Origin of the sequence: Polynucleobacter sp., assembly GCF_044342855.1 — a bacterium.
Lineage (GTDB): Bacteria > Pseudomonadota > Gammaproteobacteria > Burkholderiales > Burkholderiaceae > Polynucleobacter.
This window is the reverse complement of sequence record NZ_JBIIPA010000015.1, coordinates 1-51,980: the sequence shown is the minus strand read 5'-3', so window position 1 is coordinate 51,980 and position 51,980 is coordinate 1. Positions and strand designations below refer to the sequence as shown.

General features: G+C 45.4%; 51 protein-coding genes, 1 pseudogene and 1 riboswitch. Of the genes and pseudogenes, 7 read left to right on the top strand and 45 right to left on the bottom strand.

Going from position 1 to position 51,980, the window contains the following annotated elements:
- Nucleotides 1–223: transposase (locus tag ACIQZ3_RS06570; RefSeq protein ID WP_397391472.1), on the bottom strand; the 223-nt coding region annotated here is incomplete at its 3' end.
- Nucleotides 224–401: 178 nt separating this feature from the next.
- Between ACIQZ3_RS06570 and ACIQZ3_RS06565 the strand changes: the two genes are divergently transcribed.
- A complete protein-coding gene (locus tag ACIQZ3_RS06565) occupies nt 402–716 on the top strand; it encodes a DMT family transporter (RefSeq protein ID WP_397391470.1) in 315 nt (104 codons plus the stop codon).
- Nucleotides 717–1,292: 576 nt separating this feature from the next.
- Here the strand turns inward: ACIQZ3_RS06565 and ACIQZ3_RS06560 are convergent.
- The 17 genes from ACIQZ3_RS06560 to ACIQZ3_RS06480 form a co-directional block, all read right to left on the bottom strand.
- On the bottom strand, nt 1,293–2,345 hold the full coding sequence (locus ACIQZ3_RS06560) for a type II asparaginase (protein ID WP_397391468.1): 1,053 nt from the start codon (nt 2,343–2,345) through the stop codon (nt 1,293–1,295).
- 605 nt (nt 2,346–2,950) lie between these two features.
- On the bottom strand, nt 2,951–3,730 hold the full coding sequence (locus tag ACIQZ3_RS06555) for an FRG domain-containing protein (RefSeq protein WP_397391466.1): 780 nt from the start codon (nt 3,728–3,730) through the stop codon (nt 2,951–2,953).
- Between the two features lie 57 nt (nt 3,731–3,787).
- Nucleotides 3,788–4,567: a sulfite exporter TauE/SafE family protein gene (locus ACIQZ3_RS06550; protein ID WP_397391464.1), complete on the bottom strand. Its 780-nt coding sequence runs from the start codon at nt 4,565–4,567 to the stop codon at nt 3,788–3,790.
- 4 nt (nt 4,568–4,571) lie between these two features.
- Entirely contained in the window at nt 4,572–4,769 is a 198-nt protein-coding gene (locus ACIQZ3_RS06545; RefSeq protein ID WP_397391462.1) for a hypothetical protein, read from the bottom strand.
- Nucleotides 4,770–4,816: 47 nt separating this feature from the next.
- Nucleotides 4,817–6,064, bottom strand: a complete 1,248-nt coding sequence (locus ACIQZ3_RS06540; RefSeq protein WP_397391460.1) for a D-amino acid dehydrogenase — start codon at nt 6,062–6,064, stop codon at nt 4,817–4,819.
- Between the two features lie 147 nt (nt 6,065–6,211).
- Nucleotides 6,212–6,306, bottom strand: a riboswitch (glycine riboswitch).
- A 15-nt stretch (nt 6,307–6,321) separates the two neighbouring features.
- Nucleotides 6,322–7,629, bottom strand: a complete 1,308-nt coding sequence (locus tag ACIQZ3_RS06535) for an MFS transporter (protein WP_397391458.1) — start codon at nt 7,627–7,629, stop codon at nt 6,322–6,324.
- A gap of 414 nt (nt 7,630–8,043) precedes the next feature.
- Entirely contained in the window at nt 8,044–8,397 is a 354-nt protein-coding gene (locus ACIQZ3_RS06530) for a c-type cytochrome (protein ID WP_397391456.1), read from the bottom strand.
- Between the two features lie 10 nt (nt 8,398–8,407).
- A complete protein-coding gene (locus ACIQZ3_RS06525; protein WP_397391454.1) occupies nt 8,408–10,177 on the bottom strand; it encodes a GMC family oxidoreductase in 1,770 nt (589 codons plus the stop codon).
- Between the two features lie 9 nt (nt 10,178–10,186).
- Nucleotides 10,187–10,912 (bottom strand): gluconate 2-dehydrogenase subunit 3 family protein, encoded by a 726-nt coding sequence (locus ACIQZ3_RS06520; RefSeq protein WP_397391452.1) that lies wholly within the window; start codon nt 10,910–10,912, stop codon nt 10,187–10,189.
- A gap of 401 nt (nt 10,913–11,313) precedes the next feature.
- Nucleotides 11,314–11,670, bottom strand: coding sequence for a RidA family protein (locus ACIQZ3_RS06515; RefSeq protein ID WP_397391450.1), 357 nt, complete (start codon nt 11,668–11,670; stop codon nt 11,314–11,316).
- A gap of 56 nt (nt 11,671–11,726) precedes the next feature.
- Nucleotides 11,727–12,461, bottom strand: coding sequence for an amino acid ABC transporter ATP-binding protein (locus ACIQZ3_RS06510; protein WP_397391449.1), 735 nt, complete (start codon nt 12,459–12,461; stop codon nt 11,727–11,729).
- A 9-nt stretch (nt 12,462–12,470) separates the two neighbouring features.
- The gene (locus ACIQZ3_RS06505; RefSeq protein ID WP_397391447.1) at nt 12,471–13,139 is read right to left on the bottom strand and encodes an amino acid ABC transporter permease; all 669 of its coding nucleotides are present in this window, start codon (nt 13,137–13,139) and stop codon (nt 12,471–12,473) included.
- Nucleotides 13,136–13,843, bottom strand: a complete 708-nt coding sequence (locus ACIQZ3_RS06500; protein WP_397391445.1) for an amino acid ABC transporter permease — start codon at nt 13,841–13,843, stop codon at nt 13,136–13,138. Before ACIQZ3_RS06500 ends, ACIQZ3_RS06505 begins: the two co-directional genes overlap by 4 nt.
- Nucleotides 13,844–13,952: 109 nt before the next feature.
- The gene (locus ACIQZ3_RS06495; protein WP_397391443.1) at nt 13,953–15,206 is read right to left on the bottom strand and encodes an FAD-dependent oxidoreductase; all 1,254 of its coding nucleotides are present in this window, start codon (nt 15,204–15,206) and stop codon (nt 13,953–13,955) included.
- Nucleotides 15,203–15,940 (bottom strand): aspartate/glutamate racemase family protein, encoded by a 738-nt coding sequence (locus tag ACIQZ3_RS06490; RefSeq protein WP_397391441.1) that lies wholly within the window; start codon nt 15,938–15,940, stop codon nt 15,203–15,205. Before ACIQZ3_RS06490 ends, ACIQZ3_RS06495 begins: the two co-directional genes overlap by 4 nt.
- A gap of 83 nt (nt 15,941–16,023) precedes the next feature.
- The gene (locus ACIQZ3_RS06485; RefSeq protein WP_397391439.1) at nt 16,024–16,938 is read right to left on the bottom strand and encodes an amino acid ABC transporter substrate-binding protein; all 915 of its coding nucleotides are present in this window, start codon (nt 16,936–16,938) and stop codon (nt 16,024–16,026) included.
- 139 nt (nt 16,939–17,077) lie between these two features.
- Nucleotides 17,078–17,977: a LysR family transcriptional regulator gene (locus ACIQZ3_RS06480; protein ID WP_397391437.1), complete on the bottom strand. Its 900-nt coding sequence runs from the start codon at nt 17,975–17,977 to the stop codon at nt 17,078–17,080.
- A gap of 149 nt (nt 17,978–18,126) precedes the next feature.
- Between ACIQZ3_RS06480 and ACIQZ3_RS06475 the strand changes: the two genes are divergently transcribed.
- The gene (locus tag ACIQZ3_RS06475; protein ID WP_397391435.1) at nt 18,127–18,252 is read left to right on the top strand and encodes a hypothetical protein; all 126 of its coding nucleotides are present in this window, start codon (nt 18,127–18,129) and stop codon (nt 18,250–18,252) included.
- 99 nt (nt 18,253–18,351) lie between these two features.
- Here ACIQZ3_RS06475 and ACIQZ3_RS06470 read toward each other — a convergent pair whose 3' ends face one another.
- The 3 genes from ACIQZ3_RS06470 to ACIQZ3_RS06460 all read right to left on the bottom strand — a co-directional run bounded on the left by ACIQZ3_RS06470 (nt 18,352) and on the right by ACIQZ3_RS06460 (nt 21,921).
- Entirely contained in the window at nt 18,352–19,128 is a 777-nt protein-coding gene (locus ACIQZ3_RS06470; RefSeq protein ID WP_397391433.1) for an arylamine N-acetyltransferase, read from the bottom strand.
- 144 nt (nt 19,129–19,272) lie between these two features.
- On the bottom strand, nt 19,273–20,502 hold the full coding sequence (locus ACIQZ3_RS06465; RefSeq protein ID WP_397391431.1) for a dicarboxylate/amino acid:cation symporter: 1,230 nt from the start codon (nt 20,500–20,502) through the stop codon (nt 19,273–19,275).
- Between the two features lie 21 nt (nt 20,503–20,523).
- Entirely contained in the window at nt 20,524–21,921 is a 1,398-nt protein-coding gene (locus ACIQZ3_RS06460; protein WP_397391429.1) for an aspartate ammonia-lyase, read from the bottom strand.
- A 177-nt stretch (nt 21,922–22,098) separates the two neighbouring features.
- On the opposite strand from ACIQZ3_RS06460, the gene ACIQZ3_RS06455 reads away from it, so the two are divergent.
- On the top strand, nt 22,099–22,719 hold the full coding sequence (locus ACIQZ3_RS06455) for a response regulator transcription factor (protein WP_397391427.1): 621 nt from the start codon (nt 22,099–22,101) through the stop codon (nt 22,717–22,719).
- Between the two features lie 33 nt (nt 22,720–22,752).
- Here the strand turns inward: ACIQZ3_RS06455 and ACIQZ3_RS06450 are convergent, their stop codons facing one another.
- Both ACIQZ3_RS06450 and ACIQZ3_RS06445 read right to left on the bottom strand, forming a co-directional pair.
- Nucleotides 22,753–24,018, bottom strand: coding sequence for a sensor histidine kinase (locus ACIQZ3_RS06450; RefSeq protein WP_397391478.1), 1,266 nt, complete (start codon nt 24,016–24,018; stop codon nt 22,753–22,755).
- A gap of 16 nt (nt 24,019–24,034) precedes the next feature.
- On the bottom strand, nt 24,035–24,319 hold the full coding sequence (locus tag ACIQZ3_RS06445) for a hypothetical protein (protein WP_397391425.1): 285 nt from the start codon (nt 24,317–24,319) through the stop codon (nt 24,035–24,037).
- Nucleotides 24,320–24,751: 432 nt separating this feature from the next.
- Here ACIQZ3_RS06445 and ACIQZ3_RS06440 point away from each other — a divergent pair, with 432 nt between their 5' ends.
- Nucleotides 24,752–25,036 carry a hypothetical protein gene (locus tag ACIQZ3_RS06440; protein WP_397391424.1) on the top strand — a complete coding sequence of 95 codons (285 nt, stop codon included), beginning with the start codon at nt 24,752–24,754 and terminating at the stop codon, nt 25,034–25,036.
- Between the two features lie 16 nt (nt 25,037–25,052).
- Here the strand turns inward: ACIQZ3_RS06440 and ACIQZ3_RS06435 are convergent, their stop codons facing one another.
- The 14 genes and pseudogenes from ACIQZ3_RS06435 to ACIQZ3_RS06370 all read right to left on the bottom strand — a co-directional run.
- Nucleotides 25,053–25,361 carry a hypothetical protein gene (locus ACIQZ3_RS06435; RefSeq protein ID WP_397391422.1) on the bottom strand — a complete coding sequence of 103 codons (309 nt, stop codon included), beginning with the start codon at nt 25,359–25,361 and terminating at the stop codon, nt 25,053–25,055.
- Between the two features lie 473 nt (nt 25,362–25,834).
- Nucleotides 25,835–27,058 (bottom strand): serine hydrolase domain-containing protein, encoded by a 1,224-nt coding sequence (locus tag ACIQZ3_RS06430; protein ID WP_397391420.1) that lies wholly within the window; start codon nt 27,056–27,058, stop codon nt 25,835–25,837.
- 193 nt (nt 27,059–27,251) lie between these two features.
- Entirely contained in the window at nt 27,252–28,469 is a 1,218-nt protein-coding gene (locus ACIQZ3_RS06425; RefSeq protein ID WP_397391418.1) for a mandelate racemase/muconate lactonizing enzyme family protein, read from the bottom strand.
- Entirely contained in the window at nt 28,469–29,911 is a 1,443-nt protein-coding gene (locus ACIQZ3_RS06420; protein ID WP_397391416.1) for an aldehyde dehydrogenase family protein, read from the bottom strand. The genes ACIQZ3_RS06425 and ACIQZ3_RS06420 overlap by 1 nt, the downstream gene beginning before the upstream one ends.
- The gene (locus ACIQZ3_RS06415) at nt 29,908–31,530 is read right to left on the bottom strand and encodes a GMC family oxidoreductase (protein ID WP_397391414.1); all 1,623 of its coding nucleotides are present in this window, start codon (nt 31,528–31,530) and stop codon (nt 29,908–29,910) included. Before ACIQZ3_RS06415 ends, ACIQZ3_RS06420 begins: the two co-directional genes overlap by 4 nt.
- A 293-nt stretch (nt 31,531–31,823) precedes the next feature.
- On the bottom strand, nt 31,824–33,281 hold the full coding sequence (locus ACIQZ3_RS06410; RefSeq protein WP_397391412.1) for an NAD-dependent succinate-semialdehyde dehydrogenase: 1,458 nt from the start codon (nt 33,279–33,281) through the stop codon (nt 31,824–31,826).
- 17 nt (nt 33,282–33,298) lie between these two features.
- Nucleotides 33,299–34,552: a hypothetical protein gene (locus tag ACIQZ3_RS06405; RefSeq protein ID WP_397391410.1), complete on the bottom strand. Its 1,254-nt coding sequence runs from the start codon at nt 34,550–34,552 to the stop codon at nt 33,299–33,301.
- A gap of 38 nt (nt 34,553–34,590) precedes the next feature.
- Entirely contained in the window at nt 34,591–35,394 is an 804-nt protein-coding gene (locus ACIQZ3_RS06400; protein ID WP_397391408.1) for a glycine betaine/L-proline ABC transporter ATP-binding protein, read from the bottom strand.
- Nucleotides 35,391–36,278: an ABC transporter permease gene (locus tag ACIQZ3_RS06395; protein ID WP_397391406.1), complete on the bottom strand. Its 888-nt coding sequence runs from the start codon at nt 36,276–36,278 to the stop codon at nt 35,391–35,393. The genes ACIQZ3_RS06400 and ACIQZ3_RS06395 overlap by 4 nt, the downstream gene beginning before the upstream one ends.
- Nucleotides 36,279–36,295: 17 nt before the next feature.
- A complete protein-coding gene (locus tag ACIQZ3_RS06390; RefSeq protein ID WP_397391404.1) occupies nt 36,296–37,327 on the bottom strand; it encodes a glycine betaine ABC transporter substrate-binding protein in 1,032 nt (343 codons plus the stop codon).
- A gap of 31 nt (nt 37,328–37,358) precedes the next feature.
- Nucleotides 37,359–38,348 carry an aldo/keto reductase gene (locus ACIQZ3_RS06385; RefSeq protein WP_397391476.1) on the bottom strand — a complete coding sequence of 330 codons (990 nt, stop codon included), beginning with the start codon at nt 38,346–38,348 and terminating at the stop codon, nt 37,359–37,361.
- Nucleotides 38,349–38,359: 11 nt separating this feature from the next.
- Nucleotides 38,360–38,857, bottom strand: a complete 498-nt coding sequence (gene fae / locus ACIQZ3_RS06380) for a formaldehyde-activating enzyme (protein WP_397391402.1) — start codon at nt 38,855–38,857, stop codon at nt 38,360–38,362.
- A 174-nt stretch (nt 38,858–39,031) separates the two neighbouring features.
- Entirely contained in the window at nt 39,032–39,919 is an 888-nt protein-coding gene (locus ACIQZ3_RS06375) for a LysR family transcriptional regulator (protein WP_397391474.1), read from the bottom strand.
- 199 nt (nt 39,920–40,118) lie between these two features.
- Nucleotides 40,119–41,240: pseudogene (locus tag ACIQZ3_RS06370) on the bottom strand (GntP family permease); the annotation flags it as partial.
- A 702-nt stretch (nt 41,241–41,942) separates the two neighbouring features.
- On the opposite strand from ACIQZ3_RS06370, the gene ACIQZ3_RS06365 reads away from it, so the two are divergent.
- Both ACIQZ3_RS06365 and ACIQZ3_RS06360 read left to right on the top strand, forming a co-directional pair.
- Nucleotides 41,943–43,463 (top strand): aldehyde dehydrogenase family protein, encoded by a 1,521-nt coding sequence (locus ACIQZ3_RS06365; RefSeq protein WP_397391400.1) that lies wholly within the window; start codon nt 41,943–41,945, stop codon nt 43,461–43,463.
- Between the two features lie 97 nt (nt 43,464–43,560).
- Nucleotides 43,561–43,941, top strand: a complete 381-nt coding sequence (locus tag ACIQZ3_RS06360) for a DUF779 domain-containing protein (protein WP_397391398.1) — start codon at nt 43,561–43,563, stop codon at nt 43,939–43,941.
- 49 nt (nt 43,942–43,990) lie between these two features.
- Here the strand turns inward: ACIQZ3_RS06360 and eutC are convergent, their stop codons facing one another.
- The 5 genes from eutC to ACIQZ3_RS06335 form a co-directional block, all read right to left on the bottom strand.
- Nucleotides 43,991–44,800, bottom strand: a complete 810-nt coding sequence (gene eutC / locus ACIQZ3_RS06355) for an ethanolamine ammonia-lyase subunit EutC (protein WP_397391396.1) — start codon at nt 44,798–44,800, stop codon at nt 43,991–43,993.
- A gap of 4 nt (nt 44,801–44,804) precedes the next feature.
- Entirely contained in the window at nt 44,805–46,199 is a 1,395-nt protein-coding gene (locus ACIQZ3_RS06350; protein WP_397391394.1) for an ethanolamine ammonia-lyase subunit EutB, read from the bottom strand.
- A 20-nt stretch (nt 46,200–46,219) separates the two neighbouring features.
- Nucleotides 46,220–47,593: an ethanolamine permease gene (gene eat, locus ACIQZ3_RS06345; RefSeq protein WP_397391392.1), complete on the bottom strand. Its 1,374-nt coding sequence runs from the start codon at nt 47,591–47,593 to the stop codon at nt 46,220–46,222.
- Nucleotides 47,594–47,616: 23 nt separating this feature from the next.
- Nucleotides 47,617–48,474, bottom strand: a complete 858-nt coding sequence (locus ACIQZ3_RS06340; protein WP_397391390.1) for a TorF family putative porin — start codon at nt 48,472–48,474, stop codon at nt 47,617–47,619.
- Nucleotides 48,475–48,771: 297 nt separating this feature from the next.
- A complete protein-coding gene (locus tag ACIQZ3_RS06335) occupies nt 48,772–49,872 on the bottom strand; it encodes a helix-turn-helix domain-containing protein (RefSeq protein ID WP_397391388.1) in 1,101 nt (366 codons plus the stop codon).
- Between the two features lie 452 nt (nt 49,873–50,324).
- Here ACIQZ3_RS06335 and ACIQZ3_RS06330 point away from each other — a divergent pair, with 452 nt between their 5' ends.
- On the top strand, nt 50,325–50,612 hold the full coding sequence (locus ACIQZ3_RS06330; RefSeq protein WP_397391386.1) for a hypothetical protein: 288 nt from the start codon (nt 50,325–50,327) through the stop codon (nt 50,610–50,612).
- Nucleotides 50,613–50,812: 200 nt separating this feature from the next.
- Here ACIQZ3_RS06330 and ACIQZ3_RS06325 read toward each other — a convergent pair whose 3' ends face one another.
- From ACIQZ3_RS06325 to ACIQZ3_RS06315, 3 genes are all read right to left on the bottom strand, one after another.
- A complete protein-coding gene (locus ACIQZ3_RS06325; protein ID WP_397391384.1) occupies nt 50,813–51,355 on the bottom strand; it encodes a DUF6036 family nucleotidyltransferase in 543 nt (180 codons plus the stop codon).
- Nucleotides 51,352–51,684, bottom strand: a complete 333-nt coding sequence (locus ACIQZ3_RS06320; protein ID WP_397391382.1) for a hypothetical protein — start codon at nt 51,682–51,684, stop codon at nt 51,352–51,354. Before ACIQZ3_RS06320 ends, ACIQZ3_RS06325 begins: the two co-directional genes overlap by 4 nt.
- Before the next feature lie 21 nt (nt 51,685–51,705).
- A partial coding sequence (locus ACIQZ3_RS06315; RefSeq protein WP_397391380.1) for a hypothetical protein occupies nt 51,706–51,980 on the bottom strand: 275 nt, incomplete at its 5' end.

Sequence of the window (51,980 nt, the reverse complement as noted above, 5' to 3'; positions counted from 1 at the left end):
CATGAGCTTTAACGTATTGAATAACGGACTTCTTGAACTCGGGAGTGTAGTGCTGATAAACCCTCTTTTTTAGACTAGAGAGTCCGTTCGATTGATAGCTTAGAGTCCATTTACGAATGTCAGAGGTATTGATCTCATACAAATGAGCAAGCCGCCTTTGGCCGCCTGACTTTAAATAGTCTTTAACTACTTTTAGCTTGAACTGCGGACTGTATTTGCTCATAAAACTGAACCCCCTTGGTTGGACTTGGCGTCCAACTTTTGTGGGTCAGTTCATTCGGGTGGTTTTAGTGTTTCTTGGTGGCCCAGGGCGGAATCGACTGAGCCGAAAACACCTAATCCTGATTTACGGCTCGAGAAACTTTGATAAGATAAGCTCTTTGATTAACTCTAGGATCAACATGTACTGGCTATCTCTATTAATGGCAGGTGTTTTTGAGATTGGTTGGCCGCTTGGATTAAAGCTATCGGACAATGACAGCATGAAAATCTGGGGCATGGCCTTCGCTGGAACAAGTATGGCGCTTAGTGGATTCTTACTTTGGTATTCATTAAAAGGCATCCCGATTGGAACAGCTTATGCGGTATGGACTTCCATTGGTGCAGTGGGTACTTTTGCTATTGGTGTATTAGTTTTTGGTGACCCCAACAATCCAATTCGCTGGCTTGGCGCCGCATTGATTCTGCTTGGGGTCATTTTGTTGAAGTTGGGATAGCTGATCCCAAATGAAAAACCACCCGAGGGGTTTTGATATTTCTTGGTGGTGGGTGCAGTCAGCACCCATTCCGTCTTTGTATGCTACTCCGCTATCAGGGAAATTACAGGGAATAACAGGGAGCTTACATAACCCCGGTTAGCATCCCTAGGGGTCAACACCAATCCTATGCAATAGATAGACTCTAAAAGGTAATTTCTCAAAAGAATTCTGCTTTATTTGGGGATTAATTTTGCTATGCGCAAGTCGATCTCAGATTTTTCTCATGATAGGATTTTTGCGATAGGCCGATTTGACAGGTCATTTGGGCAATATTAATTTCGAACATAAAACTATTGCCACCGCCAAGAAGCTCCAATTTTCCAAGTATTGTATTGAGCCCATTTGCACTAGCGCTGTTTTTATAAATAACAATTTGAATTACCCCTGAGGCACACCCCAAAAGAAGGCGGTCACTTGGCGGCGCATGCTTGGCAACAACAGCTGAACTGCTGTCAATTTAGCACCACTGCCAGTTGGGGCGACACTAAAAATCAACGCAGGTCAGATTCGGGATTGATGCAAAACCCAATGCCCTTAATATTCCCAAAATATTCTTTGGATTTCTTTTGGGTCAGAGGTTTTAGTTAAGGCAAGTGCGGTCAATATTCTAGCCTTTTGCGGATTAAAATCGTGCGCAACAACCCATCCATTTTGATCATCATTGGCCTCCGCATTTCTCAACACAAATCCACCCGCATTGACATGGGAGCTGCGAACAATCTGCATGCCTTTGGAGCGCAACTCCAATAGGGTGGGAGTGACGGCGCCAGCAACAGAACCATTACCCGTCCCCGCATGAATAATCGCCTTCGCACCCGCTTGCGCTGCCGCATAATATAAGTCCGACTTTGCATTGCCATGACCATAGATCACCCTAACATCGGGCAAAGTACTGATTTCATCGATATTAAACTCTGAATGCTTACCAAAACGCTTTGCCAGGGTCCGAAAATAATACGTCTTGCCCTCCAGCACCATTCCCAAAGCCCCCCAAGGTGAAATAAAGGCATTTGGCTTGATGTTCATCATTTTCGAGGTATCGCGAGCCGACAAGATTTCGTCGTTCATCACTATCAAAGCACCCTTGGCGCGCGACTGTCGATCAGCGGCGACGGTAACTGCGCTTAGTAAATTCAGCGGTCCATCGGCGCTCATGGCCGTACTAGGCCTCATAGAGGCAACGCACACCACAGGTTTATCAGTATGGACAGTTATCGACAGAAATAAACAGGTCTCCTCTAACGTATCCGTACCATGTGTAATCACGATTCCATCGACATCCGACCGCTTTGCCAGGGCACTTACCCGCTTAGCAAGCAAAACAATATCTTCATCCGTCAAACTCTCAGAGGCCTTTTGGAACACTTGCTCACCCCTCACTTTAGCGACCCTGTTTAATTCAGGTACGCCAAGCAAAAGCTGATCCACTGGAACCTTGGCTGCCTGATAACTCGCACTATTGGTCGACTGAGCACCGGCGCCAGCAATCGTACCGCCAGTAGCCAAAATAATAACGTTGGATTGAGCAAATGCGCCCATTGCGAAACACATCAATATCGCCACAAAAATCTTCAAGTAATTCATCATGATCAATCGCCTTCAAGTGGATGAATAAAGCCAAGCTAGCGCATGAGGCCCTAGCAAAGTGGCAATTATGAATTTCTATTGGTGATTTTGAAGCTTACGTAGGTATTAATCATAGCTGGCTATTAAGCCAGTATATGATTGAAAATCCAACCTGAAGTAGTTAAGCCCCCTCCGGCATTACAAGTCCTATAAATTCCTCAGATGCTGGGAGGACCTCAAGGGGGCGGAGTTAGAAATACACTCCTTGATAGCGATTAAACATGCAAAGGCTGCACTTCCCTTTCGATCTTCTTGGCCACCGCCTTTTGGGCCACCTTCAAGTCGTAGGCTTGCTGTAGATTGAGCCATGGTTGCTTAATTAATCCTACTGCTGAGGGCGGTGGTTAATGAGGGGGGGGAATTACCTTGCCACTCATTCCAATTCAAAGTTGGCAGTCGTTCCATCAGAAAGTGGTCTGGTGATTCATTCCGGCGTGGGTCGCCACAATAAACGCTGCATTTATTGCAAAAGATTGACTCTTCATTTTCAATAAGACATCATTTTGGGTGATGTTACCAATATTTGTGAAGGATCAATCAACGACTCTGCCAACCAAGAACCGGCCTTAATCGTTCTTGTAACCAACCCACGTCATTTCTAGCTCATAAGCCATCGATCGCGCAAGACCATCCAAGTCAGGGAATAGGGTTGAATGGGTAATATTCATGCGATAGAGTGCCTGCATGGCCTCAAAGCGCATGGATTGCGAGAGGATAATCTTCTTAATCAACCCCGGGTCTGTTTGATAGTTATCAATAATTTGGTCAAGGGTCTTATTTAATACCCCTGGCACCACAAAAGTACCCGACTGGGCTACTAGCCTTCGATCCATTTGCCTGGGTTCGCCAACCCATAGCAATTCATGGGCATTAGGTAAAAAATATTTGGCAAAATTGCCCTTAGCTCTTGGATCAATAGTGGATCTTGTTAACTCAGGGTCTTGCATTGGGGACCTTCTCCAGAGTCTTGGAGTATCCAATGCAAAAACAGCGCAATCATTTTTGGCATCACAGAGCGCAAAAAATGCGGCCACAAAAGGCGACTTGGTAAAGTCAAGCATTCGAGTGCGGGCCCCATGATGCTGCATTAAGGCAAGGCAACGCAAATCATCATCCAATACAGTGGGATCATCTAGAAAATTATGAGCCTTGCGCCTAAAGATACGCAGGGCCCGCTCCTCTCGAATCGGCCACTCCCTTGCGTCGGGAATGTATTGGGCTAGATATCTCGATAAAGAAGAATCTAGTGACCAATTTGCATCTTCTTGACCTCGAAAGATCCACCCATCAAACCGTGAAATAAGGTCAATAAACTGCCCCCACGTTTGAATGCGAATTGCTTCCATCTAAACCTTAAATATTTAATATCACTACAAAGATCGCCATAGAGCAGGTCTATGGGGCTACACAAGACTGACCACTGCTGTTTTAATCGCCAACCCAACCATCAATAAGCCAAATGCTTTTCTCAGGTAAGTGGTTGAAATGAGTCCAGCCAATTTCACCCCTATTTTAGAGGCGGGAATTGAGCATAAGCTCATTAACAATAAAGCGTATAGATCAATATAACCCCAGCGCCAATCATGCGGCATTCCCGAGGTGATGCCAAACCCCATCACAGCCCCCAAGGAAATTGGCAAAATAACACCTGTAGCAGTGCCTATGGCTTTGCGCAATGGTAAACCCACCTTCATTAAGTAAAACGTCATCACTGAAGCGCCACCCAGGCCTGCTAACGAGTAAGTTGCCCCAGAAAAGAATCCAGCAACAACATAAAAACGTGCAAAAAGCGGTGAGCCCTCCATGCTGCCAGACAGCAACCCCAGAAGCTTTATTCCAAAATAAAAGAGCATCGCCGTAAGCGCGATTGTTAACCATATCCCAGGAATCTGCGTGGCAATCAAAGCCCCAATGAATGCACCAATTCCAGAGGCAAGATAGAGTTTTTTGAACCACCCTAAATCTACATTGCCAGCCTTTAGCTGGCTTATAAATGATGATAGCCCCGTAAAGGCCATAATCGCTAGAGAGGTGCCAAATGCAAGGCGGATAGAGTCGGTTGAACTCATATCGGCAGCCTTATAAACGCCAATTAATATAGGGATCACTAAGGCCCCACCTCCAATCCCAAACAAACCCGCCAATAAGCCCGCAATAGTTCCGCCAAGAATAAAAATGATCATCTGATTAACCTTGATAGTAGGATTTATTCATGCCGTCAATCGATGTCTTATTGGGGTGGGCTTGACTTGGAAAATCTTCATTAAAGTGCCCGCCCCTAGATTCGTTGCGCGAAATTGCGCTTTGCATAATCAGGCTCGCAGCATCCAATGCATTGCGATTACGCAATGCTTGACCATAGGGCTTTGATTTCGTAGGTCGCATCTTAATTTTCTTTAATGCAATGCGCACCCAGTGATGTATAGAGGAATTTAAACTTGCACCACTTTCGTACTAGCAGACGCCCCTCCAAACTGAATAACATCACCAATCATTTCAGCGGTGCAGGCTGATAGCGTCCAACCAAGATGGCCGTGACCTGTGTTGTAGTAAACGTTAGGTTTATTGCCCCTTCCAACCCTTGGCATCATATTAGGCATCATTGGGCGCAAACCTGCCCATGGAACTATCGAGCGAGTACTTACCTCGGGGAAACATCCATTAACCCAATCAACCAATGGCTTAATTCGATCAGAACGAATATCACGATTGACGCCATTAAATTCAGCGGTTCCAGCAACCCTGAAGCGATCAAGTCCCAGGCGGCTAGTAACCAACTTTGTCTCATCGTCCAAAAGGCTGACATTGGGCGCACCCTCTTGGCTTGCCTTATCGCTCAAATTGACTGTGATTGAGTAGCCCTTAACTGGGTAGACATTAACTCGGTCACCCAGCTGAGATGCAATACTGCGACTAGCAACCCCCGCACAAACAATCACATTATCAAAAATGAGTTCATTAACTTGCCCAGCTTTTCTCATTGTCAGGTTGACGCGATTACCATCCGATTTAACTGAAGTTACTTCATGATCGTAGATGGTTTTTACACCCAAACTAGCGGCAGCTTCGGATAATCCAAAAGTAAACTTATGAATATCTCCAGTTGAGTCTGTTTCAGTAAAGTAGCCGCCGTAGTATTTCCCAGCCAAGGTAGGCTCAATTTCTTTCATCTCATTTGGTGTCACAGAAATGCGGTCTAAACCCCCATCAGCCAGCATTTTTGATACATTTGCAGCATGATCAAAGCCTGGCTTATCCCGGTAGATATGCAAGATTCCCTCACGCTTTAAATCAAAATCAATACCCTCTTCCTTTGCCCAAGACAGAAGATATTTTCTGGCCTCTATCGCCATACGTGTAGTCTGAACAGTATTACTTTTGTAGCTAGGTATTGATGAAATAAATTCAGCGAACCATGAAGCCTTATGCCAATCTGGTTTCAAGTTTATTAATAGAGGGGCATCTTTTTTGAAAGCCCACTTCATACCCTTCACAATGGTAGACCAATGGGTCCATACCTCAGCATTGGAAGCCGAAAGCTGACCACCGTTAGCATAAGATGTTTCCATCCCAGCATAACGATGGCGCTCGATGAGGGTGACATCATAACCGCGCTTTGCGAGAACGTATGCAGTGGTGACGCCAGTGATACCGCCACCAATAATGACAAATGATTTCATTCTGAACCTCCAAAACGTCAATTTTTCCCAGGCCAATACCCAAGGAGCCCCCTCTGTTCTGGACCTGAGATATTCACAAATACACAAGGCATTTGCTTGATCCTGCGGTGCGCTGGCTGACGCTAGCCAACAACTCTTCAGAGTTTCAAATTGATACCGGTTCATTTGCCTGAGAGTTTCCGGGGCGGTTGCTCCTTCGGCGCTGCCAGCCTAATACCAGCAGTCTCTCCCGATATCACCAATAATCCATTGCAGCACTAAAGATTCAACATTTTATCGCGACCCTCTGGTAAGGCATACATTGCAATCAACGTGATCAGGCTGATGATGGTAACGTACCAAGAGGGCGAGGTTGGGTCACCCGTGAAACCAATCAACCAAGTGATAATTAATTGAGTTGAGCCCCCAAAAATAGCCACACTTACTGAGTAAGCAATAGAAAGACCTAAAGCTCTGATATGGCTAGGCAATAATTCAGGAATCGCGGAGATGGATGCTGAAGTGCTGGTAGCAATTAAGGCAGCCAAGAATGCCGTTATTACCAACAATGAAGTAGTGCTTGGATAGGTATTTAAATACAAAAATGCTGGGTACGTCAGTAATGCGATTAATGCACGCGGAATAATCATGACCGGCCTGCGCCCATAAATATCACTGAGCCACCCACCAATGATCGCAAAGATAAATGTGGCCAAGCCACCGGCAACTGTGGCAGCAAGGGCAACTGTTGGCGCAAAATGCAGCGTGGAAATAGCATATGTCGTCATGTAATGACTCACATAGGTTGATACATTCGCCCCCATAATGACCAAAATAGCTAAGGCAATAATCCCCCGATATTTTCTTAAACCCATCTTTTGCGCTGCCGCGCCATTTGCTATGTCACCATGCTGCAATGTTTCCGGCATATACCTACGCAAATAGATCGCTACCGGGATGAGCAATAAACCCAAGGCAAATGGAACTCTCCAGCCCCACGCCTGCATCTCTTGCGAAGGTAAGCTGGTCGTTAGGAGCATGCCAATCGCACCCGCCAATAATGCCGCCAATCCCTGGCTAGCCAGCTGCCATGCACCATAAAGGCCACGCTTATTGGGGGGTGCAATTTCAATGAGGAAGGCGGTTGAAGGACCCACCTCCCCACCCAGTGCCAGCCCCTGAATCAATCTACAGATCACCACACAGATAGGGGCAGCCATGCCAATCGACTCATATGATGGCGTAATTGCTAAACCAAGAGTGCCTACGGTAATCAAAGCAATGGTGAGTAACATTGCCGGCTTTCTTCCAACCCGATCAGCATACCCACCAATCAAAAATCCCCCTAAGGGACGAGCTAAAAACCCTACGCCAAACACCCCCACCGATAAAAGCAGGGATGCATATTCTGAAGTTGCAGGAAAAAATGTTTTTCCAATATAAACCGCAAAGAATGAATAAGCCAAGAAGTCATAGAACTCCAAAGCATTGCCAGAAACCGTTGCCGCAACCAATCGTATTGACACCAATTTGGATCGGGCTGGTGATTTTTCAAATGGATTAAGGGCTAATTTACCGTGATTCATATTCGTCTCCATACAGCAATATTGCAATCAAGCTATATTGAATGCAAGGAAAGACTCAACTAGGGACTCCCACATCTTTGCCCCGTTCTGAAGACTCAAATCATTAAAATTGTATTCTGGGCTCTGAATCATGCAGGCACCATGAGAGCTGCCGTCACCATGACCAATAAAGAAATAGGACCCCGAAATCTTTTCCTACATAAAAACAAAATCTTCGCTTTCCGCCAATGCAGGCTCTTGCTTGCTGACATTTGAAGCTCCGAAAGTGTTGATAACCACCTCGCTAGCAAAGGCGGTTTCAACATCCGTATTAACCAATGCAGAATAACCAACACGCCAATCGATTTTGGCTTTGACCGAATAACTTTAGTTAAAACCCCAAAGAATCTACCGAACCCTAGGCTGGGATTTTCATTACAACGTCCTCAGATAGGCAATCAGATTTTTTCTGCTCTCTGCGCTAGACATGCCTGAGTAGGGCATTCGAGTTCCGGGGATGGCAGCCTGAGGATTGGCAATGTAAGCATCTAAGGCGCCCTCATCCCAAGTAAGGCCACTTTTCTTAAGGGGACCAGAGTATCGAAATCCTTCTGCTGCACCCGCTTTTTTCCCATATGTCCCCGCAAGACTTGGACCCACAAGATTCTCTCCAGACTTAATGCTATGGCAAGCAACACATTCCTGAAATAAATCCTTACCAACAGATGCGTCTTGCGCGGATGCAATTGCGCTAAATAAAAATAAAACTCCTGATAATGCAACTTTCATTATTATTTCCCTATATGAGTGAACCTGGATTCTTGATGTACTTATTCTTAATTGCGTCAGCGACCCAATAGCTCAAAGCGCCCACTGGACCTGTCGGGTTATAGGCTGAATTATGTGGAAACAGTGAAGCGCCAACAACGAATAGGTTATGAGCATCCCACGATTGGCAATATTTATTGACAACGCTGTTTGATGGATTGGTACCCATGATCGCCCCACCGGTATTGTGAGTGCTTTGATATGGCACCACAGACCACGGAGCAACACGAGGGTTTGGTGCCGTCATGATTTCGGGGTTAAGGCTCCTACCAATTTCATTAATCTTTTGGGCAGTAAATTTTGAGAGTCGATGTTCATTTGGCTTGTAGTCAAATGTCATTCGCATCAAAGGCTGCCCAAGTACATTACGGTAAGTAGGGTCCAAGTCAAGATAGTTGTATCTATTTGCCATTACGCTGCCGTTTGACCCAATAGACATCGAACGCAAATACCATTTAGACATTGCCTCTTTCCAGGGCTTACCCCAGCGTGGCGTACCAGGAGGCACAGGATGGTATTGAATCGGCCTTCCGTGATTCATACCGCCATTGATGGTTGCGCCACCAACAAACTGCGGACCTGAGCGATCAAAATTCCAATTGCCGTTGAAATCATCCACCAAGATAGATAGGCCGCCAGTAGACATAAATGGATTGAAGTTTTTGTCACTAAAAAATAATGTGGCGCCTGTACCGGTTGTATAAGCGTAATTTTTACCGACAACCCCTTTTTGTGAAACTGGATCGTAAGGCTTCCCAATGCCAGAAGTTAACATTAGATGGACATTGTTTAATGCATACGCCGCCAAAATTACAATCTTGGCTGGCTGGAAGCATTCCTCTCCCGTTTGAAGATTGGTATAGCTAACGCCAGTAGCAACCTTCTTCACCTTATCCATATGCACCTGAGTGACAACACTATGCGTGCGCAACTCAAAGGTAGACTGCCTCATTGCAAATGGGATCACGGTAATTAAAGGACTTCCTTTGGCATTAGCCTCGCAGCCATAACGCTCACAAAAGCCACAGTACTGACACTGCCCCAACTGAGCACCATCTGGGTTGGTGTAAGGCTTAGACGCATTAGCGGTTGGCATGGGGAATGGATGCAAGCCCATGCTCTTTGCGGCGCTCGTAAACATATCGCAAGCCAGGCTTGGCTCAAGAGGCGGGAGTGGGTAACCAGACTTACGTGGACCCTCAAATGGATTGCCGCCCTCTTGAGTGACGCCCCCAATATTGCCAGCCTTGCCAGAAATGCCTGCCGTTTTTTCAAACTTATCGTAATACGGCTCTAGCTCTGTATAAGTAATACCCCAATCCTGAATCGTCATATCCTCAGGAATGAATTTCTTACCATATCGCTCTTCATACATTGAACGAATCTTAAATTCCATATCAGTCCAACGCCAAGTATGTCCATTCCAGTGAACGCCGGCCCCACCCAATCCCTCGCCAGGCAGAAATGATCCGAGCTGACGCATTGGCAAAGCCGTTTGGTCCACGGTATTGCGAACAGTCAAAGTGTCGCGACGTAAATCCTGCATCAATCCATGCCGAGAGCCGAACTCCAACTCATCTCTCATGCGAGGAACTGAAAAATCCTCCTCGGCCGATCGTGGCGCACCCCGCTCTAAAGCAAGCACCTTTAAGCCCGACTCGGAAAGCTCTTTAGACAGAATGCCGCCCGTCCAGCCCATGCCAACAATAACTACATCTACTTCTGGAAATTTTTTAGTCACGATAGCGCCTTAGCTCATGTCAGCAATACTCAGCACTTTTGGTGAGTAGCGTTTATTTTTATATTCAATAATATTTCTGGCGTTTGTTTGTACAACACCAGGAAAACCAAGCATTTTCCACGCGGCTTTATTGGCATTACCACCATAAATAGGATCTGAAAACATTCCCTCAACAACCGACTTATAAAGCACATCAAAAAAGGCTTTAGATGAAAGGCCGCTATCGAATTGAACCTTTCCCGCCTCTAATGATTTCAGCATCCCCTCTTTTTGGGAGGCATCTAAAAGATCAAAGGATTTACCATAGCGCTTTTCGCTGGCTTGATTGGTGCCGGCAATTCCAGCTCTATACATCTGAGAAGGCAATAACGGAGATTGGTAGCCCTGAGATGGGGTGCCCTCGCGCCATGGCCCCTGCATGTACATGCGATCCCCCTTCCCCCAACTTCCCGCCAGAGCTCGATCGATGAAAACATTAACCCCTAAATCCGTCCCCTTGGGAGTGAATTCATCTGCAGGCACCATATGATCCACCATGGCCTCGATAAAACTGGCTTCGCCGGGCGTAAAAAAAACATAAGCCGCCACGGGAATAGATGCATCGCCAGCATTACCCCCCACTAAGGATTGCGCCGTGGAGATGGTTGGAACACCTATTGCCGCACCCCCAATCAGGGCACCTTTCAGCAGTTGTCGACGAGAACTATTGCGCAAATTTTTATCCATGTCACCCATTGAGATGTCTCTCATTATTTAATGTTGTAAGAAGCTGGAGATAGAGCAATTAACATTGCAGATTGCATCTTAAGGCAACCCAGAACCAAAGAACTCCCGTCCATGGGTATTTCCTAGCTATCTATTAAGACAGCTTGTACAGTTCATGAAAAAAGAATTTCTCTTTAATATATAGATTGAAAAACTTCCACACACCAACCAACCTGAGAGCTAGGATTTTATTGAGCTGACCCTATTTTTTTGATAAAAAATTCTTTCTTAGCCTGACGAAGGCGATGTAAATTTAAATGGCTCACGTTGATTTGCAGCGCCACCCGAGGCGGGAGATTTTGATAATCCCCCATTAAAAAGGAGTCGCACAGTAGATGTGCTGTGAATTTCATGCGGGATTTTGCTTTAACTCATTCCGCCTTTACCACGGCAGTGACCATAATCTCAATTAAACACTCCGGCCGCGCAAGTCTTGCTTCAACCGTTGCCCTGGTGGGAGTTGAGCCTGGTACCACCCATGAATCCCAAACCTCATTCATCAAGGCGAAATTAGTCATTGATGATAGCCAAATTTCAGCACGCAATAAATGCGCTTTATCGGAGCCCGCCTCTTCAAGTAATCTTTCAATTGTCGCTAACACTTCCTTCGTTTGCTCTTGAATGCCCACAGCCAGGTTTCCAGGCACCTTCCCTGACAGATAAATGACGCCATTGTGAATCACAATATCCGACATTCTCGGACCAACTAACTTTCTCTCTACGCCCATTACAAACTCCTTTAATTAATTATTTAAATACGATTTCATGCGAAATAAAATGTGCATTAATGATGAAGGATTTTGGATAAAAAATCCTTCGCCCTCGGGGAGAGCGCAACGGGATCGGAAAAAAATTTATCTTTGCTGCAGTCTTCGATAATTCTTCCCTGATCCATAAAAATGATCCTATCGCTAACTTTTTTTGCAAAACCCATTTCATGGGTAACACATATCATAGTCATTCCATCGTTGGCCAACTGAACCATCACATCCAAAACTTCTCCAACCATTTCCGGGTCTAGCGCCGATGTTGGCTCATCAAACAACATGACGATAGGGTCCATGCTTAACGCGCGCGCAATAGCTACACGCTGTTGCTGACCCCCGGAAAGCTGACCAGGAAACTTATCCTTCTGTGCACTCAAACCAACCCGATCTAAATATTGCAACCCATGCTCCAATGCCGCCGACTTACTCCTTCCCAAAACCTGCATTTGCGCAAGAGTGAGGTTTTCAGTAATAGAGAGGTGTGGAAACAACTCAAAATGCTGAAACACCATCCCAACTCGGGAGCGCAATTTTGGCAAATTTGTTTTTAGGCCATGAAGTTGAATTCCATCCACCGTAATCTCACCAGCCTGAAATGGCTCTAAGGCATTAATTGTCTTGATAAGAGTGGACTTGCCCGAGCCCGATGGCCCACAAACCACCACCACCTCACCCTTGTTGATGCTAGTTGTGCAATCCGTCAAAACTTGAAAGTTGGCATACCATTTTGAAATATTTTTGAGCTCGATCATATGAAATTCCTAGCGAATGATTTGTGTTTTCTTTTGAATGGATTTCACGACCAAAGAAAATCCAAAGCAGATTGTGAAATACAGAATAGCTGCAACCATGTAAGCCTCAATTGGCCTATTAAAGTTTTTGGATATTACATCAAAACCCTTTAATAAATCATAGGCACCAATAACATAAACTAGGGAAGTATCCTGAAAAAGGACAATAGTCTGAGTAAGCAGCACTGGCAACATATTGCGCAGCGCTTGAGGTAAAACAACGAACCGCATGCACTGAAAGTAAGTCATGCCCAAAGCATATCCCGCGCTTGCTTGATCCTTTCTAACACTCTGAATACCAGCTCGCATGATTTCAGAATAATACGCAGCCTCAAATAGAGTAAAAGTAATAATTGCAGAGTATTCAGCACCTAAAGTTTTCCCAGTAAACAAGGGGATTAATAAGAAAACCCATAAGATAACCATCACCAATGGAATCGAGCGCAATAAGGTTACATATAAATATGCTGGCACGCTTAACCACCGCCTGCTAGATAACCTCATCATCGCCAAAACCGTTCCAATAATGACCCCACCAACCATGGCAATGCCTGTTAGGTATAGCGAAAAAGTAAGTCCTCTTAGAATGAATGTTGAAACGACGCTTAAGGTGAGAAAGCTAAAGTCCAAATCAATCATTTCGCCCCCGCAAAGCCTGGAATCAGAATCGTCTTTTCAAGGAAACCACACAGAATATTCACAATAAATGCAGATAAAAAATATAGCCCCGTTACAACGAGGTAGATTTCAATTCCCCTCGATGTCTCTTCTTGCGCCTGCATCGCAAACATCGTTAACTCAGCAATACCAATCGCAAATGCAACAGACGAATTTTTGATAATATTCATAGCCTCACTAGTCAAGGGCGGCAATATCACCCTAAATGCTACTGGGAGCAAAATATATCGATACATTTGAACTTTAGTAAGACCAAGGGCAAGCGCCGCATTAGTCTGGCCTGTTGGAATGGCATTAATCCCGGCCTTTATTTGCTCAGAAATGCGAGATGAAGTAAATAGTCCTAAGGCCATTACAACCAACATAAAACTTGGTAAAGCTTTAGCAATTGGCAATAACTCTGGCACCACAAAATACCAAAGGAATAGCTGCACCAAGAGAGGAATATTGCGAAATAATTCAGTCCAGGCTGCTCCAATAAAAACCAGATACCGATTACCAGTTGTTCTAAATACACCCATCACAAAACCCAAAATAAGCGCCACTACAAAGCCGCATATTGCAACCACTAGAGTCCATTGCCAGGCACTTAACAACCATGTGAGGTAAGTCTCCTTACCACCTACGCCCCTTAAAAATATCGACCAATCAAACGCGTAATTCAAAGGATTCTCCCTTATTTAAGAATTGCAGCCAAAGCGCGCGACCACGGCACGACAACTCGAAGAGACGTCATCATGGAATCACTACAAGGGCAACTAGAAAAATTCATCGTCAGGAGATTGAAAAGGGTCTAGACTCAACGGACTCTTCAATCTTTCGAACCAAGAGCACTGCTGACCCCACGGATAAAGTTAAACCCAAAGATCCGTGTCCAGCATTTACCCATAAATTTTTATGCCCAATATTTTCAATATAGGGAACCCCAGATGGTGATGCAGGTCTCATGCCCGTCCAGGAAGAGAAATTCTTGGGGTCTATGGCGCCAGGGAAAACTCTTTCAGCTTCAGCCACCAAGGAATCAATTCGAGCCTTATCAAGCTTCAAATTACGACCCACAATCTCAGCAAATCCAGCAACCCTTAAAGTAGTCCCTATTCTGGCAAATACCACTTTACGGTTTTGATCAGTAATTGATCCATTTGGCGCTAAATCCATATTCACAATCGGAAAACTCACGCTGTATCCTTTGATTGGCTCTATCAATAAACTCCTATTAATTTTGCGCAGCAATGTATTGGCGTCATTCCCCGCCGCAATAACAAACTGATCAGCAACAATCTCACCTTGGCTTGTGTTAACTGACTTAATTTTTTCACCCTCAACAATAAAATCCAAAACTTCTGCCATGTAAATTTCATGCACATCAGAACGTTTCAAAATTTGTTTGGATAACGCATGGCAGTCAACAGCCTCCTCGCTTTGGGTGTATACACCGAACGCAATATCCTGTTTTATTCTTGATAGGGATGGCTCTTTTTCAACGCACTGCTCGGCAGTAAAAATCTCCTGGTGGCAGCCAAATTCTTTTTGGAGTTTAATCTGCTTGTTTACGGCAGCCAATTCACTGGCCTCCCTATAAACAACTAACTTTCCAGTTTTCTCCAGCGAAACATCGGCGCCAGCAATGCTTAAATCTCTTAACCAACTATCCAAATTCATTTGGGTTATATGGGATATCCGCAGCAACTCCTTTGTGGTGCGCTTGACCTTACTCGCATTGCAATATGAAATGAATTGAGCTAGCCACAAAATATGACGCCAATTAAACTGGGGTAACCAGCGTATTGGACTACTGCGCGAGAGCAGCCAAACGGGGATTTTTTTTAGCGTCTCTGGGGTTGCCAACGGCTCAACGTAAGAGTAACTCAGTTGGGCCCCGTTAGCGAAACTAGCACCCATGCCAGCCTCTTGATTCGAGTCTACAACCGTAACAGACCACCCCTCTTTTGATAGCGCATATGCAGTGGTGGCACCAATAATTCCAGCGCCAATGACACATACACTTCCTTTATTTTTTACTTTCAATTCTTCCGCCCGCTGCCTTTAAAACCATAGTTCATAGACCAATTAACCGCTTTTTCTGCCAAGGCATCAGTAGCGTCAATTAACAAAATATCAAGATCTTCACACTTAAGGACGATTGGAATCTCAGAGCAACCCAACACTAAGGCTATAGCGCCGCGCCGCTTAAGACAGCTTCCAGCTCGAGAAAGAAGTCGCCTCCCCTCTAGAATATTTCCGGCTTTTACAGCCATAATTCCCGGCATCACCAATTCATTCATCTCTATGACTGTCGGCAAAACCCACTCAGCCTGAATTCGCCCACCATATACATCACTTACCTCTCGACTGAAATAGAGTCCCGATGCTACAGTTGCATCGGTTGCCAACAATCCCAAAGTTGGATGATGTCCAGTCGCCTTTGCAGCAGTCTCTAGCGCAGCATCTGCAATATGAATCATTGGAAGTTTCGCTGCTTTTCTAATTTCATCGAACCAAAAGTGCGCTGTATTGCAAGTGATTACCAAGCCATTAGCCCCTCCAACAACGAGTCGCTTAACATTGAGCAGCATCGCTTCAAGAGGAGAGGCCCCCTCCCCTCTATATGCAAGAGTCCTATCTGGCACCTGTGGAATTGAGCTGACAAGCATGGGGATATGATCTTGATCTTGGCTAGCCGGAGTATGCAAAATTACCTTGGACATAAAATCAACAGTGGCCAATGGTCCCATGCCACCCAATACTCCCAATATCCCCATTTTTTTAGCTTGGCTTGGCAACCACTCCTGGGTTGACCTCGACCCAACCTTAGAGTTAGAACGCATTGATCGGAAGGATTTGATTAGATCGCAGGCTTATCAGATAACGCCTTCATATTAGCCTTGAGCTCTTTGCTCATTGGCGCATTCAGATTAATCCCTTTTGGGGGTATGTTTGATTCAAACCATTTTTTATACAGCTTATCAAACTCACCCGATTTCATGAGATTCGCAATAACGCTATCTACCAAAGCTTTAAATTGAGGGTCATCCTTATTCACCATAATTGCGTATGGCTCAACTTGAATTGGATCACCCACAACCATAAGTCGCTTGGGATCCTTTGATGAGGCGCGCAAGCCATACAAAAGAATATCGTCCATAGCAAATGCGTCAACCCTTCCAGACTCGACCATCAATAAACCATCCGCGTGATCCTTTGCGCCTATCAGCTCAAGGCTGATATTTTGCTCGGCACTTAACTTTCTGAGGACCTGATAATTTGTGGTGCCAGTTGTGACGGCCAATTTTTTGCCCTTAAGGTCGGCAAAAGACTTAATGCCGCTATTGGCCATAGTTAAAAATCGTGTCCCGGTATAAAAATAGTTGGTCGCAAAGGCAACCTGCTTGGCGCGCTCAGAGCTATTGGTTGTTGAACCGCACTCTAAGTCTATTGTTCCATTTTGCAGTAGCGGGATGCGATTTTGTGAGGTAACAGCCTGAGATGCAATTACCATATCAGGTCTACCAACTTGTTTTTTTACCTCATCTGCAATCTTGTTGCAAATCTCCCAACTAAACCCAACTGGACGCCCGTTATCACCTAAATATGAAAACGGGATTGAAGATTCTCTATAGGAAATCGTCATGACACCCGATGACTTGACTCTATCCAAGACTGAGTCAGCAATTACATTTGCACTAAATGCAGAAAATATTACGGCAGAGATAAAGCCAATGCTAATAAACGCAGTATTTGTGGATAGACTTTTTTTCATATTTTCCTCAATGTGTATAAGGAAAATTTTAGGGTATTAATCAGTAGCCGTTGATTACTTTTAGCTTAGGCAGCATTAGCTTTTCTTATGTTGGCATAAACCCTAGCCCTGGGAGAAATATAAATCAGGCGAAGATTAATCAATCATCAGCATCAAACCAATGTGTCGAAGCCACAGCTTTGAATGCCTCTATAAAGAAAGCGCTGGAATTTGCTAATCCAGCCCCCCGAGAGATTAAAGAGCAAATCTCCACGGGTATCTCGGGCATCAAAATTTTTAAATCCAATTTTGTTTTCGACGTAAAGGCTGTAAAGGAATCCACAACAGCGGGCCCAAAACCCTGCTCAGCTAAAACCATGGCAATGTGATGAGTTTGCACGGCAATACCTCCTTCCAGTCGATAACCCAAATGCAAGCATTGAGCCGCCAACATTGCACCTAAGTGATCGTTTTCGTGTATACGAATAAATGGGTTGCGAACTACTTCTTCAAGGGAGATGGTTTTACGCCCAATACCTCCTCTGCCTGCCCCACTTAGGTAAACCAATTTGCCGACAGCGATTTTTTCCTCAATCAAGGCAGGGTGCCCCTGACTTCCATACACAATCCCAACATCACCCTCTTGCAGAGCAATCGCCTTAGCAATTTCGCCAGAATGCAATGTTCTAATTGATATAGATATCTTTGGGAACTTATTCCTAAATGCACTTAAAGCCCTAGGTAATACATTAGTGGCCAAGGAAGGGGTAATCAATATCTTAATCTGCGACTCCCCGCCACCATTTAAGGATTGTGCAAGCCGCCTTACGGACTCAAGCTGCTGTATGACTTTTTGCACCTCTGGATATAGGGAATGAGCCTCACCCGTTGGAACCAGTCGATTACTTTGTCTTGAAAATAACTGATACCCCAAACGCAGCTCGGCATGTTGAACGGTCTGGGTAACAGCTGATTGCGATATGTTAAGCAATTTCCCAGCAGCGCTAGCTGAGCCTGTAATCATAATGGCGTTAAATGCCTCAATATGCTTTAGATTCATCTTTAGTCAATCAGTCAATGGCCCCATAGGAGTCCACATAAATAATAGAGAGCTACTTATCAAGGCGCTCAGAGTGTGAGTCAACTCAACGCTTCAGGCGCCCACAGCTCAGTAAAACCCTCAAGACTCATTGCTATAAGGGTCACGCTATGATTAACCTTCAATCCCCGGAACAACAGATGTTCCTTCACCCTCTCATTGCCGCATTAAATAACTCAAATTTGGCCAACGCCGAAACATCAGGAAATACCGCAGGTGCATCTGACAGGCCATAATTCATGGGTCTTTCAAATGTTGACTATCGCCATTCTTGCTTAAATATGCCCATTAAAAAGGATTGGCCCTTGAAAACATAGCGCGGATACCCGAATCTTTTATACGACCCTAGCTGCAGATAGGCCAAAATAGGTCTGCAATACCTGATCCAAATCTGAATCCTCAACATCTAGCTTGGTAACATCCTCTTGATGAACCACCTTCAAGGCATTTCCCAGGAGAATAATTCTTCCAGATACATTCTGGATAATCACCAACCTCTTTTGCACAAAGATCGCATCAGGATGAGTCGAGTTTAAGTAGTTTGCCGGAACAAAATCAATCCACTCCCAGGGCGATAAATCAAAGGCATATTGCTTTGCCCAGGAACCCTCAACACACGCGCTTAACAAATACTCGTTCGTACCAGACTTGTTTAGCATAAAGAGATCGCAATCTTGTTTAATCGACTTCTCACACTCCCCCAAATCAATCGGCGCACGAACACCATATGAGCCAAACCCCAGATCACAAAGCCATTGCTTGCCATCAATTTTCGCCACAATTGCCATATGAGTTTTTGGGCGTCTAACTGGATAAAACATCGGCCGCGCTGCTATAAATTGATACTCAATTCCAAGCGCTTCTAAGGCCATGGCAAAAAGACCGTTTACTTCATAGCAGTATCCACCTCGATTGCGCTCGATGATCTTTTCTACGATCTCCTCTGGTACCAGTGAAATGATCTTTCCCGCCTGCACATCGAGATTCTCAAAAGGGACGGTCATCAGTTGATGTTGCATCAACTGATGGATGGTGGCTGCGTCCGCATTTAACTCGCCATCATAAGCAATTCTTTTGCAGTACTGGGTTAAAGAGAAATTAGTTGCCTGCACTCAATCCTCCATTCAAATTTATCGTGAATACTCCGGCCAATGTGTAACCATGTCCCATCGATTCCCCACTCATTTTCAACTGAGGATCTATTAATTAGAGCAAACCCTTGCCATGCGCCCAAAGAAACTTAACCGCCAAACTATTTAGGCCTTAAGTTCACCCTCCCATTTCGATATCACGGCAGTTGCAACACCATTACCCAAAACATTAGTCGCTGATCTAGCCATATCCAAAAAATGGTCAATGCCCAATATCAATAAAATTCCGGCCTCAGGCAAATCAAACTGCGAGAGGGTGGCGGCAATTACAACCAAAGACGCGCGCGGGACACCCGCAATACCCTTGGACGTCACCATCAACACCAACAGCATCAAGAGCTGCTCAGAGAGCGGCATATCGATGCCATACACTTGAGCAATAAAGACCGCGGCAAAAGTGCAATACATCATTGAACCATCAAGATTAAATGAATATCCCATTGGTAAAACAAAAGAAGCAATTTTATTTTTGCAGCCAAATCGCTCAACCTGTTCTAGCGTGACAGGGTATGCAGCCTCGGAGCTTGCGGTCGTAAAAGAAAGCAATAGGGGTTGACGCAACATAGAAACCAGTCGAAATACCTTAGTCCTTAGAACCGCAAATCCGGCGAGAATGATGACAAACCAAAGCACCAATATTGCAGCATAGAAACTCAACATGAATTTGCCGTAAACCAGCAAAATAGAGAGGCCATTTTTTGCAATCACCACAGATACCGCGGCAAACACTGCAATTGGCGCAAACTTCATAACTGCACTTGTGATCTTGAGCATGATGTGCGAAAGCATGTCTAGATTGCGAACTAACTCCTGAGCACGATCACCAAAGCCAGCGGCAGCCACCCCAAAAAAGAGAGAAAAAACTACAATCTGCAAAACCTCATTTTTTGCCATTGCATCCATGATGCTAGCAGGAAATGCATGACGTACAAAATCCGCCAAATTTAAGCTGGACTTATTTAGACTAACAGCCGCCCCAGCATCAGGCAACACTAAACCCGAAGCCACTCCGGGCTGGAAAAAATTTACCAACAATAATCCCATCAATAGGGAGAGCGTCGACATAAGAATAAACCAGCCAAACGTTTTAAACCCAACGCGCCCAATTTCCGCGGCGCCTCCCATTCGAGCCATGCCAACCACCAGGGTTGAAAAGACAAGGGGGGCAATAATCATTTTGATGAGCCGCATAAAAATATCGGTCAGGATGGCGGCGTAGGAGGCATATTTAGCGGCAAATCCGGAGTCACTTCCATTGGCATTGACAAGATAGCCCACCGCCACCCCCAATAGCAACGCGAAAAAAATAAAGTTTGTAAGTTTTTTGGAGTTCATATTCGTCCTATTGCTAAAAGTCTAGATGCCTGGGGTAGTTAAAGAAATCGGGTGAAGAAGGCGCTCAAGATCAGCCTCGTTAACAAGGCCAAGCTCAAGCACCAACTCCTTGACGGAGCGATTTTCGGCCAAAGCCCTCTTGGCAATTAATGTGGCATTTTCATAGCCAATATGAGGATTGAGCGCTGTCGCCAAACCAGCTGATGCGCTGACGCGCTCCAATAGAAACTCTCTATTGGCGGTTATGCCTTCCACGCAGTGCATACGCAGGGTGGTAAAGGCGCCAACCAAGTGCTCAATACTTTTGAATATACTATGTGCAATGATGGGCTCAAATGCATTTAATTGCAGTTGACCACCCTCAGCAGCCATGGTGATGGTGATGTCGTTTCCTACCACCTCAAAAGCAACTTGATTAACCACTTCGGGAATAATTGGATTTACCTTACCAGGCATAATCGAGGAGCCAGCCGCACGAGCGGGTAAATTAATTTCATTAAAACCTGACTGCGGCCCACTGGAAAGCAAGCGCAAATCATTGCAAACCTTGGATATTTTTACTGCAATTCTTTTTAGCACCCCAGAGAGCTGAACAAAAGCACCGCAATCTTGTGTAGCCTCAATAAGATTATCAGATAAACGAAGCTCGACCCCGGATAATTCTCGTAACAGCGCCACAGAGCGCGTAGCATACTTCACGTCGGTATTGATGCCCGTACCAATCGCTGTGCCGCCCAAATTGACCTCCCGCATTAAATCAATTGCCTCGCGCAACCTTGCCTCATCCTCCTCAAGCATCACGGCATATGTTAAAAATTCCTGCCCCAAGGTCATGGGTACAGCATCTTGCAATTGAGTACGACCTATTTTCAATACGTCATCAAACTCTTTGGACTTATCAATAAATGCGTGCCTCAAATCAGACATGGCTGTTAGCAACTTTGGTATCGCAAAGCATGTTGCCAAGCGCAGAGCAGTTGGATAGACATCATTCGTACTTTGCGACATATTGACATGATTGATGGGGTGGAGAACTTCATAGTCACCCTTTTCTCGCCCCAACATCTCCAAGGCTCGGTTTGCTATCACCTCATTCGCATTCATATTGGTCGAGGTGCCAGCGCCGCCCTGAATAACATCCACGACAAATTGCTCATGGAGGGCACCCTCCGCAATTTCTCGGCACGCCCTGATGATGGCAGCCCCATGCGCTTGATCAAGATGGCCAAGTTCAATGTTAGTCGTAGCCGCAGCCTCCTTTACATAAGCTAAGGCTCTAATGAGTTCCGGATAACTGGAAATCGGAAGTCCTGATATGGGGAAATTCTCAACCGCCCTAAGCGTATGAATTCCCCAATACGCTTCGCTAGGGACAAAAGCCTCGCCTAATAAATCATGCTCAGATCTAAATTTAGCCACCCAACACCTCCATTCCCATCTTTTAATTCATATTTACAGCCAGAAATGTATAGGAAACCAAGGTTTTCGACTACTACCCCATAAGCCACCCATGAAAACCCTTGCCACCATGGATTCTATGAAAAATGATAAAATTAAGATAAATAGAATAAATAACTACCATCATTAGAAGGTGCAGTGCTCAACCCACCCTCGCCCAACACAAACAAAGCCACCATATACCTCATCGATGATGACGAGAATGTTCGATGGTCGCTTAGATTGGCCCTAGAGCGAATGAACTATCAAACGAAAATTTTTTCCTCGCCAGAGAAATTTCTTCATCAAGCCCATGAAATTCAATCGCCTGGAGTTATTCTGCTTGATATGCAGATGCCAGAAATGAGCGGGGTTGACGTGCAAAATCAACTGATTAAATTGGGGGTTAAGACCCCAATAATTTTCATCAGCGGTCAAAGTCGCCCGCAGCAAATTATTGATGGGATGAGAAACGGTGCCTATCAATTTCTATTAAAACCATTCGAACTGCTCGAGCTCAAAGTGTTTATTGAAAAAACACTAGAGGATGACGATAAAGATAGGCATCTAATTGCGAGATTCCATACCCTGACGCCAAAAGAAAAGGAGACTTTTCAGGAGTTGGCCGACGGAAAACTCATCAAGCATATTGCCCTTGACCGCAACGTATCAGAATCAGTTATTAAACCCCACAAAGCTAGGGCAATGGAAAAACTGGGCATCAAAACACTTCAGGCGCTCACCTCAACCCACCGCAAGCTACAACAACTTCTTAAATAAGAAGCCCTTCAGATACCCAAAGCTAAGCGCGCATTACTCCTTCTCCAGTGATACACGCAACACAGCCCCACCACCAGGTTCGTTAGTGAGAGTGATATCACCCCGGTGATTGCCCACAATCTCCCGAGACAACCAAAGGCCCACACCCATTCCCCTCTCTTTTGTCGTGTGAAATAACTCAAACGCCTTTTTAAGAGTGCCCCGTTTAAATCCAGGCCCGGTATCTCGAACCTCAAATAAGATATGCGCGTCAACCTCGCGTAAGCTAATAAAAATTTGACGCTCTCCACCCCACTCACGTAAGGCATCAATCGCATTATTGAGCGCATTGAGAAAAACCATCTGTAATTGGCCTCTATCCCCCTGAATGCGGATGCTTGGCTGCACTGATCGATGCAAATGTATATGATTAACACCCATCTCGCGGCGTAATAATTCACATACCCCATTTACCAAAGAGCTTATATCAAACCGCGCCACACCAAGCTCTCCACGAACAAAGAAACTGCGTAAATTTGATATCACAGAGGCAGCCCTCTTGCCGGCCCCAAGCAAACCTGATGCAATCTCATCGAGAGCGTCAACTACCTCTATATTCACACCATTGAGCCTCATATCAGCCACTGCCATTTGCAAGCTTTGGCTATGTATAGAGATGGCGCCCAGCGGATTATTTAGCTCATGCGCCAAAGAGCTAATCAAAGCACCCAAATTATTTGCCTTAGCATACGCCGCCGTTGATCTTAAGAGTGCACTTTTTTCCTGCAGCAAACTCTCTAAGCGGTTGTTTAGGCTTTCGATTTCACCAAAACGAATGGCCTTGTTGGCCGCCCCCACCAGCTCTAATTCCCTTTGCATAACCTCGTTACGCAAACGCCTCTCCTCTGTAATGTCAAGAATATAGCCAGACCATATCGCTGCGTCACCAAGTCGATCGCCGCTAGGTAAAGATGACATACGTATCCAACGTAACTTACCAGACCGGGTGGTAATTTCAACCTCGATAAAAAACATTTCAAAACTTCTATTCACTTGCCGATCAAGTGCAACTACTTTTTCAACATCTTCCGGGCGCAACATTGACAAACTAAGCCGATTAAAGTCGGTGAGCTCAAAATCATCTATCTCAAAAATTTCGAGGGCACGTTTATTGACATAGTGAAATATGCCGACGCCATCCTTGCCCAGCGTATACTCGTATAAACCGCAGGGAACGGTATTACCCAACCGATCTAGCAATGCGCGAGGGTCTGCGCAAGGCACGCTTACTTGACTGTCCATCGGCCCCCATCCTATCATCAATAATCACCCTCGCCTAGCGACAAGCTAAGGCGCCAGGTTCCCTAGAGATCAAGTGGGTTTGTTCTTGGGTGTTAGCAAGGCTGGTGTTGGCGGTATTTTCGGATACGGTCATGAGTTTGCCATTGACTTGGTTAGCTTGTCCTTCAAAGTAATAGATCTTACCTGCTTCGTAGCCCTGCTCCACCCTAGCCATGATAGGGGTGGTGTACTGCGTTGCGCCCCAGGAGGTATCTAAGATATGGTCTTGAGGTTTGACACAAAAGCGGGTACAGTAGAGATCTTGTTGAGGAAAACCCAAGGCCCATGAAAAATGTTGCGCCTTGCGAAAATCCGAAAATCCAATAAAACGCCCGTTTCATGCTATCTGAATGGCTAGTTGTGACGCCAGCTGAAGCATGATTCAATGAACTGGCAGTCAATGTGGTTAACCCAAATACAAGCAAAAATGCGGATAAATCTCCGTGAAAATAGAGTATGCAACCCAAAATAAGTGTGCGAAAACAGCGCTTTAAGCAATGCCCCTTTTGCACCCTGCTTTACCAGTATTGCCTACATCATAGAAAAAAACTTCAAGGGTTGGTCTGGGAAAATTCCGTCGCTTATTTAGTAGCACAAAGCAATGGGCTATTGAACACACTTGAAGAAGATCAAAAAAAATTCTTCTTGCGACTAAAGCAAAAAGACGCGCCCTATTAAGGGCCTCCAAAAAAGAAAATTCCACTTCAGCGCGATGACGTCACTTCACAAACAAACATTCTTTGATCATGCCGCTATACAGGGGGTTGTGGTTGGGTCAATCGGCGCAATATTGAACCGACTGGGAATAATAGCGGGAACAAAGTGGGGTTGGTCTGCCTTTGAGATGAGTCTAGCAATTGAGCTAATAATCCCATTTGTGTGCACATTTATTATCTGTGCAATGCTTAGGCAAAAACTCTCTAAGAGCCTTTGTATGGGCTCATTTGCTAGTCTTGTTGGCGGAATTACAACGCTACTAACCGTTAGCTGGGATTAAGAAGGTAACATCTACATCAAAGCACTTCACTCAAATGCTTGTAATAGGCGTGGGCTTTTTTAGTAAGTTTGATGTACTTAAGTCTACCATCCTTGCTAGGTAAAGATTTAACCGAAATATACCCCTGCGTCGACAATCTTTTTAAGGCGCTATGACAAGTAGCTCTTGATCCAACATATAACTCATCCATCATCAAACTGACGGTGATCTTTTGGTCACGGCTCTTGATAAATATAGCATCAAGCATTTTTCGAATACGGTCGCTTTCCAAATCAAATGCTTTATTAATTTCTCTCGATTTTTCTAAATACTGAGCAATATCCATAATCTTAAATTAGCATCCATAAATATTAATCTTCCGCATGCATACTAAAGTCGAGTCCAACGCAGTCAAACCCGACGATGAAGCAATGCTCATAATTTTCAATACTGATATATATCAATGAATTTAACAATTATCTATTGGGACAGCGTGATTAACACCAACCGGTTGAGCAGCGCCTTGAGCTGCGCAACTAAATCGCGAAGACAACATTAAAGGCGATCTAACAAGTGCAATGGGTGGATGTAATGTGGATGCTGGCTCAACACCAACTTATTTAAATCCACTCAACCCTCAATCAAAAAACTCAGGGCGCAATTTGCCGTTAAAGCCCTACCTCAAATTGCAAGCCTATCTTGATGAGTTATTTACGATCAACGAAATAATGACTAAAAAAACACGTTAGACTCATTCAATCCAAGCGGCTTTATCAGGTTTTTCGACTTATGCAGGGCATTAAAAATAACCCATTGCAGCTAATTGGGTCGGTCAAATTTTCCCAAAACCCATGGCTCAAACATGCAGAGCTCCATATTTTCATAAAAAGAGCTATTTTTGAGATGTCTGAACACGATTAATACCCTCTGCGTATCGGGATGCACCCACACAGCCTGCCCGTAAGCACCCAACCAAGCATAACCCTGCTTGTATTTAGGATTTGTCCATGTATACCCCCAACCATAGCGGCTAGGGCTCCCGATTTCACTGGGAGAAATAATCTGCGCCACCCCATCAGACATAAATTGACGCATGCCTTCTTTATTGGGAATATCAGCAGCACCTCTGAGCATATCTAGAGACAATTGAGCAATCTTTGCCCAGTCGTCCAATGTTGCCCCAAAGCCATAGGAGGCGTGGAGAACATCCTCTTTATCCGCCATCCAGTGACTTTCCTTTTCTACACCAGCTTGATTTAACAAATTTTGCATATAGATTCTTCTGTCTTTGCGTGAATCCAATACAAGACCCAAGACATCTGAATTGAGATTGTCATAAGCAAACTTACCGCGCTCACCTCGACTCGCTCCATATAGATGAATTAAATTCCTCTGACTTTTAAACCCATGGGTCCAGTCATAAAAATCCCCTGGATGCTCCCCTGTTAATGGATCTGGAGCGAAGGCGCCAGAACTCATCGTGAGCAATTCTTTGATCGTGGAGTCTCCATAAGCCGTGCCTTTAATATCTGGCACAAATTGACTGGCCGCGCTGTTTAAAGAGGTAATGTCGCCTGCACATAATGCCTGCCCGATTAATATGTTAGTAAGGCTTTTTGACATGCTCCAGCCCATAAACTCGGTATTAGCATCGGTGTGATTAAAACGTTGATAAACAATCCTCCCCCGATCAATGAGAGTCATACCAAGTGCATGACCGTCAAACTCGAATGCCTTATCGGCTACATTTCTTAGATTGGCTTGAAATACTTTAGGTAGCGACCTAGGGGTGGGCGACTTATTAAACTGTACATTCCTAAACATACCGTTTGTCAATTGCCCCGTTTGATAGCCCACGCTTAACCAATCCCCATTCATGCGGACTTGAGGTGACTCCGCCTCTTTTCTGGCGACAGGGATCTCATCGAGAATGGTAGATTTTTCGCGAAATAGTTGATCCACCTCGGCCTTGGCGGGCGAGCTCTTTAGCATCCTGTCGACCATTTTTTTATAGGGCAATATTTTCTTCAATTTTGTCATCATCTCTCATGCTCCCTCATGCGATGCTGAGCACTGCTTTTTTGAGTCGCACCCCTTCATTGATCGGGGGATTCTTCACCACGCCACGGCGTCCGCCGTAACACTTCCATGGTGGGGCATTGCACTCACCATAGGAGGAAAATAAGGTCCATTGAAAATCATACCCAAGAGGCATGCCGATAGAAAATCCGCCTCATCAAACCCTAACCTGACGCGACCAATCATGGAAAATCACAGGGTCTTGACCCATCTCTAAATGTAATGCATCGCCATGATAGGGGTGTCGATCTAAGACGGCCTCATTTAACTCCACCCCCAGACCAGGCTCATTTGAGGGGATAACAAATCCACCCTCCCATTGAATGGGGCGCTTTAATATTTGGGCGTGAAAACCCGTCCAATCCAAAATACTTTCTAAAATTAGAAAATTGGGAATGCAAGTGGATAGCTGAATATTCGCCGCACCCACAATAGGGCCGCAATACAGATGCGGGGCCACTTGAGTCTGATATGCCTCAGCCATGCCCGCGATTTTTTTCGCCTCTAAAATCCCACCTACGCGACCAAGATTCATTTGCAGTATGCTTGCTGCGCCAGTTTCAAGCACCCTTCTAAACTCATACTTGGTAGTTAACCTTTCACCAGTTGCAATAGGAATCGATGTCGCACGCGCCACTAATGCCATCTGCTCAGTTGAATCTGGTGGCGTAGGCTCTTCAAACCACAATGGATCGTATTTTTCAATCGCCCTTGCCAGGCGAATGGCGCCACTAGCCGTGCACTGGCCATGGGTTCCAAATAATAAATCCGCTCGATCGCCCACCGCCTCGCGCAACAAACGGCAAAATTTCTCGGAAAGCGCTAAAGACTCAAGAGAAAGTTGGCGACCATCAAATGCGCTAAAGGGCCCAACAGGATCAAACTTTAGTGCCGTAAAGCCCATCTCGACATACTCTAATGCCCTTTCTGCGGCTAAATAGGGGTCTTGATATACATCAGTCTTATCACCCTCCTTAGGGTAGATATAGGTATAGCTGCGCAAGCGATCGCGCACCTTGCCACCGAGCAACTGATAAACCGGCTTATCCAAAGCTTTGCCCACAATATCCCAGCAAGCCATCTCAATAGCGCTTAATACCCCCATCAATGTGATGTCCGGACGTTGTGAGAAACCGCTGGAATACACTCTGCGCCACAAAGACTCGATGGCAAATGGATCGCGCCCGACTAGATAGCGGCCCGCGACATCCTCAATCATCTTTGCGACAAGATGCGGATTAAATGGTACGCAATAGGCCTCTCCAACACCCTCCACTCCAGTATTGGTAATGAGTTTTACAAAAACAAAATATCTCCCCCCAAACCCAGGGGGTGGATTTCCAACTACAAAAGTTTTGACTTCTTGAACAAACATTAGCGCACCGCCCCCTCTTCGTGATAACCATTAATACACTGGTACTCAGTGAAATGATGGAAGCCAAACTCCCCCCATTCGCGACCTATACCCGATTTCTTGAAGCCCCCAAAAGGCGAATCATAATCCTGATATGCGCCGTTAATATGAACACTGCCAGCACGAATTTGCCGGGCTACCCTCTTGGCCTTTTCATGATCACCCGTTTGAATATAGGCAGCCAATCCATACTCCGAATCATTGGCCATGGATATCGCCTCATCCTCACTAACAAATGGAATGATGACCAACAAGGGGCCAAACACCTCCTCACGCGCAATACGCATATTTGGACTTACCTCTGTAAAAATAGCCGGCGAGACAAAATACCCGGACTGAAAATCTCGATGACGACCTTGGTAGCCAAATACTAAGCGCGCGCCCTCTGTCAAACCTATTTCCAAATAGTTTTGGAACTGTTGATATTGGCGTGAATTTGCCAAAGGGCCTATATGACCGCCTGCAATACTGGGAAGATTGATAGCTATGGACTGGGCGGCTTGAATGGCGATCTCTACAACACGGTCATAAACTGAGCGCTCCACCAACATTCTTGTAGGGGCATTACATGATTGGCCAACATTGCTAAAGCAATGCTGTACACCAGCCCTCACCGCCTTAGATAGATCGGCATCAGCAAAAATAATATTGGGCGATTTTCCACCCAGCTCCTGCAAGGAGCGCTTGCAAGCTTTCGCGGCCATACCAGCAACAATTGCGCCAGTTGCGTTCGATCCAGTAAAGCTAATAAGGTCAACTTGAGGCGCCTCACAAAGCACGGGTCCAATCACTCCACCATCACCATAAATTAAATTAAACACGCCTGGCGGATAGCCCGCTTCGTCAATAAACTGGGCAACCAGCTGAGCCGAATATGGCGCAAGCTCGCTAGGCTTGAGAATTACCGTACAACCACAAAGCAAGGCGGGTGCCAACTTAGAGAAAATTTGATTGATGGGCCAATTCCATGGGGTGATCAGCAACGTAACTCCCACAGGGGCAGCAAGTAACTTTGCCCGATTACCAATGGATCGCTCAAATGGATAACTATCAAATACCTCTAGCGCAGTGCGCATATGACCCAGTCCGCATTCCGCCTGTGATTTGCTTGCAAAGTCTATTGGCGCCCCCATTTCTAGTGAAATAGCTTGCGCCATTTCCTCATAACGCCTCTCATAGACCGCCAACAAAGACTCCATGAGTCGGCGCCTATCAGCAAGACTCGTGATAGAGTAACTTTCAAACGCTCCATGCGCCACCTCAACTGCTCGCTGGGCATCAGAAATTTGAGCCATAGAAATTTGCCCGCTAATAAGCTCGTTCTGCGGATTAATCACTGGCATTAAATGCTGCTCATCTGCCGGTAAAAACCGACCATCAATATAAGAAGTGCATGTATTCACTTAATCCAATCCTCTTTAATCATATCTGCGGCCTTTTCTGCCAACATAATGGTGGGGGCGTTGATATTGCCCGATGTAATTGTTGGAAAAGCAGAGGCATCAACCACCCTCAAGCCCCCAACTCCATGAACGCGTAGTCGACCATCAAGTACAGATGTCTCAACTTGCTTGCCCATTCGCGCCGTACTGCAGGGGTGATAAACGGTGCTGGCGCGAGATCTAAAATCCTGCATTAAATCATCATCACTTAACTCGCGCTCCGTTGGAAAGTGGTGTTCTGCAACAAAATTGCTAAGGGGCTGCTGACCAGCAATACTCCTTACGATACGATACCCATCCAAAACATCCCGTAAATCATCGGTCGTACTTATGTAGTTGGGGTTAATTGCAGGGGGTGTGCTGTAGTTGGCATCTTTGATATGTACCTGACCAACACTGGTTGGTCTACAAGTATTAAAGGAGATTAGAAAACCCGGGAAACGATCGGGTTTTACCTTGCGATTGTTCCCGGCTGGAGCTGTGTCATAGCTAATCGGATTAAAGTACAACTGAAGATTGGGGCTAGTTAAACCATCCCTACTTCTCACAAAAGCGCCAACCTGATTCACGCTCATTGATAAGAGTCCTTTGCGGGTAAAGGCGTATTGAACGGCTGCTTTCATCTGTCCTGCAATGCTGCCTAGAGATTGATTTAAGGTTGGAATAGTCGACTTAAAAAAACAACTTAACGCCAAATGGTCTTGCATATTTTTCCCGACCATAGGCGAGTCCAACACCATCTCGATCCCCAATGGCAAAAGAATATTTCGATCGCCAATACCTGATAACTCTAGCAACTTAGGGGTATTAACCGCACCAGCACTTAATATCAACTCCTTGCCGCATTTAATACTGAACTCTCTGGCACCGTTAATACAGCGAACGCCTACCGCCTGACGCCCCTTAAATAAAATCTTTTTAACTTGAGTATTTGTAAGAACTGTCAAGTTAGACCTTCGCAAGACAGGCTTTAAAAATGCTGTCGCAGCACTTTCCCTCAGTCCATTTCTGGTTGTAATTTGCCAAGGGCCACAACCCTCCATCTGCAAGCCATTAAAATCGGGTGTAAGCGGATATCCAAGCGCATGACAAGACCCTAAAAAAGCTTTGCTGAGCAAATGAATCTCGGCCGACGGGTCAAAAACTCTCATCCCCCCTTCGCTTCCATGATGCTCGGTTGCCCCATAACAATAGTCTTCAGACTTTTTAAAGTACGGCAGTACATTCTGATGGGACCAAGAAGAATCAACATCACTTGCCCAGCTATCAAAATCACTCTGGTGCCCGCGAATGTAAACCATGGCATTAATTGCTGATGAGCCCCCAAGAACTCTACCACGTGGCCAATAATTTTTACGCTGATTTAGTGTGGGTATCGGCTCTGTCTCATACATCCAGTTAATAGAGGATTTGTAGAATGTCTTTCCATAACCTAAGGGGATCTTCGTGTAGATCCCGCCGTCTACCGGACCGGATTCTATCAATAGAACTTGATGATTGGCATTTTCAGAAAGCCGATTGGCCAATACGCAACCGGCGCTACCGCCACCAACAATGATAAAGTCATAATGCCTATCCATGAGAAATGCCCTGGCTTTTTAAGTACTGAATTCTGCGCAGTGAAGCGATAATAAAAACCAATAGGCAACCTACGAAACTCATCAAAGAGGCTAAAAAAAATAGATAATTTTTTACTACCAACAACCCATACAAAGAAGTTATGCCTAGGGATAATGTCCACAAAAACCAGGTGAAAAGAGAGATCGACTGGGCCCCCATTTGATCTCTATAAACACTATAAATTTGCGGCAGATAGGCCAAAGACATGGCTGGGCCCGTTACCGCATAAATATGTTCAATTGCAGTCGCTAAATTAATCAACGCTTAAACCGCCCATGAGCATGTATTTGGTTTCCATATAGTCGGTTAAGCCATACTTAGAACCCTCTCGCCCAGCACCGGATTCCTTTACACCGCCAAAAGGGGCAATTTCGGTAGAAATAACGCCTTCATTAATGCCAACCATGCCAACTTCAAGCGCGTCAGCAACCTTCCAAACGCGCGCTAAATTAGAGCTATAAAAATAAGCAGCTAACCCGAAATCAGTATCGTTTGCAGCGCGAATAACCTCATCGTCACTATCAAAACGATAGAGTCCTGCTACCGGACCAAATGTTTCTTCATGCGCCATTGCCATCTCTAGCGTCGCGCCTGACAATACAGTGGGCTTATAAAATAAAGCACCCAACTCGGATTTGGAGCCACCAACTATTACCTTGGCGCCCAAGGAGACCGCTTGTTCAACATGACTGGAGACTTTTTCCATTGCAGCAGCATTAATAAGAGGTCCTTGATTCACGCCCTCAGCAAATCCATCACCCTGCTTAAGCCCCTCTACCGCCTTGGCCAGCTTTGTTGAAAACTCGTCATAAATTGCATTATGAATAAAAAAGCGATTTACGCATACACAAGTCTGACCAGAGTTTCGGAATTTAGACGCCATCGCGCCCTCAACTGCGGCATCAATATCTGCATCCTCAAAAACAATAAAGGGGGCATTCCCACCCAGCTCTAGCGAGAGCTTTTTGATTGTTTTAGCAGCCTGCTCCGCAAGCAACTTACCGGTTCTCGTGGACCCGGTAAAGGATATTTTGCGCACATCCTTGGAATCCATTAAAGCTGCGCCAATTTGCACAGGGTTTCCAGAAACGCACTGCAAAACACCCTCCGGAATTCCAGCCTCTCGAGCTAAGGCGATCAGTGCGTGCGCACTGAGAGGGGTTTCCTCTGAGGGTTTTAAAACAACTACGCAGCCCGCTGCCAATGCTGGCGCAAGCTTCCTGGTGATCATCGCCATCGGAAAATTCCATGGCGTGATTGCCCCAACAATACCTACAGGCTCTTTGGTAACAATGATTTTTGCACCGGGCTTATGACTTGGTATTACATCTCCGTAGGCTCGCTTAGCCTCCTCCGCAAACCACTCAATAAATGAAGCTGCGTACATTACCTCGCCACGTGATTCAGCAATTGGCTTACCTTGCTCGGTGGTGATAATTATTGCCAAGTCTTCGGCATTACTTACAATTAAATCATGCCATTTTTTTAATAACTGAGAGCGCGTTTTCGCTAGCTGTTTTTTCCAAAGTGGAAAAGCCTGTCTAGCAATAGCAATTGCATCTATCGTTTGGTCATAGCCATCAGAAGGTATGCGCGCAAGCTCTTGCCCATTTACAGGGTTAAATACGGGATAACTAGCTTGCCCTGCATTTGGTTTTCCATTGATATTTTCAATCCATAAGTCTGAGCGCTTTAGTTTTGCTTGATTCATTTCTATTTTTCCACTTATTAAAAGTAATAGCCTACGTTTGCATAAAGGGTTTTGTCCCAGGAATTGCTTCCTCCGCGACCAAGCCCTTGCTCATAGTTGCCAGAAGGGTTGGTATAGGGATCATTTTTTCCAAGTCGATATTCGACAGCGGTAAAGACTTTGCCCCAGGAAAAACTCACGCCGCCGATATAGCGCTCAGTCGCTAAGAAGCCTTGAGCACTTTTGTCGTAGCGACTGTAATTTAAATAAGGAGTAATACCAGTGACTGGGCCAAGTGCCTGTGCAAAGGTGTAACTAATATCAGCCGATGACTGCAAACCTCTTGAGGCCATGTTGTATGAGCCATCATAACCCCCCATTGTCACAACGTTATCACCAACTGCGCTTGGATTTTTAGGTCGAATGATGATCGGTGTCAACGCTAACTTAGCATTCCATTGCCCGTAATTAATGCTATCAAATAGGGACACATAGAGACGATCGCCCATGCTATTAGTGCTGGTATTTTGTATAAATCCATACCATGCAGAAAGACCTGGCGTATGTTTAAAACCTCCAGCACTAATTTCACGGGTGTACCGTGCAACTAAAGATTGCTTTTCAATATTGCTAGTGCCGCTAACATTGGGCGAGAGTGTTGCTGGCCCAATTTGATAACCTGGCATTGAAATATTCGAGGAATACCGATCATTTCCATAGGGCCCAACAAAATTTCCGGCATCACCTAATAGCAAAGCCGCATCAAATTTATTGGGGCCATCTGTATGTAACCAGCTAACGCCCATGTTATAGGCATCCTGAATACCCATGGCAAAACCGATGCCCTCAAAGAAGGTGCTATCCCAAAAGCGCCCAATACCAAATGGGGTTTGAATAATACCCGCGGTTACAGAATTGTTAGGATCAATCTTGTAACCCAAGTAAGCCTCTTGCGGAAAGTTGACGCTGCCGATTTGAGCGTTGTTTCCCATATACCCATTGGTAGGGGTGTAAGGATACGCCCCACCATAAAAACGCCACTGCACAGATCCAAACAAGGTGTTGGAGTCGTACTTTGCCCCCAAAATGATCGTATCAAGACCTGCGTTTTGACCGGATTGATTGGGTCTCGCAGGGTTTTCATTGCTATACCTAAAGCGAAGTGCCCCATTTAGCTCAAACTTTCCGTCTGGAGGTAGCGCTGCAAATGATTCAGGCACCTCATCAGCAATTGCCAAACCGCAGGTGAGAATCAAGATGGGCAATACTAATAATCTACATTTTTTAAGCATGAATACCTCCTAACATGAGTCTTATTAAAGGCGCCAACTTAAGCGCGGTATTTTTTGAAAAATTGCTGAACATACTCATTGGCTGGATTGGCAATCATTTGAGCCGGCGCATCCACTTGAACTAGCTCCCCGTCCCTGAGGATCGCAATTCTTGCACCCAACTTCACAGCCTCTTCGATGTCATGAGTAATAAATACAATTGTTTTCTGAAGTTTGGCCTGCAGGGATAGAAGCAAATCTTGCATTTCGCAACGAATCAAGGGGTCAAGCGCAGAAAAAGCCTCATCCATTAAGATAATGTCTGCATCAACCGCTAATGCCCTAGCTAAACCAACTCGCTGTCGCATACCACCCGATAACTCATCTGGGTATTGATTGGCGTAAGACTCCAAGCCCACAGCCTCAAGCCATGGCATTGCTCTTTCGCGAGCCACTTTCTGATTGCATCCTTGAACGTAAAGCCCATAAGCAACGTTATCAACGATGTTCCAGTGAGGCAGCAAACCAAAACTCTGAAACACCATGCTAATTTTTTTTCTACGAAAATTAGCCAGCTCCGCACCACTCAGAGTCAAAATATTCTCGCCACTGACGGTAATAATGCCGGCACTGGGCTCAACCAATCGATTGAAATGCCTTACCAATGTAGATTTTCCAGAGCCAGATAAGCCCATCACCACGAAGATTTCGGAATGTGCGATGCTAAAAGAGACATCCCTTAAACCCACCGTACATCCAGAGTCCAGCAAAATTTCTTTTTTATTGCAGCCCTGCTTAACCATTTCAAGCGCAAGCTTTTCTTGCTCACCAAAAACCTTATAAATACCTTGAACCTCAATCACTTTTCACCTCGCTTGCAATTTACCAAACGCGCGCTTTTTGCACGTGCAGATCGACCGTACAATTGCGTGATTCGATCAATCACAACGGCCAAAATCACAACAGCGACTCCAGCCGCAGCTCCCTTGCCAAAATCCAAATTGGTTAAGCCCCCTAAGATGTCCTCACCCAAGCCATTGGCGCCAATCATTGAGGCAACTACAGTCATAGCTAAAGCCATCATCGTCGCCTGATTAATGCCCGTCATAATTGCAGGGCGCGCCAGAGGAAGACTTACCCAACGTAACAACTGCCAATAAGAGGCTCCGAATGATTTGGCAGCCTCTTGAATTTCATGATTAACTTCACGTATACCTAGTTCTGTTAGGCGGATTAATGGCGGTATTGAATAAATTACAGTTGCCATTACCGCAGGAACCTTGCCAATTGAGAAAAGCATTACCGCAGGCAACATATACACAAAAAGTGGAAAGGTTTGCATAACATCTAATATCGGGGTAACTACTTTAGAAATCTGACGATGAGATGCCATTAATATCCCAATGGGTATACCAATGATGACAGTAACAATCAGTGATGCACTCATGAGGGCCAATGTTTGCATGGTCTTTTCCCAAAGACCCAAGCAGCCAATGAAATAAATTGCGGCCATAAAACCAGCAGAATGCAGCCAATTTCTTGATCCAATAAATGCAATAACTCCTACCAACAAGATTACTAACGAGGGCGGAGCCCCAGTCAATAATTGCTCCAATGGAACGAGTAAGTTTTTTAATAAACCTGCTGATATCGCATGGAGAAAATCACCGTGAGTCTCAACCAAGCTATTAATCCACTCATTTAAACTACTTGAAAACTCCATGGGAATAAAAATATTTACAGTCATGACAAAGTCCGCAGTCTTTATTTGAAGTTAAGATTGAAATTAGCCGCAGCTTCTGGCGTCATCCAAGAATTAACAAGCTGAGCATTATTTTTTACAAAATCTTTAGCCATAACATTGCCACCGAGCTTTTTTGCTGACATTTGAGCCAATACTTGATTTAACATTTGCGGGGTCAGCTGAATTTTTGAAAGCATATCAACCACTTCGGGGGCATCATTCTTAAATCCTGCAGATACACCAATTTGCAAACGGTAAGGGGGTGTTGCTGATGGGCAAACATTATTCGTCGTAGTTTTGCCACCAAGTGTTTTCCAGCAAGCCTCGTTATATGCCGGCTCTTCAAGGCGGAACATCTTGTATTTACCCATCAAGCTTGCAGGGGACCAGTAATAAAACAGCAACGGCTTACCCCGCGCAAATGCTGAAGCAATGGTGGCATCCAATGCTCCTCCAGTCCCAGGTCTAAAATTGACGTAATCTTCGGTTAATTTATAAGCCTTCATCTTCTGGTTATTGATCATTTCGCAATCCCAGCCGGTAGGGCAATTGAGGAAGCGCCCTTTTGCAGGATTTTCATCATCGGCAAATATCGACTTGTATTTCGCTAAATCCCAAACCGTTTTTAAGTCAGGCGCTATTGCAGGAATTTTTCTCTCTGGGTCGCCCTTAACAACATACTCTGGAACAAACCAACCCTCCATGGTTCCGCCCTCTAGGGTATTTCCAACTAATTCAATCCTCTTGGCAATAACCCCCTTTTTAATAATCTCAGTTCTATCCCACTGCTCTGGCCATAGTTGTAAATCCTGAGAAACTAATGCCGCCTCTGTAACCGCCGTGCTTCCGGTAACAAATTCCGTCTTGCAGTTATAGGCATTACGCAAAATCAGGGCTGACAGCTCCCCAAAAAACTGCCCGCTTTCCCATGTAACCGCAGCAATTTTGACGGGCTTTCCAGCGGCACACCACGATGGAGTGGCAGCCGATGCATTGCCAACCAATAAAACACTCCAAACCAGCGCAGCAATACTCATACAATATGTTTTCACTTCATTTCTCCTTAATGGATAGAGCCAATTCTTAGCGTGGATCTCTGGAAATCCGAGTCTCGACATAATCATTAATAACGTCACAGGGGGTATAGTGGCGATCAATCTCAAATAGCTCTTGCTCGCTAATTTCAATATCTAGCGCAGCTATATTGGCATCCAACTGCTCGACTGTTTCAACCCCAATTAATGTCGAGGTAACGCCTTTTCTTGCAAGCACCCAGGCAAGCGCAAGTTGAGATGAAGTAACGCCCTTGGCCAACGCAACCCTATTTACAGCTGCAGCAATTTGTCGACTTACCTCATCTCCATATTGGAAATTAGTAAATTGATCGCTGGAGTTTCTTAATGAGTCCGCATTTCCAGATAGCAAACCACGCGCTAAGGGTGAAAATGGAGTAACCGCAATCCCTTCATGCATGCAATAAGGAATCATCTCCCGCTCTTCTTCGCGATATGCGGCGTTTAACTGGCACTGCATAACTGAAAATGTTGTCCAGCCATTAACCCTCGCCACCTCATTCATCTTGGCGAACTGCCAAGCAAACATAGTGGAGGCGCCAATATACCTAGCCTTACCGGCTAGTACAATATCATACAAGGCACGCATGGTTTCCTCAATTGGAGTGCTTGGATCAAATGCGTGAATCATGAATAAGTCGACATAATCAGTCTTCAAGCGACGCAAAGAATTATCAATAGAGTCAAAAATATGCTTGCGAGATAAGCCCTTGTCATTCACATCTTGACTCATCGCATAGAAACACTTGGTTGTGTAAATCAACTGCTGGCGCTGATAGCCGCTCAAGCACTTGGCGACAACTTCTTCCGAAGCGCCGATGGAATAAAAATCTGCGAAATCAATAAAATTAATACCGCGATCTACAGAAGCTTGAATCACACCAGAGGATTGCTTTTCATCAAGCACCCAGGGGCGCCATTTTGAACTTCCAAATGTCATCGTCCCCAAACACAAGCGCGAAACTTTTAATCCAGACCGACCTAAGTTAACGTAATCCATATTAGCCAACCTCACTTCGCCGGGGTGTAAAAAGGATTCTTGACATCTAAAACCGCTTGTCGGACCTCTGCCAGACTGGGTAAATTTTTCATGGCGCAAGTTACGGCCGTTTTAGCAGCGCGATAATTATTTTCAAATACCTCATTCGCATCATTTGCTGACCAACTGACCCACACGGCAGCGATAACACTCCATTCATTTTCAGCCTCTGGAGGCAATACACCCTCCAGCAAACATTCTTGAATTCCTTTTGCAACGCCAGCTTGTGCGGGCCCCCATGTCATCGACTCATGAGTCTCACCCCGCAAATCAGCTTTGTTAATAAATGCTGTCGCCGGCTTCACTGGCACACCGGGTTGCAGGACTACCATGTAAGGCAGGTGACCCTTGGTCGGCGATGACAAGGCCGAAGCAAACGCCACGCCAACTGGGCCTGACTTTTCTCCAATCATCACATTGATGTGCGCAGCGTTCGGACCACGCCCAATAAAAGACTCTCCAATATTCAAAACACTCTCCCTTGTAAGACACATTTAAAAAACATCAATCGATGAGGTATTTTTAAACACAGACAATGGATAAAGATGTATTTGATTCGGATTTTTTTTCAGCCCTTGCATTCCAACTGGTTATGAATATCGGGTTTACCCCTGCGTCATTTAATGTCGTATGCCATGTTCGGATTACAGGGCTCCGGCCGCCCGCTCTAGCATGGTGCGAAAAAGTAGATGGGTTAAGTCGCTAGTCATCGATCTCATTCGCAAATCAGCCAACCAATATCCATAAGGACCGTCGATATGCTCATCGCACACCTTCACGAGCTCGCCACTGCTAAGCTCCCGTGAAATCATCGCCTCATCTACCAGCGCAATGCCAGCACCCGTGATAGCCGCTCCAATTACCTGCTCCAAGGTTTGAAAATACATCCCTCTGGGCGCGAACTCGCCAATATTCGCACCAATAGACCCGTGCCAATTCGCCCAAGCCTGTGAAGGGTTTCTGGCATCGTAAGCAAGATGCAATAGGGTGCTAGAGTAGATGCTCGGGGGACAGCCGTTCAACCATAAAGATGGACTCGATACGGCCACATGCCGCTCCATTCTAATGCGGCGAAATTGAATGTGATCCCCGGGATGCTTTAGGTAGGCCAATATAAAATCCCAATCTTCGCCAATCCCCTCTTGATCAGCGCCAGAAGCTAGACTGGAGACAAGCTCAATACTCACATCCGGAAATCGAGAATTAAATTCCTTGAGTTGCGGCACTAAATTTCGCCCTACTAGGGTGATGGGCGCCAAAACCCGAATCACCCTTCTTGACTCAGTCAGCGCTGCAGAATTTAACGCACCCTCGATTGCTTTCATTGGTGCTTCGATTTTTTCCAATAAAAGAGCGCCTGCGGCAGTTAACGCCAACCTATGATGAAAGCGATCAAACAACTTCACGCCCAATGAGTCTTCGAGAGACTTTATTTGCTTGCTAACCGCACTTTGACTCATACACAAGCATTTTGCCGCCTCAGTAAAACTGCTTAATTCGGCTGTCAACCTAAAACTATTTAACACCTCCATATGCAGATTTTTAAGATTCACATTTAATTCCCATTGCACTCTTAGCGTTGTATTCTCGGAGCAATTGGCAATAGCAATCAACCATTAAATCCGAGACAAGATTAGCGGATTATTATTCACCCTTAAGGGCGAAAAAGTTGATATGTTTAGGGTTATCGAGCGCTATCCATTGAGACAGCGCTCGATAACCCTACATTTCTTAAATCCAAGCAGTTAAGTAATAGACGGCGATAACAAAAAATACTGCAATAGTTTTAATGCAGGTAATCGCAAAAATATCCCGATACGATACGCGGTGCGTTAAGCCCGTCACAGCAAGCAAGGTAATTGCAGCGCCGTTATGAGGTAATGTATCCATACCACCACTAGCCATAGAAGCGATGCGGTGTAAAACCTCCATTGGAATACCCGCATTCTGCGCACCATGAATATACGACTCGGACATGGCAGCTAAGGCAATCCCAAGACCGCCCGATGCTGACCCGGTAATACCAGCTAAAGCGGTCACTGTAACCGCTTCATTAATTAATACATTAGGTACTAACCTTAAGACATCCGCGACAATTAAAAATCCAGGCAAAGCAGCGATTACCGCACCAAACCCATACTCCGAGGCGGTATTCATCGCAGCCAATAAAGCGCCGCTAATGGCGGCCTTAGAACCCTCGGCAAAACCAGCAATGATTCGTCGATATGAAAATATGAGTACCGTTAACACGCCAAGCAATAACGCACCCTCAACCGCCCAGATTGCTGAGACACTCCCAATGCTTTGGACTACAGGAGGAGCGCTTCCAATGACCGCCGGAACGAATGAAACTGTTTTGCCATAAACCGCAGGAATCCACGCGGTGAAAAATTTGTTGGCAAGCGCCACTACGATTAAGGGTAGAACCGCAATCAAAGGATTCCTCAATTGCTCGTTGACATCAAATGGAGCCGGCTCGTTAATGTGCGCAAGGCCATAGCCCTCCCCCGCATTTTTAGCTGCACGCCTGCGCCAGTCTAAATAAAGCATTCCTAAAACAAAAATAAAAATAGAGCCTATTACTCCAAGCGCAGGGGCAGCGTAAATATCGGCGCCAAAAAACGTCGTTGGTATCACATTCTGAATTTGCGGCGTCCCAGGTAACGAATCCATCGTAAAGGTGAAGGCGCCAAGGGCGATAGTTCCCGGTATTAACCTTTTAGGAATATCACTTTGTCGAAATAATTCAGCAGCAAAGGGATAGACAGCGAATACAACAACCAATAATGAGACACCACCATAAGTCAGTAGCGCGCACACCAAGACGATTGACAGCATCGCGCGATCACGACCAGCTGGAAACTTAGCCGTCTGATAGCTTGCGCCATTAATCGACTGGGTGCTGATACCCCAATCGTACTAACAGCAGCAAAAATAATAATGTTAGATTGGATGGGCGCACCTGTTGTGCAAAACATCCACACCCCAAAAAAATCTCTAAACAATTCACGATGATCAGTTGTCAAGTTCTATTGGTGACTTTTGAGTCCATGTAGGTATTAACGATATCTAGCTATTGAGCCAGTATGTGCTAACAAGGCGACTCACCCAATTGTTGATAATGCAAAAGCAATCTGCTCTTCTGTGAACTTTGACCTCTTCATGGCGCACCCCTCCTTAGGGATAATATCGCCGATTTTTTCTAATTTAGGGTGTCCAATTTATTGGGAGGAGGTCACCTCCACTTTGGTTCCAGGGGGCGATTAACTTCATCCTGTCATTTGCCCCTGCTTTTTGGTCCATAGGACCTATCAAAATAGGGAGGAATACTTATAGGGGTATTCAGATTGATGAAGCCAACCCTCTTCAGGGGGCATGTCTTAAAACTGAACATATTTCCCGAAAAAATATTAGGCAATACCCTTGATTTTGATTCTTTTTTTGAGTTTATAAATTCCCCCAGGTCAATTCATTGACTGCTATTCAGGATTAATGAAAATTCATATCAGTTGCTATATTGACGCGCAACGTACACAAAACCACTAGGAGAGAATCTTGATCTATGCAGCCCCAGGCGCTCAAGGCGCAAAAATACAATACAAGGCCCACTACGATAATTTTATTGGCGGCGAGTGGATCCCACCTGTAAAAGGCGAGTATTTTGACGTCATCACTCCCATTAGCGGAAAAATATATACTCGGGCAGCCCGCTCCAGCGCCGAGGATATTGAGCTTGCCCTAGATGCCGCCCACAAAGCAGCGGATTCTTGGGGAAAAACACCACCAGCAGATCGTGCGAATACCCTCCTCAAAATAGCCGATCGAATCGAGGTCAACCTTGAGTTATTAGCCTATGCTGAAACTGTAGACAACGGTAAAGCCATTCGCGAAACACTCAATGCAGACATTCCTCTAACCGTTGATCATTTCCGCTATTTCGCCGGCTGCATTCGGGCACAAGAAGGAGCGCTTTCCCAGATTGATGAAACCATGGTGGCCTATCATTTTCATGAGCCTTTAGGGGTTGTCGGTCAAATCATCCCTTGGAACTTTCCAATTTTGATGGCTGCGTGGAAACTTGCGCCGGCATTGGGGGCGGGAAACTGCGTGGTATTAAAGCCCGCTGAATCCACCCCTATTTCAATCCTAATACTACTTGAATTAATTGCTGATTTATTGCCGCCAGGAGTTCTGAATGTGGTGAATGGCTTCGGTCGTGAAGCTGGTATGCCTTTGGCCACAAGCAAGAGAATCGCTAAAATTGCATTTACTGGATCCACCTCAACCGGCCGGGTAATCGCTCAGGCAGCTGCCAACAATCTCATCCCAGCAACCCTGGAATTAGGCGGCAAATCACCCAACATCTTTTTTGCAGATGTCATGGATAAGGACGATGGTTTTTTAGACAAGGCAATAGAAGGCTTGGTTTTATTCGCCTTCAATCAAGGCGAAGTCTGCACTTGCCCATCCCGAGCGCTAATTCAGGAAAGCATCTACGAACGTTTTATGGAAAAGGTGCTTAAACGCGTTGCAGCCATTAAACATATGAATCCACTAGATACTGATAGCATGATGGGAGCCCAGGCGTCTAAAGAGCAATTAACAAAAATTCTTACCTACCTAGATTTAGGAAAACAAGAGGGTGCCGAGTTATTAGCCGGTGGGTCACAGGCACACTTAGATGGCGATCTAAAAAATGGTTACTATGTGCAGCCAACCCTACTCAAAGGTCATAATAAGATGCGAGTGTTTCAGGAGGAAATCTTTGGTCCAGTTCTAGCGGTCACCACATTTAAAGATGAAGCCGATGCACTAGCAATTGCGAACGACACCCTATATGGGCTAGGCGCCGGCGTATGGAGTCGCAATGGCAATGTAGCCTACCGCATGGGTCGCTCCATTAAAGCTGGGCGGGTTTGGACAAATTGTTATCACGCCTATCCTGCGCACGCAGCCTTTGGCGGCTACAAAGAATCTGGCATCGGCAGGGAAACCCATAAAGTAATGCTGGATCATTACCAGCAAACTAAAAATCTGCTAGTCAGCTACAGCGAATCAAAGCTAGGATTCTTCTAAATCCCAGCCCTCATGATTGCAATGTCGCGAGGTGAAATTAGCTACCCCGCGACATTGAAAACATGATCTTGATATCCACTCCAATAAAGGAATTATCATGGTTGAACGGGTCATCGCCACTAAATCAGCACTCGATCTCATCGCCAAACTCAGAGCGGAATATGGTGAGCTTCTATTTCATCAATCCGGTGGCTGCTGTGACAACAGCGCAGCCAACTGTTATCTACCCAGCGACCTCACAATTGGTCCCCACGATATTAAACTAGGTGAAATAGGGGCGACCCCTTTTTACATGAGCAAAACCCAGTATGACTACTGGAAACATCTACAACTGATCATTGATGTCATTGAGGGTCGTGGCGGCACTTTTTCACTTGAAGGATCAACTGGAATGGCTTTTCATACTCGCTCACGACTATTCACAAGCGAGGAATGGCAAGCAATAGAGGTGCAAGCGCTTAAGGATATCAACAACTAATTCCTTCTCCATATTGCATCCTCAATACGCCAATGGGTTGTCTGCAAGCTCAACCAGACAGGCTTTTGCTTGGGCGCGATAAATTCACACCTACCCCGTGAAGGGCCCCTTCTTTTAGAGCCACCCCTGACAAGGATCGACGGCAAGCCTCTTTCATTAGATACATCAACTTTTGTTTGGCCACCGCATAAGACATTCCTGCATGACGAATATTGGAGAGGCAATTACGCTCCGAATCCATCGACCCATGCCGTGGAGCCCAAGTCATATAAACCCCCATGCTATCAGGAGAACTTAATCCAGGCCGCTCCCCAATTAAAACAACAACCATGCGCGCATTTAGTGCCACGGCCACTTCATCCCCAATCGCTACTCGAGCATTTAAGGCCAAAACAATTGGAGCAATGCGCCACTGAAGTTGGAGTATTTCCGGCAAAAATTCCCCCAAGAACGCATTGGCATTCTTTTCAATTGCCAAAGGGGACAGACCATCAGCCACCACAAAAACAACATCATATGGTTTTTCTGCTGGTGCACAATACTCCACTAATCGCAAAGCGGACTGCTCATCCAAACGCCTGCCAAGATCGGGGCGCTTTAAATACATCTCGCGATCAAGCGCTTGACTGTGAACGACTATAGCGTCTTGAGATGCCGCCCTGAATTTCTCTTGAATTTGCTCCAAAGGCAGGGGGTGATATATTGCTTCACGCGCTTTAGCGTGCGCCAACTGAAATTCCAAATGCGGTGCTGTGGGCAAGCTAATGCCTGCCCGACCTAATGCAATGCGGGCTTGGGTAAAGCGTTTTAAATTGGCCCAAGCATTTGCAATTAAAAAATTGGATTCTGGTGTACTCATACCCTCAGCCCTCAGAAAACGATAATGTTCTGCCAAATGATGGAGGCACTGCGTTTGCTAAAGACATGCCGGAATCATCAAGAAATATTCCCTTGAAACGCAACCACTCCTCAAACTCAGGCGCAGGTCGAAGACCTAAAACTTGTCGCACATACATCGCATCATGAAAAGAGGTGGTTTGATAATTCAACATCACATCATCAGACCCCGGAATGCCCATGACAAAATTAATTCCAGCAACCGATAGCATGGTTAATAACACATCCATATCCCCCTGATCGGCTTGCGCATGATTTGTATAGCAAATATCACAACCCATCGGCAATCCCATTAATTTTCCGCAGAAATGATCTTCAAGACCAGCTCGAATTATTTGCTTGGCATCGTATAAATATTCTGGTCCTATAAATCCAACAACGGTATTGACTAAAAATGGATTGAATTTTCGAGCTACAGCATAGGCGCGAACTTCACAGGTCTGCTGATCCATGCCGTGATTTGCGCGAGCTGAAAGCGCGCTACCTTGCCCTGTCTCAAAATACATGACTTGATTGGATTTAGCATTGCGCTGTAGCGATAAACCCGCAGACCTTCCCTCCGATAGCAGGGCCAAGTTCACGCCAAAACTAGTATTCGCATCCTGAGTTCCCGCAATCGATTGAAATACCAAGTCTACTGGGGCTCCTTGATCAATCGCCTGTATCGTATTGGTAATGTGCGTGAGCACACAGGATTGCGTTGGAATTTGATGAAGCCCAATAAGCTCGTCCAACATAGATAACAGCACTTTGACCGAAGTGACATTATCGGATGCCGGATTAATACCAATAAGAGCATCACCACTGGCGTACATCAAGCCATCAAATGTGCTTGCGATAATCCCATAAGGGTCATCCGTAGGGTGGTTTGGCTGCAAACGTGTTGAAAGGCGCCCACTCAAACCCACCGTAGATCGAAATGTAGTGACTACCTGACATTTTTTAGCAACCGCCACCAAATCCTGTATTCGCATAATTTTACTGACTGCGGCAACCATTTCAGGGGTTAACCCAGGCGATAACGCAGCCAACTTAGATGAAGTGGCAAATTCTGAAAGCAGCCAGTTTCTCAAATCGCCTACCGTGAAATGGGCATACGGCGCAAATGCAGCGCCATCATGCTCATCCATAATTAAACGAGTTATCTCATCAATCTCATAGGGAACCAGGGCTTCATTTAAAAAATTTTTCAGCGGCACATCAGATAAAGCCATTTGCGCAGCGGCGCGCTCTAACTCTGTTTGCGCTGCCACCCCAGCCAACTCATCGCCGGAACGCAAAGGACTTGCTTTGGCTAAAAGCGTTTTTAAGTCTTTGAATTGATAATTGGTGGAATCTACTGTATGCGAATAAATACTCATAATGTACTTTCTGCCAAGACCTATTGGCGCGTACCACTAGTAAGCAAAAAAACAATCAGACCTAAAAACATAACCCCAAAGAAAATTCCAGCCAATAAGGGGTTGTAATAAATCATTGCCATCAAGCAAATCGACGATGTTAATAAGGCGAATCCCGGGAAAAAAGGATACATTGGCACTTTAAATGTACGCTCCAACTGGGGCTCTGAATGACGTAACTTGAATAAACTCATCATGCTCAAAATATACATAAAGAGTGCTCCGAAAACAGCCATCGTCACAATGTTGGCCGTCAAAGAATTGCCACCAAAACTGAGAATATCGTCACTATAAATTGCTGCGATACCAATAAATCCGCCCGCTAGAATTGCCCTATGAGGTGTTTTATATTTGGGGTGAATTTTAGAAAAATAACTGGGTAAATAACTCTCCCTAGCTTGGGCATATATTTGTCGTGAATACCCGAGAATAATTGCATGGAACGACGCAACCAAACCAAAGAGTCCCAACCATACCAACATGTGCGTCCAACCACTATTCTCACCCACTATCGAGCGCATTGCTTGCGGCAAGGGATCGTTAATATTGGCCAACTTGGTCCAGTCCCCAGAACCGCCAGCAAAAACCGTAACGCCAATAGCCAAAACTAATAAAGTCAAAATTCCACCAACATAAGCAATTGGTATGGATCGCTTTGGATCCTTCACCTCTTCAGCAGCCATGGCAACTCCCTCGATTGCGAGAAAAAACCAAATGGCAAATGGGATGGCTGCAAACATTCCCGGAATTGCGGCGATGCTAAATTCATCTTGCCCACCCCAGCCCCCTCTAACAAAATTTTCAAGTGAGAATCCAGGAGAAACGACCCCCATAAATACCAACAACTCAAAAATAGCGATTGATGTAATAAATAACTCAAAAGTAGCCGCAACTTGTACGCCAATAATATTGAGCGACATAAATACGATATAAGCACCCACCGCTACCGTTTTTGGATCCCAAGAAGGAAATTGAACATTGATGTAGGCCCCAATTGCCAAGGCAATGGCAGGGGGCGCAAACACAAACTCCACCAAAGTGGCAAAACCTGCTAGATACCCTCCCGTTGGCCCAAATGCGCGACGGCTGTAAGCAAACGGCCCTCCCGCATTGGGAATAAGACTTGTAAGCTCGGTAAAGCTAAAGATAAATGTGATGTACATTGCGGCGACACAGCAGGACGTCACCACAAACCCCAAGGTTCCTGCGCTTGCCCACCCATAACTCCAGCCAAAATATTCTCCGGAGATGACAAGTCCGACAGCAATGCCCCACAACTGCCAAGTACCTAGGGTTTTATTCAGACCGGGGTGCGCCAAACTCTCTTTTGTCTGCTTAATAGCTTCAATTGACATATTTAACCTCTTGTATTGAATTTTTAAAAATCACGGGTAGCAGAAAGAAATATCTTGGGGGCCGCCACATTGGCCGTCTGCCCATTGCCCGTCAAGGATCCATACGATTGAAATGCTGCTGGATTGCTGGTCCAAGAATAAAATAGCCCGGCGCCCCATCCCCCTGGGATGGTTTTGCTGACTCCAAGGCGAAAATAGCTCCAATCCAAATTAACGCTATTTGCAATCCACTGATGTCCAGCAATACCAGAGACACCCCAACCATCATCTAGCTCCTGCTTCAAGCTGACTTCACCGTATTGGGAACCCCTCGTTGAACCATAAACACCAGCCGAAGAGTCGACCGAAGAAAAAACGCCAGGCGCTGAATTGTTAACAGCCCAGCCGTAGAAGGAGGTTAAAGTTCTGCCATACTTAACCGAGAGGGCCTTGTAACTCAGCCCCAAGGAGACTTCAGCCGTATTAGGGCTAGAGGGCGTAAAAACATTCCCACCCAAAGCCTTAGAGTAGTTTCCGCCAGGATAGTAAACATAAACCAAGCCAAGGTCAGCGTTAATATCTTCCATGCCAGCCCTATATCCAGCGTAAATATCAGTCTCTAAATTACTTCCTGGAACCCATTTTTCAGAAACATTGGAGGCCCACGCGCCTAAATAAAAGCCGGAACGATGCTCAAACTCGCCGCCAGCCTGTAAGGCCGGCTTGTCAAAGGTTTGGGTTAGGCCACGCCAAATATAGTTGCTCACCAAAGACACATTACCCGTTGACTTATATTCCGGATTTGACTCAACAGTCTCGGCGGCTTGAGAAATGCCAATCCACATTGAAGCGCACAACAATAGAGCAGACCTCAACGCAATCCCTGAAAAACAAGGCGACACATATTTTTTCAAAATCCAACCTCCCCCAGTTGATATTTATTTTTTTCAAAAGCCCAACGCATCTAATAATTGATGCCACATGTGCATCTCGCACTCCAACCCTCATCTTCTATCAGCGCTGATATGGAGGACAAGTCGAGGATCCCAATAAAAACAGGTGGGCCAAAAAAATAGGGGGATTAAAGGGCTTACCCCAATTGGCTCAGGGAAATGTTGTTCAAAAATTTAACGCTACTCAATGCTGACGCATGAGATTGATTGTCTAAACAATTGGGGCTAAGTGTGATTTACGCTGGCTTACTTGGACGATTCTTGCCTCATGTACTTGTACAAAGTATTTCGACTAATGCCTAGAGATCTCGCCGCTTTGGTGATATTTCCTTTGGCAGCCTCTAAAGCGTCTAATGCGATCTCTCTAGATATGGCTTTTAAAGTATGCTCAGCCTTTTTAATGCTTGGCACTTGAACAAACTGCTCAGCCAAGGGCGCCTCCCTTTTTGGGTCGAAAAAGATAGTGGACTTATCACCAGTTAAAGCAAATTGAAATGCCATCTCTTTCCCTCGATACATTCGCAAGGTGCAATACCCCTCAGGACGAAACCTCCCATACCTCAAGATATCCTCAAGCTTTATATCCACAATTTGTTGTAATTTTTCCGAGCCAAGTTCAAGGTGGGATATCCCCAAATACTTCAGCGCCGTAAGGTTAGCCGCTACGATTTTTCCGTCCTCAGAAAGGCCTAGCACTCCTTCGGAAATTGAACCTAGCCCACCAGGGGATGGATGAATGCTAGCGGTAACAAAATAAGAGGCGGCTCTTGAAAAAAACAACTGTTTCTCCAGGCTGTGTGCGGCCACCGATATAAGGCTCGATATATACGGATGATATTTTCGACTATCAGTAGATACATTTAAAACCCCAGCTACATTTCCAATGGAATCAAATACTGGTACGGCAGAGCAGCTCAAAAAGAAATTGGGGCGCATAAAATGTTCATGCCCATTAATGGCAATAGGCACCCCGTCTTCTAATGCCGTGCCTATTGCATTTGTTCCACGATGCCTCTCTGCCCATGAGGCGCCCGGCTTCAATAAAACGCGCTCAGCCTTTGACATAAATTCTGCATCTCCAATAGAGTGAATAATTACACCCTGACGATCTGCCAAAACTACCACCCCACCAACCCCTTTTACCAGGCTGTAAAAATAATTCATAATTGGCGCTGCTAACCCAATCAATTCTGCTCGCTGCTCGATTCGCGATTCTAAAAAACTTCCCCCAATAATATTTCCAAATGCACTTCTTTGACCGGGGTCCAGACCCAGACGCAAACAACGACTCCAAGATTGATATACCCGGGGGCTTATCAACTCCAATGAACTCTTGGTGGGCTCCACACCATCAGCAAACCAACTGCGGCGGATCGATGCCAGACTAGCCTTAGTCAATTGCGCTCGCAAAGAAAAAATAAATTTTGACGCATTTTTATGAGTCCTTTAATTTACATCTCTAATTCATTTTGCGGATCACCATACCCCTGCAAATTCCTAGGCTTCAATCTAAGAACAGCAGAAGATTTAATTAACAGCATGCAAGGCGAACTTAGCAGACCAAGAAGATCGTAATGGGTCGTAGCAACTTATACAGGTAAATATAGGGTATTTCATTACTATCCATTGGGACAGTCCCATTGAGTTATGAAATACTTTTAAGTCACAAAATATTAGGCCAAACCTAGCCTTCTCTTTTTTGCCAACAACATCCAATAAGCTTTGATTTTTTGGACAGGCCGTCTGGTTAATATAAAGTCATACAAACCGCATGTTAAGAAGCTTGTTGTTTTAGGTCAATGGTGATGGTGGGAGGTGCACTAGAGTTGGTGTTCGCTGTAGTGTTCGCTGTAGTGTTCGCTGCAGTGCTCGCTCCATTACTGGGTAGGTTACTTGCCGTCCAAAGCTACTATCGCTGGCGCAAGATGTACGGCGGCATGCCCCTCAAGGGATTCCCTTTGGTCAAGGCGGACCAAGCTAAGAAGTTCAAAGACTTGGAACTGGAGAATGCGAGGCTTAAGAAGCTCGTGGCAGACCTATCGCTACGCGAAGTGATGCTCCAAGAAGTCATCAAGGGAAACTTTTAAGCCCCACTAGACGTAAAAATGCAGCGCAACTGCTCATGGATCGTTACAAGATCTCTGAACGGTCTGCCTGCAGTTTGGCGGGGCTATCGAGAACAGCCTATCGCTATATGCCATTACCCCGTGATGACGAAGAACCCTTTAGAGCAGAGATCATCCGCTTAGCTTGCACTTACGGCAGATATGGCCATTCAATCAGAACTTTAAGTTTTTAAATCTAAATTTAGCGATTCTTTATCTTCAGAAATTCTTTGCTTAACGGATTTTTCCTCCATATCATCCAAGAATGAAGTTTCTCGCAAACGATACTCAATGGTAGGCATTGACAGGAGCCCTGCTTTTAAGCCCCCCTGAATCCAAATACGATCACGGATTTCACCACGAGCATATTTAGAAATGGCTGCATCATTCAATTCTAGAAATAGAGCCCTCACGTCACCAAAATCATGAACCACAAAGCGATTTTCCCAACCATCAGGAAGAGTGGGTAAATCAGGGCTGGCTGCATCTACGTAATAGCCGTATTTATCTTCAAAGGCACTACCCTGACCGATGATCGCTGCAACCTCACCTGCGCGAGCCGGATCATCTTTTGGATATAAATCAACATCAATTGAGCGCACCATTTCATCTGGGGGAGGAACTTTAAGACCTAAAGCGGTCAGACTACCGATAATCACGTATTCAGAGTGGTTGGTGATCTTTTTAGCTTCAGTTAATACATGATGAATATGACTCAGGTTCACTGAACTTCTTTCATCAAAAAGCTAAATGGTGAATTTTGTGCCAGCGCATGGGCTTGAGGAGCACTATTGCAAACTTCTTGCTCCATGTGGGAGGGATCTGAGCTCAATAACCTTTTCCAAGCGTCGATATAAAAACGACTACACAAGTCCCGCTCTTCCCACTTCTGAATTCTAGCTTGCGCCTTAGCAATCACATCCTGGCGACGATCCGATTGCAACAACACCAATGCGTGACGATGCAACCGAGCCAGCTTTTCATATTTCTGGGCATCGGCCTGACGCGCCAAGACACGCGAGGAAATAGAGGGCTTAGATTGATTGCTCTGCATGGAACAAGTATATATAGGGTGTTAGATATGGGCAAGAGGACCGCCAGATGCGTTGCTGGTTCCGTTGCCAGGTAAATTACTTACCCCCACCACAATACCGCCGGCGGTCTTTAAAGTGGGGCTTGGATTGGTGTTTTGGCTATTGCTTAGGTTAATTGTGGCGTAGGCAAGGCTTTGACTGATCTTGCCACTGTTAGAGCTGTTTTGGGTCATGAGGTCACTACCACTACTGGTGTGGGTCTTGGATTGGGATTGTATAGCGGCATCAATATTGAGCTTAGCATTGGGGTTGATGG

What these genes read in the sequence shown, in the direction of transcription:
- ACIQZ3_RS06480 (WP_397391437.1), bottom strand. Translation starts at nt 17,977, where the DNA reads ATGAATCTAAAGCATATTGAGGCATTTAACGCCATTATGATTACAGGC.
- ACIQZ3_RS06385 (WP_397391476.1), bottom strand. Translation starts at nt 38,348, where the DNA reads ATGGATTACGTTAACTTAGGTCGGTCTGGATTAAAAGTTTCGCGCTTG.
- ACIQZ3_RS06375 (WP_397391474.1), bottom strand. Translation starts at nt 39,919, where the DNA reads ATGGAGGTGTTAAATAGTTTTAGGTTGACAGCCGAATTAAGCAGTTTT.
- ACIQZ3_RS06430 (WP_397391420.1), bottom strand. Translation starts at nt 27,058, where the DNA reads ATGATGACAAAATTGAAGAAAATATTGCCCTATAAAAAAATGGTCGAC.
- ACIQZ3_RS06555 (WP_397391466.1), bottom strand. Translation starts at nt 3,730, where the DNA reads ATGGAAGCAATTCGCATTCAAACGTGGGGGCAGTTTATTGACCTTATT.
- ACIQZ3_RS06360 (WP_397391398.1), top strand. Translation starts at nt 43,561, where the DNA reads ATGGTTGAACGGGTCATCGCCACTAAATCAGCACTCGATCTCATCGCC.
- ACIQZ3_RS06415 (WP_397391414.1), bottom strand. Translation starts at nt 31,530, where the DNA reads ATGGATAGGCATTATGACTTTATCATTGTTGGTGGCGGTAGCGCCGGT.
- ACIQZ3_RS06545 (WP_397391462.1), bottom strand. Translation starts at nt 4,769, where the DNA reads ATGCGACCTACGAAATCAAAGCCCTATGGTCAAGCATTGCGTAATCGC.
- ACIQZ3_RS06520 (WP_397391452.1), bottom strand. Translation starts at nt 10,912, where the DNA reads ATGGGTGACATGGATAAAAATTTGCGCAATAGTTCTCGTCGACAACTG.
- ACIQZ3_RS06485 (WP_397391439.1), bottom strand. Translation starts at nt 16,938, where the DNA reads ATGAAAAAAAGTCTATCCACAAATACTGCGTTTATTAGCATTGGCTTT.
- ACIQZ3_RS06535 (WP_397391458.1), bottom strand. Translation starts at nt 7,629, where the DNA reads ATGAATCACGGTAAATTAGCCCTTAATCCATTTGAAAAATCACCAGCC.
- eutC (WP_397391396.1), bottom strand. Translation starts at nt 44,800, where the DNA reads ATGAGTACACCAGAATCCAATTTTTTAATTGCAAATGCTTGGGCCAAT.
- ACIQZ3_RS06330 (WP_397391386.1), top strand. Translation starts at nt 50,325, where the DNA reads ATGGTGATGGTGGGAGGTGCACTAGAGTTGGTGTTCGCTGTAGTGTTC.
- eat (WP_397391392.1), bottom strand. Translation starts at nt 47,593, where the DNA reads ATGTCAATTGAAGCTATTAAGCAGACAAAAGAGAGTTTGGCGCACCCC.
- ACIQZ3_RS06565 (WP_397391470.1), top strand. Translation starts at nt 402, where the DNA reads ATGTACTGGCTATCTCTATTAATGGCAGGTGTTTTTGAGATTGGTTGG.
- ACIQZ3_RS06560 (WP_397391468.1), bottom strand. Translation starts at nt 2,345, where the DNA reads ATGATGAATTACTTGAAGATTTTTGTGGCGATATTGATGTGTTTCGCA.
- ACIQZ3_RS06350 (WP_397391394.1), bottom strand. Translation starts at nt 46,199, where the DNA reads ATGAGTATTTATTCGCATACAGTAGATTCCACCAATTATCAATTCAAA.
- ACIQZ3_RS06320 (WP_397391382.1), bottom strand. Translation starts at nt 51,684, where the DNA reads ATGCAGAGCAATCAATCTAAGCCCTCTATTTCCTCGCGTGTCTTGGCG.
- ACIQZ3_RS06515 (WP_397391450.1), bottom strand. Translation starts at nt 11,670, where the DNA reads ATGGGCGTAGAGAGAAAGTTAGTTGGTCCGAGAATGTCGGATATTGTG.
- ACIQZ3_RS06465 (WP_397391431.1), bottom strand. Translation starts at nt 20,502, where the DNA reads ATGAACTCCAAAAAACTTACAAACTTTATTTTTTTCGCGTTGCTATTG.
- ACIQZ3_RS06490 (WP_397391441.1), bottom strand. Translation starts at nt 15,940, where the DNA reads ATGGGGATATTGGGAGTATTGGGTGGCATGGGACCATTGGCCACTGTT.
- ACIQZ3_RS06540 (WP_397391460.1), bottom strand. Translation starts at nt 6,064, where the DNA reads ATGAAATCATTTGTCATTATTGGTGGCGGTATCACTGGCGTCACCACT.
- ACIQZ3_RS06510 (WP_397391449.1), bottom strand. Translation starts at nt 12,461, where the DNA reads ATGATCGAGCTCAAAAATATTTCAAAATGGTATGCCAACTTTCAAGTT.
- ACIQZ3_RS06505 (WP_397391447.1), bottom strand. Translation starts at nt 13,139, where the DNA reads ATGATTGATTTGGACTTTAGCTTTCTCACCTTAAGCGTCGTTTCAACA.
- ACIQZ3_RS06440 (WP_397391424.1), top strand. Translation starts at nt 24,752, where the DNA reads ATGACGTCACTTCACAAACAAACATTCTTTGATCATGCCGCTATACAG.
- ACIQZ3_RS06395 (WP_397391406.1), bottom strand. Translation starts at nt 36,278, where the DNA reads ATGACTGTAAATATTTTTATTCCCATGGAGTTTTCAAGTAGTTTAAAT.
- ACIQZ3_RS06425 (WP_397391418.1), bottom strand. Translation starts at nt 28,469, where the DNA reads ATGTTTGTTCAAGAAGTCAAAACTTTTGTAGTTGGAAATCCACCCCCT.
- ACIQZ3_RS06405 (WP_397391410.1), bottom strand. Translation starts at nt 34,552, where the DNA reads ATGCTTAAAAAATGTAGATTATTAGTATTGCCCATCTTGATTCTCACC.
- ACIQZ3_RS06410 (WP_397391412.1), bottom strand. Translation starts at nt 33,281, where the DNA reads ATGAATCAAGCAAAACTAAAGCGCTCAGACTTATGGATTGAAAATATC.
- ACIQZ3_RS06435 (WP_397391422.1), bottom strand. Translation starts at nt 25,361, where the DNA reads ATGGATATTGCTCAGTATTTAGAAAAATCGAGAGAAATTAATAAAGCA.
- ACIQZ3_RS06450 (WP_397391478.1), bottom strand. Translation starts at nt 24,018, where the DNA reads ATGATAGGATGGGGGCCGATGGACAGTCAAGTAAGCGTGCCTTGCGCA.
- ACIQZ3_RS06530 (WP_397391456.1), bottom strand. Translation starts at nt 8,397, where the DNA reads ATGAAAGTTGCATTATCAGGAGTTTTATTTTTATTTAGCGCAATTGCA.
- ACIQZ3_RS06475 (WP_397391435.1), top strand. Translation starts at nt 18,127, where the DNA reads ATGATTAACCTTCAATCCCCGGAACAACAGATGTTCCTTCACCCTCTC.
- ACIQZ3_RS06550 (WP_397391464.1), bottom strand. Translation starts at nt 4,567, where the DNA reads ATGATCATTTTTATTCTTGGCGGAACTATTGCGGGCTTATTGGCGGGT.